This is a genomic window from Streptomyces sp. NPDC003635 (assembly GCF_053587635.1).
The window spans coordinates 1-45,274 of the sequence record NZ_JBSFOK010000059.1 but is presented as its reverse complement, the minus strand read 5'-3'; the positions used below and the strand labels follow the sequence as shown (position 1 = coordinate 45,274).

The 45,274-nt window shown below is 70.7% G+C and carries 45 protein-coding genes and 1 riboswitch; of the genes, 33 read left to right on the top strand and 12 right to left on the bottom strand.

The window, feature by feature from the left end; all coding sequences use genetic code 11:
- From ACWDRW_RS35660 to ACWDRW_RS35650, 3 genes are all read left to right on the top strand, one after another.
- Positions 1 to 461: cbb3-type cytochrome c oxidase subunit I (locus ACWDRW_RS35660; protein ID WP_451731185.1), on the top strand; the 461-nt coding region annotated here is incomplete at its 5' end.
- A complete protein-coding gene (locus tag ACWDRW_RS35655) occupies positions 458 to 856 on the top strand; it encodes a cytochrome c oxidase subunit 4 (protein ID WP_451731184.1) in 399 nt (132 codons plus the stop codon). The genes ACWDRW_RS35660 and ACWDRW_RS35655, both read left to right, overlap by 4 nt.
- 131 nt (positions 857 to 987) lie before the next feature.
- The gene (locus ACWDRW_RS35650; protein WP_451731181.1) at positions 988 to 2,250 is read left to right on the top strand and encodes an Ig-like domain-containing protein; all 1,263 of its coding nucleotides are present in this window, start codon (positions 988 to 990) and stop codon (positions 2,248 to 2,250) included.
- Between the two features lie 10 nt (positions 2,251 to 2,260).
- On the opposite strand, the gene ACWDRW_RS35645 is transcribed toward ACWDRW_RS35650, so the two are convergent.
- The gene (locus ACWDRW_RS35645) at positions 2,261 to 2,662 is read right to left on the bottom strand and encodes a hypothetical protein (RefSeq protein WP_451731178.1); all 402 of its coding nucleotides are present in this window, start codon (positions 2,660 to 2,662) and stop codon (positions 2,261 to 2,263) included.
- Between the two features lie 145 nt (positions 2,663 to 2,807).
- Between ACWDRW_RS35645 and ctaE the strand changes: the two genes are divergently transcribed.
- From ctaE to ACWDRW_RS35610, 7 genes are all read left to right on the top strand, one after another.
- Entirely contained in the window at positions 2,808 to 3,428 is a 621-nt protein-coding gene (ctaE, locus tag ACWDRW_RS35640) for an aa3-type cytochrome oxidase subunit III (RefSeq protein WP_451731175.1), read from the top strand.
- Positions 3,429 to 3,512: 84 nt separating this feature from the next.
- The gene (gene qcrC, locus ACWDRW_RS35635; protein WP_451731172.1) at positions 3,513 to 4,325 is read left to right on the top strand and encodes a cytochrome bc1 complex diheme cytochrome c subunit; all 813 of its coding nucleotides are present in this window, start codon (positions 3,513 to 3,515) and stop codon (positions 4,323 to 4,325) included.
- Entirely contained in the window at positions 4,322 to 5,377 is a 1,056-nt protein-coding gene (gene qcrA, locus ACWDRW_RS35630; protein WP_451731169.1) for a cytochrome bc1 complex Rieske iron-sulfur subunit, read from the top strand. Before qcrC ends, qcrA begins: the two co-directional genes overlap by 4 nt.
- Complete coding sequence (gene qcrB, locus ACWDRW_RS35625) at positions 5,374 to 7,011, top strand: cytochrome bc1 complex cytochrome b subunit (RefSeq protein ID WP_451731166.1); 1,638 nt, start codon at positions 5,374 to 5,376, stop codon at positions 7,009 to 7,011. The genes qcrA and qcrB overlap by 4 nt, the downstream gene beginning before the upstream one ends.
- 122 nt (positions 7,012 to 7,133) lie before the next feature.
- Positions 7,134 to 8,198 carry an anthranilate phosphoribosyltransferase gene (gene trpD, locus ACWDRW_RS35620; protein ID WP_451731163.1) on the top strand — a complete coding sequence of 355 codons (1,065 nt, stop codon included), beginning with the start codon at positions 7,134 to 7,136 and terminating at the stop codon, positions 8,196 to 8,198.
- A gap of 239 nt (positions 8,199 to 8,437) precedes the next feature.
- Positions 8,438 to 8,554, top strand: a riboswitch (SAM riboswitch).
- Between the two features lie 103 nt (positions 8,555 to 8,657).
- Positions 8,658 to 10,019, top strand: coding sequence for an aminotransferase class V-fold PLP-dependent enzyme (locus ACWDRW_RS35615; RefSeq protein ID WP_451731160.1), 1,362 nt, complete (start codon positions 8,658 to 8,660; stop codon positions 10,017 to 10,019).
- A 46-nt stretch (positions 10,020 to 10,065) separates the two neighbouring features.
- Entirely contained in the window at positions 10,066 to 12,165 is a 2,100-nt protein-coding gene (locus ACWDRW_RS35610; RefSeq protein ID WP_451731158.1) for a protein kinase domain-containing protein, read from the top strand.
- Here the strand turns inward: ACWDRW_RS35610 and ACWDRW_RS35605 are convergent.
- Together ACWDRW_RS35605 and ACWDRW_RS35600 are read right to left on the bottom strand one after the other, a co-directional pair.
- Entirely contained in the window at positions 12,162 to 12,443 is a 282-nt protein-coding gene (locus ACWDRW_RS35605) for an Lrp/AsnC family transcriptional regulator (protein WP_250070320.1), read from the bottom strand. The two genes, ACWDRW_RS35610 and ACWDRW_RS35605, sit on opposite strands and share 4 nt — an antisense overlap.
- Positions 12,440 to 13,177 carry a rhomboid family intramembrane serine protease gene (locus tag ACWDRW_RS35600; RefSeq protein WP_451731155.1) on the bottom strand — a complete coding sequence of 246 codons (738 nt, stop codon included), beginning with the start codon at positions 13,175 to 13,177 and terminating at the stop codon, positions 12,440 to 12,442. The genes ACWDRW_RS35605 and ACWDRW_RS35600 overlap by 4 nt, the downstream gene beginning before the upstream one ends.
- 155 nt (positions 13,178 to 13,332) lie before the next feature.
- Here ACWDRW_RS35600 and ACWDRW_RS35595 point away from each other — a divergent pair, with 155 nt between their 5' ends.
- The 5 genes from ACWDRW_RS35595 to ACWDRW_RS35575 all read left to right on the top strand — a co-directional run bounded on the left by ACWDRW_RS35595 (position 13,333) and on the right by ACWDRW_RS35575 (position 18,843).
- Entirely contained in the window at positions 13,333 to 13,572 is a 240-nt protein-coding gene (locus tag ACWDRW_RS35595; protein ID WP_014672226.1) for a hypothetical protein, read from the top strand.
- 69 nt (positions 13,573 to 13,641) lie between these two features.
- A complete protein-coding gene (locus ACWDRW_RS35590; protein WP_451731152.1) occupies positions 13,642 to 14,985 on the top strand; it encodes an NYN domain-containing protein in 1,344 nt (447 codons plus the stop codon).
- A gap of 210 nt (positions 14,986 to 15,195) precedes the next feature.
- Entirely contained in the window at positions 15,196 to 16,230 is a 1,035-nt protein-coding gene (locus ACWDRW_RS35585) for an NlpC/P60 family protein (RefSeq protein WP_451731149.1), read from the top strand.
- Between the two features lie 216 nt (positions 16,231 to 16,446).
- Entirely contained in the window at positions 16,447 to 17,460 is a 1,014-nt protein-coding gene (locus tag ACWDRW_RS35580) for an NlpC/P60 family protein (protein WP_451731146.1), read from the top strand.
- A 189-nt stretch (positions 17,461 to 17,649) separates the two neighbouring features.
- Entirely contained in the window at positions 17,650 to 18,843 is a 1,194-nt protein-coding gene (locus ACWDRW_RS35575) for a hypothetical protein (RefSeq protein WP_451731143.1), read from the top strand.
- Between the two features lie 212 nt (positions 18,844 to 19,055).
- Here ACWDRW_RS35575 and ACWDRW_RS35570 read toward each other — a convergent pair whose 3' ends face one another.
- Positions 19,056 to 19,586 (bottom strand): PadR family transcriptional regulator, encoded by a 531-nt coding sequence (locus ACWDRW_RS35570; protein ID WP_451731139.1) that lies wholly within the window; start codon positions 19,584 to 19,586, stop codon positions 19,056 to 19,058.
- 94 nt (positions 19,587 to 19,680) lie between these two features.
- Between ACWDRW_RS35570 and ACWDRW_RS35565 the strand changes: the two genes are divergently transcribed.
- Entirely contained in the window at positions 19,681 to 20,976 is a 1,296-nt protein-coding gene (locus tag ACWDRW_RS35565) for an MATE family efflux transporter (protein WP_451731136.1), read from the top strand.
- Here ACWDRW_RS35565 and ACWDRW_RS35560 read toward each other — a convergent pair.
- On the bottom strand, positions 20,937 to 22,172 hold the full coding sequence (locus tag ACWDRW_RS35560) for a glycosyltransferase 87 family protein (protein WP_451731133.1): 1,236 nt from the start codon (positions 22,170 to 22,172) through the stop codon (positions 20,937 to 20,939). The two genes, ACWDRW_RS35565 and ACWDRW_RS35560, sit on opposite strands and share 40 nt — an antisense overlap.
- A 129-nt stretch (positions 22,173 to 22,301) precedes the next feature.
- Between ACWDRW_RS35560 and ACWDRW_RS35555 the strand changes: the two genes are divergently transcribed.
- Positions 22,302 to 23,444 carry a glycosyltransferase family 4 protein gene (locus tag ACWDRW_RS35555; RefSeq protein ID WP_451731130.1) on the top strand — a complete coding sequence of 381 codons (1,143 nt, stop codon included), beginning with the start codon at positions 22,302 to 22,304 and terminating at the stop codon, positions 23,442 to 23,444.
- Between the two features lie 65 nt (positions 23,445 to 23,509).
- The gene (locus ACWDRW_RS35550; RefSeq protein ID WP_451731193.1) at positions 23,510 to 25,126 is read left to right on the top strand and encodes a GMC oxidoreductase; all 1,617 of its coding nucleotides are present in this window, start codon (positions 23,510 to 23,512) and stop codon (positions 25,124 to 25,126) included.
- 15 nt (positions 25,127 to 25,141) lie between these two features.
- Here ACWDRW_RS35550 and ACWDRW_RS35545 read toward each other — a convergent pair whose 3' ends face one another.
- Positions 25,142 to 26,938: an AMP-dependent synthetase/ligase gene (locus ACWDRW_RS35545; protein ID WP_451731127.1), complete on the bottom strand. Its 1,797-nt coding sequence runs from the start codon at positions 26,936 to 26,938 to the stop codon at positions 25,142 to 25,144.
- A 312-nt stretch (positions 26,939 to 27,250) separates the two neighbouring features.
- On the opposite strand from ACWDRW_RS35545, the gene ACWDRW_RS35540 reads away from it, so the two are divergent.
- From ACWDRW_RS35540 to ACWDRW_RS35515, 6 genes are all read left to right on the top strand, one after another.
- Positions 27,251 to 28,066 carry a metallophosphoesterase family protein gene (locus tag ACWDRW_RS35540; protein WP_451731124.1) on the top strand — a complete coding sequence of 272 codons (816 nt, stop codon included), beginning with the start codon at positions 27,251 to 27,253 and terminating at the stop codon, positions 28,064 to 28,066.
- 66 nt (positions 28,067 to 28,132) lie between these two features.
- Entirely contained in the window at positions 28,133 to 28,576 is a 444-nt protein-coding gene (locus ACWDRW_RS35535) for an SRPBCC family protein (RefSeq protein WP_451731121.1), read from the top strand.
- Positions 28,577 to 28,613: 37 nt separating this feature from the next.
- Positions 28,614 to 29,747, top strand: coding sequence for an ArsA family ATPase (locus ACWDRW_RS35530; RefSeq protein WP_451731118.1), 1,134 nt, complete (start codon positions 28,614 to 28,616; stop codon positions 29,745 to 29,747).
- A 57-nt stretch (positions 29,748 to 29,804) separates the two neighbouring features.
- Entirely contained in the window at positions 29,805 to 30,275 is a 471-nt protein-coding gene (locus ACWDRW_RS35525) for a DUF5304 domain-containing protein (RefSeq protein ID WP_451731115.1), read from the top strand.
- A 54-nt stretch (positions 30,276 to 30,329) separates the two neighbouring features.
- Entirely contained in the window at positions 30,330 to 31,283 is a 954-nt protein-coding gene (locus tag ACWDRW_RS35520; RefSeq protein WP_451731113.1) for an ROK family glucokinase, read from the top strand.
- Positions 31,284 to 31,395: 112 nt separating this feature from the next.
- Complete coding sequence (locus ACWDRW_RS35515) at positions 31,396 to 32,115, top strand: endonuclease/exonuclease/phosphatase family protein (protein WP_451731111.1); 720 nt, start codon at positions 31,396 to 31,398, stop codon at positions 32,113 to 32,115.
- 16 nt (positions 32,116 to 32,131) lie between these two features.
- On the opposite strand, the gene ACWDRW_RS35510 is transcribed toward ACWDRW_RS35515, so the two are convergent.
- A complete protein-coding gene (locus ACWDRW_RS35510) occupies positions 32,132 to 32,683 on the bottom strand; it encodes a hypothetical protein (RefSeq protein WP_451731108.1) in 552 nt (183 codons plus the stop codon).
- Positions 32,676 to 33,455, bottom strand: coding sequence for an alpha/beta hydrolase (locus ACWDRW_RS35505; RefSeq protein WP_451731105.1), 780 nt, complete (start codon positions 33,453 to 33,455; stop codon positions 32,676 to 32,678). The genes ACWDRW_RS35510 and ACWDRW_RS35505 overlap by 8 nt, the downstream gene beginning before the upstream one ends.
- Before the next feature lie 149 nt (positions 33,456 to 33,604).
- Between ACWDRW_RS35505 and ACWDRW_RS35500 the strand changes: the two genes are divergently transcribed.
- From ACWDRW_RS35500 to ACWDRW_RS35480, 5 genes are all read left to right on the top strand, one after another.
- On the top strand, positions 33,605 to 34,366 hold the full coding sequence (locus ACWDRW_RS35500; protein WP_451731102.1) for a lysophospholipid acyltransferase family protein: 762 nt from the start codon (positions 33,605 to 33,607) through the stop codon (positions 34,364 to 34,366).
- A gap of 31 nt (positions 34,367 to 34,397) precedes the next feature.
- Complete coding sequence (macS, locus tag ACWDRW_RS35495; protein ID WP_451731099.1) at positions 34,398 to 35,612, top strand: MacS family sensor histidine kinase; 1,215 nt, start codon at positions 34,398 to 34,400, stop codon at positions 35,610 to 35,612.
- Complete coding sequence (locus ACWDRW_RS35490; protein WP_451731096.1) at positions 35,609 to 36,289, top strand: response regulator; 681 nt, start codon at positions 35,609 to 35,611, stop codon at positions 36,287 to 36,289. The genes macS and ACWDRW_RS35490 overlap by 4 nt, the downstream gene beginning before the upstream one ends.
- A gap of 108 nt (positions 36,290 to 36,397) precedes the next feature.
- A complete protein-coding gene (locus tag ACWDRW_RS35485) occupies positions 36,398 to 37,426 on the top strand; it encodes a 6-phosphofructokinase (protein WP_451731093.1) in 1,029 nt (342 codons plus the stop codon).
- A gap of 71 nt (positions 37,427 to 37,497) precedes the next feature.
- A complete protein-coding gene (locus ACWDRW_RS35480; protein WP_451731091.1) occupies positions 37,498 to 38,493 on the top strand; it encodes a 2-hydroxyacid dehydrogenase in 996 nt (331 codons plus the stop codon).
- Here ACWDRW_RS35480 and ACWDRW_RS35475 read toward each other — a convergent pair.
- The 3 genes from ACWDRW_RS35475 to ACWDRW_RS35465 all read right to left on the bottom strand — a co-directional run bounded on the left by ACWDRW_RS35475 (position 38,445) and on the right by ACWDRW_RS35465 (position 41,073).
- Positions 38,445 to 40,325, bottom strand: coding sequence for an anthranilate synthase family protein (locus ACWDRW_RS35475; protein ID WP_451731089.1), 1,881 nt, complete (start codon positions 40,323 to 40,325; stop codon positions 38,445 to 38,447). The two genes, ACWDRW_RS35480 and ACWDRW_RS35475, sit on opposite strands and share 49 nt — an antisense overlap.
- Before the next feature lie 96 nt (positions 40,326 to 40,421).
- The gene (locus ACWDRW_RS35470; protein ID WP_451731190.1) at positions 40,422 to 40,478 is read right to left on the bottom strand and encodes a trp operon leader peptide; all 57 of its coding nucleotides are present in this window, start codon (positions 40,476 to 40,478) and stop codon (positions 40,422 to 40,424) included.
- A 10-nt stretch (positions 40,479 to 40,488) separates the two neighbouring features.
- Positions 40,489 to 41,073 (bottom strand): TetR/AcrR family transcriptional regulator, encoded by a 585-nt coding sequence (locus ACWDRW_RS35465; protein ID WP_451731086.1) that lies wholly within the window; start codon positions 41,071 to 41,073, stop codon positions 40,489 to 40,491.
- Positions 41,074 to 41,124: 51 nt separating this feature from the next.
- Here ACWDRW_RS35465 and ACWDRW_RS35460 point away from each other — a divergent pair, with 51 nt between their 5' ends.
- From ACWDRW_RS35460 to ACWDRW_RS35450, 3 genes are all read left to right on the top strand, one after another.
- A complete protein-coding gene (locus ACWDRW_RS35460; RefSeq protein ID WP_451731083.1) occupies positions 41,125 to 42,048 on the top strand; it encodes a DUF2867 domain-containing protein in 924 nt (307 codons plus the stop codon).
- Positions 42,049 to 42,066: 18 nt separating this feature from the next.
- Complete coding sequence (locus tag ACWDRW_RS35455) at positions 42,067 to 43,419, top strand: class II 3-deoxy-7-phosphoheptulonate synthase (RefSeq protein ID WP_451731081.1); 1,353 nt, start codon at positions 42,067 to 42,069, stop codon at positions 43,417 to 43,419.
- Between the two features lie 144 nt (positions 43,420 to 43,563).
- Positions 43,564 to 43,797, top strand: a complete 234-nt coding sequence (locus tag ACWDRW_RS35450; protein WP_451731187.1) for a (2Fe-2S)-binding protein — start codon at positions 43,564 to 43,566, stop codon at positions 43,795 to 43,797.
- A gap of 8 nt (positions 43,798 to 43,805) precedes the next feature.
- On the opposite strand, the gene bfr is transcribed toward ACWDRW_RS35450, so the two are convergent.
- Complete coding sequence (bfr, locus tag ACWDRW_RS35445) at positions 43,806 to 44,282, bottom strand: bacterioferritin (protein WP_451731078.1); 477 nt, start codon at positions 44,280 to 44,282, stop codon at positions 43,806 to 43,808.
- Positions 44,283 to 44,470: 188 nt separating this feature from the next.
- Between bfr and ACWDRW_RS35440 the strand changes: the two genes are divergently transcribed.
- Positions 44,471 to 45,103 (top strand): sulfite oxidase-like oxidoreductase, encoded by a 633-nt coding sequence (locus tag ACWDRW_RS35440; RefSeq protein ID WP_451731075.1) that lies wholly within the window; start codon positions 44,471 to 44,473, stop codon positions 45,101 to 45,103.
- Positions 45,104 to 45,274 lie beyond the last annotated feature (171 nt).

The following is a 45,274-nucleotide window of genomic DNA, read 5'->3' as shown; positions in this document are numbered from 1 at the left end:
CCGGCAAGATGCTCGACGAGCGGCTCGGCAAGATCACGTTCTGGACGCTGTTCGTCGGCTTCCACGGCACCTTCCTGGTCCAGCACTGGCTGGGCGCGGAGGGCATGCCGCGGCGTTACGCGGACTACCTCGCGGCCGACGGCTTCACCGCCCTGAACACGGTCTCGACGATCAGCTCCTTCGTCCTCGGTCTGTCGATCCTGCCGTTCCTCTACAACGTGTGGAAGACCGCCAAGTACGGCAAGAAGATCGAGGTCGACGACCCGTGGGGCTACGGCCGCTCGCTCGAGTGGGCGACGTCCTGCCCGCCGCCGCGGCACAACTTCCTCACCCTGCCGCGGATCCGCAGCGAATCCCCGGCGTTCGACCTGCACCACCCTGAGATCGCCGCTCTCGACCAGCTCGAGAACGCCCCTCACGGTGACAAGGCCCTGGCTGGTGGCAAGGAGGCCGGCAAGTGAAGATCCAAGGCAGGATGTTCATCTGGCTGAGCGTCTTCGTCCTCGTCATGGCGGTCGTCTATGGCGTGTGGTCGAAGGAGCCGGCCGGTACGACGGCCCTCTTCCTGGCGTTCGGCCTGTGCATCATGATCGGCTTCTACCTGGGCTTCACGGCCCGGCGGGTGGACGCGGGCGCACAGGACAACAAGAACGCGGACGTGGCGGACGACGCCGGCGAGGTCGGGTTCTTCAGCCCGCACAGCTGGCAGCCGCTCGCGCTGGCCGTCGGTGGCGCGCTCGCCTTCCTCTCGGTCGCCATCGGCTGGTGGCTGATGTACTTCTCGGCCCCGCTGATCCTGGTCGGCATCTGGGGCTGGGTCTTCGAGTACTACCGCGGTGAGAACCGCACCCAGTAACACGCGCCGAGCGCGGAAGAGCCCGGACACTCCGTCAGGAGGGTCCGGGCTCCTCCTTTTGCCCCGTCTGAGGTCCCTCGTAAGAGTTACTCGGCGCGCCGCCCTTGACGAGGCTCCCTAGCGTCGTCCTCATGAACACAACTCCGCGCACCCGCACCGTCGTCGGATGCACGCTGCTGGTGATCGCGCTCGGCGCGAGCGGCACGGCATGCGGCGGTGGCGGCAACCCGCTGTCGGCCGCGCCGTACGACGCGGCGGACCAGATCGCCTTCAACGGCCCCACCAAGGACGGGAAGAAGGCCGACCCGGACAAGCCCCTGGAGGTCACCGCCGAGGGCTCGGACGGGCGTATCACGGACGTCACGGCCGTGGACGCCACAGGACGCTACGTGAGCGGCGAACTCTCCGCCGACGGCAGCCGGTGGCACAGCACCTCCCCGCTGGCCGCCAACGCCCGCTACACGGTCCGTGTGTCCACCGAGGACGAGGACGGCGCCCCCGGCCGCCGCGTCCTGTCCTTCGACACCGGCAAGCCCCTCACCAAGAAGCGCCTGGACGTCACCTTCGGCCCCAAGGCGGGCAAGTACGGCGTGGGCCAGCCCATCATCGCCGAACTGAGCAAGCCGGTCCGGGACGAGGCCCAGCGGGCCGTCGTGGAGCGTGCCCTGAAGGTCGAGTCCACGCCCGCCGTGGACGGCGCCTGGCACTGGGTGGACGACAAGAAGCTCCACTACCGCCCCAAGGAGTACTGGCCCACCCACGCCACCGTCCGCGCCCGCAGCAACCTGGACGGCATCAAGATCAGCGACCGGCTGTGGGGCGGCCGGGCCAAGCCGCTGAGGATCACCACGGGGGACCGGGTCATCGCCGTGACGGACGCCTCGTCCCACTCGATGACCGTCTACAAGAACGGCAAGGAGATCAAAACCATGCCGGTCACCACCGGTAAGCCCGGCTTCGACACCCGCAACGGCGTCAAGGTCGTACTGGGCAAGGAGTACTTCGTACGGATGCGCGGAACCAGCATCGGGATCGCGGAGGGCTCGGCGGAGTCGTACGACCTGCCCGTCTACTACGCGACCCGGGTCACCTGGAGCGGCGAGTACGTGCACGCCGCCCCCTGGTCCGTGGGCTCCCAGGGCTCCGCCAACGTCAGCCACGGCTGCACCGGCATGAGCACCGCCAACGCCGCCTGGTTCTTCGAGAACGTCCGCGAGGGAGACCTCGTCAAGGTCGTCAACTCGAACGGCCACACGATGGAGTCGTTCGGCAACGGCTTCGGCGACTGGAACATCGACTGGAAGAAGTGGCGCAAGGGCAGCGCCCTGGTGGGCGGCCTGCCGGAGAGCCCCCGCCCGGAGGAGAGGGCCCGGCTGCGTCCGGAGAGTGTCTGACCTACGCCTGTCAGGCGCTCTGCAGCCGCTGGGTGCGCAGCAGAGAGGCCAGCGCGGCGGCGAACTCCACCGGGTCCACCGGCAGCGTCACCGCCGCCTCGGCGCGGCTCCAGGTCGCCAGCCAGGCGTCCTGCGGCCGGCCGATCAGCAGCAGTACGGGCGGGCAGTTGAAGACCTCGTCCTTGATCTGACGGCACATCCCCATGCCCCCCATGGGCACGGCCTCGCCGTCCAGCACGCAGACGTCGATCCCGCCCTTGTCCAGCTCCTTGAGGACGGCGGCGGGGGTCGCGCACTCCACGAACTCCACCAAGGGGACGTCCTGAGCCGGCCGTCGGCCGGTGGCGAGCCGTACCTGTTCGCGGGTGTTGGAATCGTCGCTGTAGACCAGCACCGTGGCGGTCGGCTGCATTGTTCCTCCGTGACGTCAGCGTCGTAAGGACAGGCCCGTTGGGGCGGATGCTACTCCCTTGAACACCACGTCAACACCGGTATGGAGCAGGGAGACACTCCGAACGGCACCCCCCGGAGTGAGGGCGGGATAAGCGACCGACATAATGTCGGTCGTGGCGACAGCAACGACAGTAGAAACCGGGCACGCGCACCCGTCGGTCAACCGACCGAACCTCACCAGCGTCGGAACCATCATCTGGCTGAGTTCCGAGCTGATGTTCTTCGCGGCCCTCTTCGCGATGTACTTCACCCTTCGTTCGGTGACCGGTCCGGACTTCTGGAAGGAGAAGGCAGACTTCCTGAACTTCCCCTTCTCGGCGACCAACACCACGATCCTGGTGCTCTCCTCCCTCACCTGCCAGCTCGGCGTGTTCGCCGCCGAGCGCGGTGACGTGAAGAAGCTCCGGATGTGGTTCCAGATCACGTTCGTGATGGGTGCGATCTTCATCGGCGGTCAGGTGTACGAGTACACCGAGCTGGTCAAGAAGGACGGGCTCTCGCTCTCCTCCGACCCCTACGGCTCGGTCTTCTACCTGACCACCGGCTTCCACGGCCTGCACGTGACGGGAGGCCTCATCGCCTTCCTGCTGGTCCTCGGCCGGACGTACGCGGCCAAGAGATTCACTCACGAGCAGGCGACCGCCGCCATCGTCGTGTCCTACTACTGGCACTTCGTCGATGTCGTCTGGATCGGCCTCTTCGCCACGATCTACATGATCAAGTAGCCGGGTCCGTTCCCGCGCGCTGCAAGCAAGCAAGCGCACATCCCAGAAGCATCGACGCAGAAGATCCTGACACCGGGGTAATCCGTGAAAAAGCTCTCCGCACGACGACGCCATCCGCTGGCGGCGGTCGTCGTCCTACTCCTCGCGCTGGCGGCCACTGGGGGGCTGTACGCCTTTGTCGCGCCCACGGGCAAGGCGCAGGCAGAGGAAACCGCCCAGTCTCTCGCCATCGACGAGGGTAAGAAGCTCTACGCCGTCGGCTGCGCCAGCTGCCACGGAACCGGCGGTCAGGGCACCTCCGACGGTCCGAGCCTCGTGGGCGTCGGCGCCGCGGCCGTGGACTTCCAGGTCGGCACCGGCCGTATGCCGGCCGCGACCTCGCAGATGGCCCAGGCGCCGAAGAAGAAGGTCGTCTACTCGCAGGCCGAGATCGACCAGCTCGCGGCGTACATCGCCTCGCTGGGCGCCGGTCCGAACATCCCGACCGAGGCGGAGTACGGCCCCGAGGGCGCCGACATCGCCAAGGGCGGCGAGCTGTTCCGCACCAACTGCGCGCAGTGCCACAACTTCACCGGCAAGGGCGGTGCGCTGACCCACGGCAAGTACGCGCCGTCTCTCGAGGGCGTGAGCCCGAAGCACATCTACGAGGCCATGCAGACCGGCCCGCAGAACATGCCCTCCTTCCCCGACACCACGCTGTCGTCGCAGAACAAGAAGGACATCATCGCCTACCTTGACGCGGTCAACGGCGATGACACCGAGAGCCCCGGTGGTCTTGAGCTGGGCGGACTCGGTCCGGTCAGCGAGGGCCTGTTCGCCTGGGTCTTCGGACTCGGCGCGCTGATCGCGGTCGCCGTCTGGGTCGCCGCTCGGACCGCAAAGGCCAAGAAGTCATGAGTAGCAAAGACATTCCAGAAGAGAACCTGCCCGCAGCGCAGGACGCACACGGCGCGGTGGGCGTCGCGGACGACAAGGACCCGTTCGCGGACCCCGGCCTGCCGCCCCACGAGCACCGGATCCAGGACATCGACGAGCGGGCCGCCAAGCGGTCCGAGCGCGCGGTCGCGATGCTGTTCGCGGTGTCGATGCTGGCCACGGTCGGCTTCATCGCCTCCTACGTGGCGATCCCCGCCGACAAGTCGGTCTTCATCTTCCCGCTGGGTCACATCAGCGCGCTGAACTTCGCGCTGGGCATGACGCTGGGCGTCTCGCTGTTCTGCATCGGCGCGGGCGCGGTCCACTGGGCCCGCACGCTGATGTCGGACGTCGAGGTCGCCGAGGAGCGGCACGCCGTCGCCTCGCCGCCGGAGGTCAAGGCCAAGGTCCTGGCCGACTTCGCGGACGGCGCCAAGGAGTCCGCGATCGGCCGTCGCAAGCTGGTCCGGAACACGATGTTCGGTGCGCTGGCCCTGTTCCCGCTCTCCGGCGTCGTGCTCCTGCGTGACCTCGGCCCGCTGCCCGGGACCAAGCTGCGCCACACCCTGTGGTCCAAGGGCAAGCTGCTCGTCAACATGAACACCAACGAGCCGCTGCGTCCTTCGGACGTCGTGGTGGGCTCCCTCACCTTCTGCAAGCCGGAGGGCCTCGAGGAGCACGACCACGACTTCCAGAAGGAGATCGCCAAGGCGGCCCTGATGATCGTCCGCATCCAGCCGGACGACATCAAGGACAAGCGCGAGCTCGAGTGGTCGCACGAGGGCATCGTGGCGTACTCGAAGATCTGCACCCACGTCGGTTGCCCGATCTCCCTGTACGAGCAGCAGACGCACCACGCGCTGTGCCCCTGCCACCAGTCCACCTTCGACCTCGCCGACGGCGCCCGAGTGATCTTCGGCCCCGCCGGGCACGCCCTGCCGCAGCTGCGCATCGGCGTGAACGACGAGGGCTACCTCGAAGCGCTCGGCGACTTCGACGAGCCCGTCGGTCCTGCATTCTGGGAGCGCGGATGAGCACTACCGAGACCACCGAGTCCCGCGCACGCGGGAAGGCCCCCGCCGGCGAGCGAGTCGCCGACTGGGCCGACGGCCGACTGGGCATCTACGGCCTGGCCAAGGCCAACATGCGCAAGATCTTCCCCGACCACTGGTCGTTCATGTTGGGTGAGGTCTGCCTCTACAGCTTCATCATCATCATCCTCACGGGTGTGTACCTGACGCTGTTCTTCCACCCGTCGATGAACGAGGTGGAGTACCACGGCAGTTACGTCCCGCTGCAGGGTCAGCTGATGTCGGAGGCGTTCAGCTCCACGCTGCACATTTCCTTCGACGTCCGCGGTGGTCTGCTCATCCGGCAGATCCACCACTGGGCGGCGCTGATCTTCCTCGCCGGCATGTTCGTGCACATGATGCGCGTGTTCTTCACGGGCGCGTTCCGCAAGCCGCGCGAGATCAACTGGGTGTTCGGCTTCCTGCTGTTCGTCCTCGGCATGTTCACCGGCTTCACCGGTTACTCGCTCCCGGACGACCTGCTCTCCGGCACCGGTGTCCGCTTCATGGAGGGCGCCATCCTGTCCGTGCCGATCGTCGGCACGTACCTGGCGTTCTTCCTCTTCGGCGGGGAGTTCCCGGGCGGCGACTTCGTGGCCCGCTTCTACTCGGTCCACATCCTGCTGCTGCCGGGCATCATGCTCGGTCTGGTGGTCGGCCACCTGATCCTGGTCGTCTACCACAAGCACACGCAGTACGCGGGTCCGGGCAAGACCAACAAGAACGTCGTCGGCATGCCGCTGCTGCCGGTCTACATGGCCAAGGCCGGAGGCTTCTTCTTCCTGGTCTTCGGTGTCATCGCGGCCATCTCGGCGATCGCCACGATCAACCCGATCTGGGCCCTGGGCCCCTACCGTCCGGACCAGGTGTCCACCGGCGCCCAGCCCGACTGGTACATGGGCTTCTCCGAGGGTCTGATCCGTGTCATGCCGGGCTGGGAGATCAACTTCTGGGGTCACACGCTCGTCCTGGGTGTGTTCATCCCGCTGGTGATCTTCCCGCTGGTCCTGGTCGCGATCGCGGTCTACCCGTTCATCGAGTCCTGGGTCACCGGCGACAAGCGCGAGCACCACATCCTGGACCGCCCGCGCAACGCGCCGACCCGGACCGCCTTCGGTGTCGCCTGGATCACCTGGTACATGGTCCTGCTGATCGGTGGTGGAAACGACCTGTGGGCCACCCACTTCCACCTGTCGATCAACGCCATCACCTGGTTCGTCCGGATCGCGTTCTTCGTCGGCCCGGTCCTCGCCTTCATCATCACCAAGCGGATCTGTCTCGGCCTGCAGCGCCGGGACAAGGACAAGGTGCTGCACGGCCGCGAGTCGGGCATCATCAAGCGCCTGCCGCACGGTGAGTTCATCGAGGTGCACGAGCCGCTCAGCCAGGACGTGCTGCACACCCTCACCGCGCACGAGCAGTACCAGCCGGCCGAGCTCGGCCCGCTGGTCGACGAGAACGGCGTCGAGCGCAAGGTGAAGGGCTCCGAGAAGCTGCGCGTCAAGCTCAGCAAGGCGTACTACGGCGAGGAGTCCCAGATTCCGAAGCCGACCGTCGAGGAGTACAAGGAGATCACGAGCGGCCACGGCCACCACTGATCGCTGCGCACGCCACGCGCGGTAGAAGGGCCCCCGTCCGGTCTTCGGACGGGGGCCCTTCTCCGTGTCCTGAGCTGGATAGGGTGGGGTCACACTCCCTCACGACACCCAGGAGCGGCCTTATGAGCGCTGTGACCCCCGCTGGAGGCGACATCGCGGCGGGCCGTTCCTGGCCCCTGTTGCTGAACGGCCTGCTGGAGGGGCGTGATCTCAGCGCCGACGACACGGCCTGGGCGATGGACCGGATCATGCGCGGGGAGGCGACCGACGCGCAGATCGCCGGGTTCGTGGTGGCCCTGCGGGCCAAGGGCGAGACGGTCGAGGAGATCACCGGCTTCGTCCGCACGATGTACGAGCACGCGAACGTGATCGAGGTGTCCGGCGACACCGTCGACATCGTCGGCACGGGCGGCGACGGCGCCAAGACCGTCAACATCTCCACGATGTCCGCGATCGTGGTGGCCGGCGCGGGCGCCAAGGTCGTCAAGCACGGCAACCGGGCCGCGTCCTCCGCGTCCGGCTCCTCCGACGTCCTGGAGAAGCTCGGAGTCAACCTGGAGCTGCCGGTGGCGCGGGTGCCGCAGGTGGTCGAGGAGACCGGGATCACCTTCTGCTTCGCGGCCAGGTTCCACCCGGCGATGCGGCACGCGGGCGCGGCGCGCGGGCAGCTCGGGATCAGGACCGTCTTCAACGTCCTCGGCCCGCTCACCAACCCCGCCCGGGTGCGGGCGCAGGCCGTCGGGGTCGCCGATCCGCGGATGGCGCCGATCGTGGCGGGTGTCTTCGCCGAGCGCGGCAACTCCTCGCTGGTGTTCCGCGGCGACGACGGCCTGGACGAGCTGACCACCACCTCGACCTCCCGGGTGTGGATCGTCCGCGACGGCAAGGTCACCGAGGAGGCCTTCGACCCCCGGGACGTCGGCATCGACCTCGTCCCGGTGGAGGCCCTGCGGGGCGCCGACGCCTCGTACAACGCCGACGTGGCCCTGCGCCTGCTGAACGGCGAGACCGGCCCCGTCCGGGACGCCGTACTGCTGAACTCGGCGGCGGCGCTGGTGGCCCTGCACCCCACCGACGCGCCCCTCGCGGAGCAGATCGGCGCCGCCATGGCGAAGGCGGCGGAGTCCGTCGACTCGGGCGCGGCCAAGCGCACGCTGGAGCGCTGGGTGGCCGTCAGCAACGCCTAGTGCCGCGTCAGGCAACGTTCGCCCCGTCGCGACGCCCGGCACGCACTCTCGCCGCACCGGGCACACGCCCAAGTACATCCAGTACGAGGGCTTGCACCCGGCACGCCGAGAGCACGCACCGGACGCCGCTCCTTGACGGGCAAACGTTGCCTGACGCGGCACTAGCCGCCCGCCGGTCGGTCCCGCGATCCGGACACGGGTTGCGGGACCGCGATCACTTCACGTACGTTCTTTGACCAGGTCATGAGTGACAGTCATGAGGCCCCGGCCGACTGTCCGGCAACCCTCCGTCCGTGGCGGGGTGCCCCGGGTGAAGACCAGGCCGTGAACAGCAAGGTTCATGGCAAGCGCGGTCGTCGAGGAGTTCTTCCGTGAGCAAGCGAATGCGATAGGGCCACTGAGCCCCGCTTCTGCGTACCCCTTCTCTCTCACACCTCTTCTTCCACGGGAGTTCCCGTCATGTCTGTCTTCACCGCTGCCGCCGACCAGGCCATTTGTTCCCCGCTGCCCGTTCTGGGACGTGATGTCACCGTCCCGCTGGTCACCGGCGGCGAGGTCACCTACGCCGCGCTCGACTACGCCGCCAGCGCCCCCGCGCTGCAGCGGGTGTGGGACGACGTGGCCGCCTACGCGCCGTACTACGGCAGCGTGCACCGGGGCGCCGGGTACCTCTCGCAGCTCTCCACCGACCTGTTCGAGAACGCCCGCAGGACCGTCGCCGAGTTCCTGGACTGCCGCGCCGACGACCAGCTGATCTTCACCCGGTCCACCACGGACTCCCTGAACCTGCTCGCCGCCGCGCTGCCCGCCGACTGCCAGGTCTTCGTCTTCGAGACCGAGCACCACGCCTCGCTGCTGCCCTGGCGGGACGCGGCGGTCACCTACCTCGACGCCCCGCGCACCCCGCGCCAGGCCGTCGAGACCCTGGAGCGCGCCCTCGCCGACCGCGACCCCTGCGGCCCGGCCCTGGTCTGTGTCACCGGCGCCTCGAACGTCACCGGTGAGCTGTGGCCGGTGCGGGAGCTGGCCGCCGCCGCCCACGCGCACGGCGCCCGGATCGTCCTCGACGCCGCCCAACTCGCCCCGCACCACCCGCTCTCGGTGCGGGACCTCGACGTCGACTGGGTCGCCTTCTCCGGCCACAAGCTCTACGCGCCCTTCGGCTCCGGCGTCCTCGCGGGCCGCGCCGACTGGCTGCGGGCCGCCGAGCCGTACCTCGCGGGCGGCGGCGCGAGCCGCAAGGTCGGCCGCCGCGCGGACGGGGGAGTGGACGTGGAGTGGCACGACAGCGCGGCACGGCACGAGGCCGGGTCGCCGAACGTCATCGGCGCCTACTCCATCGCGTCGGCCTGCAAGGCCCTCACGGAGGCGGGATTCGACACCCTCGTGGCCCGTGAGCGGTGCCTGATCGAGAAGGTCCGCGAGGGACTGGCCGAGGTCCCCGAGGTCCGGATCCTCTCCCTCTTCGGCGACGACGCCCCCCGCGTCGGCGTCATCTCCTTCGTCGTCGACGGCTGGAACAGCTCCCACTTCGCCGCCGCCCTCTCCGCCGAGTACGGCATCGGCGTGCGCGACGGACTGTTCTGCGCCCACCCCCTGCTCCGCACCCTGCTCGGCAGCGACCCGCAGACCCAGGGCGAGTGCGGCGCCCCCGAGGCGGCGCCCGGCGAGAAGTCCCTCAACGCGATCCGGGTGAGCTTCGGCGCGGGCACCCCGGACGAGCACGTGGAGCGCTTCGTGAGCGCGGTGCGCGAACTGGTCCGGGACGGGGCGAAGTGGAACTACCGCACGGAGGAAGGGCGTTGCGTCCCCGCGGTGTGATCGTCTGACGTACGCTCCCCTGGGGATCAGCTGGGGGAGGCACGGGGTGCAGAGGCTGCGGGAGACGGATCCTCGGCGGATCGGGCCGTACGAGGTGCTCGGACGGCTCGGCGCCGGGGGAATGGGCGAGGTGTACCTCGCCGAGGGACGCGGCGGGCTGCGGCTGGCCGTCAAGGTGGTGCGGCCCGAGCACGCCGGGGACCGCACCTTCCGGGCCCGCTTCCGCCAGGAGCTGCGTGCCGCGCGCGAGGTCGGCGGGGACGGTACGTACACCGCGCGGGTGGTCGACGCCGACCCCGACGGCGAACCGCCCTGGATGGCCACCGAGTTCGTCGAGGGCCCCACCCTCGCCCACGCCGTGCTGGACGACGGACCGCTGCCCGGTCCCGCCGTACGGATCCTCGCGGCGGCCCTCGGCCGGGCGCTCGCGGCGATCCACGCCCGGGACCTGGTCCACCGGGACCTCAAGCCCTCCAACATCCTGCTGGCGGCGGACGGTCCGCGAGTCATCGACTTCGGGATCGTCCGGGCACTGGAGGCGACCGCGCTGACCAACCCCGGCTCGATCGTGGGCACGGTCGGCTACGTCTCCCCGGAGCAGATCCGCAACAGCACCGAAGTGGGCCCGCCGAGCGACGTGTTCGCGCTGGGCGCGGTCCTCGCGTACGCCTCCGGGGGCCGCCAGCCCTTCGGCGAGGGGCATGACTCGGTGGTCCTGCTGCGCATCCTGAACGGCGATCACGATCTGTCCCGGGTGCCCGCGGAGTTCCGCCCCCTGGTGGAGTCCTGTCTGCGCCCCGACCCGGCCGAACGGCCGCGGCCGGAGGCCGTCACGGCGGCGGTGGGTCACACCGAGGTCTCACTGCGGACCGCGGTCGGGCCGGGCTGGTTCCAGGGCGGCGCCCGGTGGGTGCCGGTGGAGAACGGGGAGCGGGTCAGCGGCGTCGAGTACGTGGCACCCGCGACGGAGGCGGGCGCGGTCGCGGCGCCCGCCTCCGCCCCGGTGCCGGTACCCGCGCCGCCGTCACGGCGGCGGGTGCTGAGGGCCGTGACCGGCGGGGCGGCCGCGGTGGCCGTCGCCGGGGGTGTGGGCGGCTGGTGGTGGCTGCGGGAGGAGCCGGGGGGCGGGAAGGGGAAGGCGCCCACGGCGTCGGCCACGGGCAAGCCCACCGTGCGCTGGCAGTTCTCGATGACCCAGGTCATGACCCCGCAGCTCGGCGCGCTCTCGCCCAAGGGTGACGTCCTGTACACCGTGTCCTCCGCCAACGACCTCGTCGCGCTGTCCGCCGGGGGAGACGACCGCTGGCAGACCGTGCTCCCGGGAGGGGGTCTCGATCCCCTGGCGACGGCGGACGGCGTCTACTGCACCGTGGTCGAGGGCGACAGCGCGGACGGCTCCCAGCGGCTGCGGCTGTGCCACTACGACACGGCGGGCAAGCGCCGCTGGAGCCGGGACCTCGGACCGGTGGGCACGGCACCCGTGCTCGCGGGGGACGCGGTCGTGGTGGGCGCCGGGGACGAGGAGATCGGGGCCCTGCGGGTCTACGCGGCGGACGGGAGCCTGCGCTGGCAGCGCGGCGTGGCGGGCGCTCTCACCGAGGCACCGCTGGTGCACGGCGGCGTGGTCTACGCGGGCACCCGGACCGGCCGGCTCGTCGCCTTGTCCGCCGACGGCACGCAGCTGTGGGAGGCCGAGGCCGGCACCGAGCTCCGGCGGCCCGTGGTGGTGGGGGGCCGGACCCTGGCCGCCGCCTCGGCGGGCGAGTGGACCTGGCACGGCTACACCCTCGACGGGGAGCGGCTGTGGCGGACCAAGGAACTCGACGGTGAGGGGGACGCGCCGGTCACCGCGGCCGGCTCGCTGGCCCTCGTCACGGAGAACCAGGTCCTGAAGGCGTTCACGGCGGACGGCGGGCCCGCCTGGACGTACCACGCCGAGGGCGACGACCTCACGGAACCCGCGGTCCTGGGCGACCGGATCCTCCTCCAGACCCCCACGGAGATCCACGCCCTGAACCTCAAGGGCGAGCGGCTGTGGCGCTTCCCGCTCAAGGCCGGCTACCCGGTCTCGGCCCCCCTGATCCGCGGCAGCCGCCTCTACGTCACCTCGGAGGAGGGCGTGGCGGCCGTGGACCTCACGGCCTAGCCGTCCAGGCCGATCGCGAACGCGGCCTCCAGGTCGTGCTGGGAGTACGTCCGGAAGGCCACGTGGGTGTCGGTGCCCTCGACGCCGGGGATCTTGCTGATGCGGCCGGGGATGACCTCGGCGAGGTCCTCGTGCTCCTTGACCCGGACCATCGCGATCAGGTCGTAGGTGCCGGTGACGGAGAAGACCTCGCTGACGCTGTCCAGCGAAGCGATCTGCTCCGCGATCTCGGGGATCCGGTCCACGCTGGTCTTGATGAGGACGATCGCGGTGATCACGGCTGGTTCTCTCCCTCGGGGGCCGGCGTCGCTGGGGTGGGCTTCACTCTAGTCGTACGGCCGAACCGCACCCAGGCGAAGCCGCAGCCGAGCCCGAAGCCCACGAGATGGGCCAGATACGCCACCCCGGGCCCGCTGTCCGCCTGCCCCGCCGCCAGCCACTGGAGGGTCGCCCAGAACGGCAGCACCACCCAGGCGGGGAAGCGCAACGGCAGGAAGAGCAGGAACGGCAGCAGGCTGGTCACCCGGGCCCGTGGGAACAGCGCCAGGAAGGCGCCGAGGACCGCCGAGATCGCGCCGGACGCCCCGACCAGGGACTGCTCGGAGTCGGAATTGGCGGCCGCGTAGCCGAGCAGGGCGAGATAGCCGCAGCCCAGGTAGAAGAGCGTGAACTGGAGGCGGCCCATGCGTTCCTCGGTCATGACACCGAAGACGTAGAGGAAGAGCATGTTGCCCAGCAGGTGCACCCAGCTGCCGTGCACGAACAGGGCGGTGGCCGGGGTGAGCGCGGCTCGTGCGGAGCCCTCGAACAGCTCCGCCGGGACCACGCCCCAGCGGCGGAAATACGCCCTTTGCGCGGCGACGAGGTCGTCCCCGGTGCCGTAGCCGGGGTTCAGCCCGGAAGCGGGGCCGATCAGGAAGATCAGCGTGCACAGGCCGATCAGGGCATATGTCACCGGCGCCGAGGGCATCCGGAGGGCTCTGACGACCGTGCTGTTCCAATTGCTGATCACGAACACAAAGCATGACGTAAGGGGGTGTACACGAACAGACCGCCTCGCCGCGATGGACGGCCGAGCGGCGAGTACCCGCCAGGCCGTAGGGTTACGAGCCACACGCACCGGGGATGCCGGTGAGTCACCGACACTGGAAGGAAAGAACGGTCGCGATGACGGTTCCCCTGCCGACCGCCACCACGCGGTGGCGCTGCACGCTCTGCGGCAACCTCACCCGGTTCGACGTGACCCGCTCGTCGAAGGTCGTGGAGTACGTCCACCTCGACCTCGCCGGTGAGCCCACGGTCGAGGAGCGCGAGGTGGTCAGTGAGACGATCGAGTCGGTGCGCTGCCGCTGGTGCAACGCCGTGGATCAGGTGGAACTCGTGGACAGGCCGGGTGCCGGCTCCTGAGCGGAGCGGGACCCGCCGGGGCGATCCCCTCAGCCGGGGGGATCCCGCACAGGCATTGGGGTGAGACGGATGGTGGAGACCACAGGCGGGGGGCCGGGCGACGGCGCCGCCGAGGTGCTCGACCGTCCGCTGCCCGACGGAGTGCGCAGAAGAGTCGTGCAGATCGTCTCGGACGGGTTCGGCGGGCTGACCGTCGGTGAACTGCCCGCCCAGCTCAGGCAGTACGCCCGCTTCGCCCCGAACCGGCGGGCCAAGTTCGCGGGCAACGCGATGGCCGCCGCGCTGGAGACCGATCCGCTGTTCCGCCAGCGGATCGGGGAGAAGCTGAGAGAGGCCCAGCCGGAACTGGCCGGCGCCCTCGACTCCGGCTCACCGCCCCCGGCCGCGGATCCGCTCGATGTGGCGGCCGCGGCCTATGTGCTGCGGCCCACGGGCTGGGTCAAGCTCGTGACCGCGGCCGGCGAGGAGGCCCAGCGGGCCGACGCCGAGCGCGCCGACGAGGAGAGCCGGGCCGAGCTGGAGCGGGTGCGCGGCGAACTCACCCAGGCCAAGGAGCAGATCCGGGCCGAGACCGAGCGGCTGCGCACCGAGCTGGACGCGGCGCGGAAGGAAGCCGAATCGCTTCACCGCAAGCTGCGCGCCGCCCTCAGCGACGTCAAGCGCGGTGAGGCCGCGCTGCGCAAGGCGCACGGCGAGATCGAGGCGGTACGCGCCGAGGCGCACGGGCAGGTCTCCGCCGCCGAGAGCGAGACCCGGCGGCTGAAGTCCCGGCTCGGGGAGGCGGAGGCGGCCCTGGAGGCCACCCGCCGGGCGGCGCGCGAGGGCCGCAGCGTGGAGGACATGCGGGTGCGGCTGCTGCTGGACACCCTGCTCGACGCCACCCAGGGGCTGCGCCGGGAGCTGGCGCTGCCGCCGGTGTCGGTGCGTCCGGCCGAGACCGTGGACGCGGTCGAACCGGGACGTATGACACCGAAGGACATCGCCGCGCGGGCGCTGTCCGAGAACGACCCGGCGATTCTCGACCAGTTGCTGGCGCTGCCGCAGGCGCATCTGGTCGTGGACGGCTACAACGTCACCAAGACCGGCTATCCCCAGATGCCGCTGGAGAAGCAGCGGCTGCGGCTGCTCGGGCAGCTCTCCCAGCTCGCCGCCCAGACCGGCGCCGAGGTGACCTGTGTCTTCGACGGGGCCGAGCTGGCCGCGCCGGTGCTGCTGGCGCCGCCGCGCGGGGTGCGGGTGCTGTTCTCCAAGCCCGGGATCACCGCCGACGAGTTGATCCGCCAGCTGGTGCGCGCCGAGCCGCCGGGGCGTCCGGTCATCGTCGTCTCGACCGATCGCGAGGTGGCCGACGGGGTCGCCAGGGCGGGCGCCCGGCCCGTGGCATCTGCGGTGCTTCTGAAGCGACTGTCCTGAAGGTCAACCTCCGGTTGCAATGCCCGAATTGACGGAAGCGTCACGCAACGTAGCGTCAAGTGAGCATCACCGCACGTGGGTTGAAGGTAAAGAATGCGGACCGTAACCGGGATAAATCGCCCTTGGGTTTGAACTGATCACAGCGAGGTCACTAGGGTCTGCCTTCGAACCTTCGATCGGAAGATCACTGAGAAGAAGGAGTTCGCCTCCGTGGCGTCCCACCGTCGACCCAAGCAGCCGAGCCGCGCACGTGTGACCGTGCTGACCACCGCCGCCGCTGCTGCCGTGGCCATCAGCTCGCAGGCGGCCAACGCCGCTCCCAGTGAGAAGCCGAGCAAGGACGAGGTCAAGGCCAAGGTCGACAAGCTCTACGAGGAGGCCGAGCAGGCCACCGAGAAGTACAACGGCGCCAAGGAGAAGCAGGAGAAGCTCCAGAAGGAGATCTCCACGATCCAGGACAACGTCGCGCGCGGTCAGGAAGACCTCAACGAGATGCGCGACTCCATAGGCCTGGCGGCCGCCGCTCAGTACCGCACCGGCTCCATCGACTCCTCGGTCCAGCTGTTCCTCTCCTCGGACCCGGACGACTACCTCGACAAGGCCTCCACGCTCGACCAGTTGAGCAGCCAGCAGGTCGAGTCGCTCAAGAAGATCCAGGACAAGCAGCGCGAGCTCGCCCAGGACCGGGCCGAGGCCACCGAGAAGCTCAAGGACCTCGCCTCCACCCGGACCGAACTGGGCAAGAAGAAGCAGGAAGTCCAGGACAAGCTCGCCGAGGCGCAGAAGCTCCTGAACTCCCTGACCGCCGCCGAGAAGGCCGCCCTCGCCGCCGAGGAGGACCGCGCCAGCCGCTCCTCCGCCGACCGCGTCGACCTCGGCGACGCCGCGCAGGGCTCCGGCCGGGCCATGGCCGCCTTCCAGGCCGCCCAGAGCAAGATCGGCTCGCCTTACGTCTACGGCGCCTCCGGCCCCTCCTCCTTCGACTGCTCGGGCCTGACCTCCTGGGCCTTCGCCCAGGCCGGTGTCGGCATCCCGCGCACCTCGCAGGCCCAGGCCAGCTACGGCACGCGCATCTACAGCCAGTCCGACCTCAAGGTCGGCGACCTGGTCATCTTCTACAGCGACCTGCACCACGTCGGCTTCTACGCGGGCAACGGCCAGGTGCTGCACGCCCCGCGCACCGGCGCGGTGGTCCGCTACGAGTCGATCAACAACATGCCGTACCAGTTCGGCGTCCGGATCTGAGCACCCTCAAGATCACGACACCGTGCCGCCCGAACGGGCGAATCGCGTCGACCTGAACTGACCCCGCGCCCCGCCCATGACCTGCGTCTGTGGCGGGGCGTCACGTTGCGTGGCCACGGCGGTCGTTGGTCGGCGCCCCGTCGTGTGGTTACTGTCTGCCGCGTTTCCCCCTCGTGGGGAAAGTCCTGTCCGCCAGCGGAAGGGGTGCGGCTTCTCGTGGGGTCTCATCGTCGCCTTGTACCGTCCGGGTTCGACCGGGGCGCGAGCGCAGCGCTCTGTGTCATGTCAGCAGCGGCCGCCGTCCTCGGCGTCGTACCGGCCTCGGCCGCGCCGCACGACGACACCAGGGCCGAGGTGGACCGCCTCTACGAGGAGGCCGAGAAGGCCACGGAGGCCTACAACAAGGCCGACGAGCGCGCCGACGGACTGCGCGAGCAGGTGGGTGACGCACAGGACCGGATCGCCCGGCAGCAGGAGCGCATCAACTCCATGCGGGAGACGCTCGGTTCGCTGGCCGGGGCGCAGTACCGCTCCGGCGGGCTCGACCCGTCCCTGGCACTGCTGTTCTCCGACGACCCGGACGACTACCTCGACAAGGCGGCCACCCTCGGCCGGATCACCGCGCACCAGGCGGGCGAGCTGAAGGACCTCCAGGACGCGATGCGCGAACTCGCCCAGGAGCGCGCCGAGGCCTCTCACAAGCTCGGCGAGCTGGACAAGAGCCGCAAGGCCGTCGCCGCCCACAAGCGGACGGTGGAGGGGAAGCTCGCCAAGGCCCGGGCGCTGCTCAACTCCCTGCCGTCCGCCGAGCGCGCCGCCTACGACCGGGCGTCCCGCTCGGGCCGCTCCGACATGCCCGAGCTCGGGGGCGCCGCCCCGGCCTCGGGCCGCGCCGGCGCCGCGATGGCCGCCGCCCGCTCCGCCCTCGGCAAGCCCTACGTCTGGGGCGCCAACGGTCCCAGCGGTTTCGACTGTTCGGGCCTGATGCAGTGGTCGTACGCGCAGGCCGGGGTCGCCCTCCCGCGCACCTCCCAGGGGCAGCGCTTCGCCGGCCGCCAGGTCCCCCTCTCCCAGGCCCGGCCCGGCGATCTGGTCACCTACCGCGCGGACGCCTCCCATGTCGGGATGTACGTGGGCAACGGCCAGGTGATCCACGCGCCCTACCCCGGTGCGGCGGTGCGCTACGACCCGGTGGGGATGATGCCGGGGGCGACGGTCACGAGGGTCTGACGCGCGCGGCCCGGACGGGTCGGGGCGGCGCCGTGTTCCGGTGGCTGTGGTGCGGCAGGCGGTGGCGGTCGCCCAGGGTCTGACGGCGGGTCCGGGGCCGATGGTCGTCCGGTGCCGTCCGTGCCGTCCGTGCCGTCCGGTGCCGACCGGGGTCTGACCTTCGCGCGCTGATCGCCGTAACATCGCCGCATGGCTGGTCGACGGCGGGCGTCCGGGTCGGGTGCGGTGGTGGCGCTGTGTCTGCTGCTCGTCTCGCTCGTCGCGTGCGGCGGGAGTCCCCCCGTCGACGGGGTCCAGGAGTCGGTGCAGCGGGTGCTCGACCGGCGGGCGGAGGCGATCGTCGAGCGCGACGAGTCGGCCTTCGTACGGACGGGCGCGCAGAGCGGGTTCGACGATCTGCGCGCGGTGCCCTTCGAGGAATGGGCCTACCGCGTCACCGGCGTCCGGAGCACCGGTGACACCGCCACCGCCGAGGCCGAACTGCGGTACCGGGTCAGGGGCCAGGACCGGGCCCCGGTCACCGCCGCCCGCACACTGAAGCTCAGTCTGGACGCGGCGGGGGAGTGGTACGTCGAGTCCGAGCGGCCCGCGAAGAAGGCGGCCGAGCAACTCTGGGACCAGGGCCGGGTGGACGCGGTCCGGGGCGAGCGCAGCCTGGTGCTCGGGGTCGGGCAGTCCGCCGATCGGCTGCGCTCATTCGCCGACCTGGCCGACCGCGCGGTGCCCTCGGTGACGCAGGCGTGGGGCACGGAGTGGCCGCGCCGGATCGTCGTGCTCGTACCGGAGTCGCTGGAGGGGATGGCGGGGCTGCTCGGCTCACCCGCCTCGTCGTACCGGGGGATCGCGGCGGTCACCACCGGCGAGACCGGCGCCCCCGCCGAGGCGCCCGCGGACCGGATCATCCTCAACCCGGTCGCGTACGGCGTCCTCGGCCAGAGCGGCAAGCAGGTCGTGCTCACCCACGAGGCGACCCACGTCGCCACCCGGGCGCACACCAGCGCCGCCACCCCGCTCTGGCTCTCCGAGGGCTACGCAGACTGGGTCGGCTACCTCGGTTCGGGCCGCACGCCCTCCGACGCCGCGCCCGAACTGTGGCGGGCGGTGACCGAGGGCCGGGTCCCGGCGGGCCTGCCGACCGACGAGGACTTCGGGTTCACCGGTGACTCGGCCGGGCTCGCGCAGGCCTACGAGAGCGGCTGGATGGCCTGCCGGATGATCGCGGACCGCTGGGGCGAGGTACGGCTCGGCGAGTTCTACCGGGCCGTCGGCGCGCACGAGAAGCGGCCGGGCGCGGTCGAGGACGCGATGGAGAAGGTCCTCGGCACGACGCTGGAGGACTTCACCTGGCAGTGGCGCGACTACCTGCGCGGCCAGTTCACCTGACCCCACGCCCGGTGCGCCGCCGCGGCCAGTTCGCCTGATGCCGCGTCCGGTCGCTGGTGCGGTGAGTTCGCGTGGCCCCGTGCCAGCGCTCTTGGCGCGGTGAGTTCGCGTGGCCCCGTGCCAGCGCTCTTGGCGCGGTGAGTTCGCCTGACCTCGTGCCCGAGCCCCCGGCGCGATCAGTGCGCCTGATCGCGCGCCCGCCCCCGGCGTGATCACTTCGCCCCCTCCAGTTCCTCGATCGCCTCCGCGAGCCACGTCCGCTCGGCCGTCCCCGTGGCCCGCGCTACCCGCAGCATTCCCTGGCGGAACAGATCGCCGGCCTCCTCCGCGCGTACCGGCTCGCCCTCCCGGTAGAAGAAGCTCGACGGTGTGCGCAGGAACTCCAGTCGGCGGCGGAGCACGGCGGCCTGCTCAGCCGGCTCGGGCAGATGCCGCAGGAACGCCAGCAGGGTGTTGAAGCGGACCTGGTCGGTGATCTCCGCCTGCTTGGGGTGGCGCAGGCGTTCCAGCAACTCGGCGCGGCCCTCCTCGGTCAGCGACAGCGTCCGGCGCGGGGCGGCGCTCACGCCGGGCTCGGTGCGCTGGTCGAGCAGACCGGCCTTGGTGAGCCGGGTGATCGCCGGGTAGAGGGCGCCGTCGCTGACCGGCCGGACATGACCGCTGAGCGCGGTGATGCGCTCCTTCAACTCGTACCCGTGCAGCGGCTCTTCGGCCAGAAAGCCGAGGATCGACAGCTCCAGCACCGGTTCCTCCTTGCGGGTGTCGTACGCGTCATGCTACCTCTAACCGAGATACCTCGAAACGAGGTAGCACCTTGTCGCCGGCTCAGGGGGACCCGTGCACACGCATCGCCAGCAGCTCATCGCGCTCGCCCACCCCGTCTACTTCTCCCTGCTGGCCTCCGTCGCCGCCGGGATCATCAACACCGTCTGGGTCTCCCGGCTGGGCGGCCCGGCCGTCGCCGCCGTGGCCGTGGCGACCAACACCGAGAACGTGCTGCTGGGCATCGCCCTGGTCTTCGGCTCCGGCACGACCGTGCTGGTCGCGCACGCCAGGGGCGCCCGCGACCCGGTGGCGCTGCGGGCCGCCGTACGCGGTGGGTGGACGCTGTACGCCCTGGTCACACCGGTCGTCGTGCTGGCCGGTCTGCCGCTGCGGGAGCCCCTGGCCCGGCTGGTCCTCGGCGGCGACGGGCCGGCGGTGCCGCTCGCCACCGCCTACTTCGCGATCTCCCTGCCCGGCATCGCCGTCTTCTTCGCGCAGACCCTGCTCGACGGCATCCTCAAGGGCGCCGGCGACACCCGTACCCCGATGCGCCTGGCCCTGCTCGCCAACGGCCTGATCCTCGTCGTGGACCCCTTCGCGATCCACTTCCACGGCGTCCAGGGCGCCGCCGCCGCCACGGTCCTGTGCCGCGCGCTGGCGCTGGGCGTGGGACTGGTCGCCCTGCGCCGCAACGAGCTGCTGCGGTCGAGCGCGCGGATCAGGGCCGGGGCCTCCCCGCGCCGGACGCTCGCCACCGGGCTGCCCATGGCCGCCGACTTCACCGTGCGCCAGGGCGGTGCCCTGGTCCTGGTCGCGATCGTGGCCCGGCTCGGGGTGACGGCGGTGGCCGCCTACTCGATCGCCTACAAGGTCCTGTACCTGGCCACCATGGCCTTCTACGCCGTGCGCCAGGCCGCCGCCATCCACACCGCCCACAGCATCGGTGCCGGGCGGGACGAGCGGCGGGCCATCGGGCGGCAGGCGGTGCTGGTGTCCGGGGCGGTGGGGCTCGCGGCGGCCGCCCTGCTCGCGGTCGGCGCGCCCTGGGTCATGGCCGCCTTCGGCGCCGGGCCGGAGGTCGCCCGGGAAGGCGTGCTGTTCCTGCGCTGTATCGGGCCCTATCTCGTGCTCATGGCCTGCTGCATCGCGCTCGGCGGGGTCTTCGAGGGCGGTGGAAACGCGCCGGCGCTGCTGCGCGTGACCGTCGTCGGTACGGCCGTACAGCTGCCGCTGGCCCACGGGCTGTCCGGGCTGGGTCTGCCGGGGGTGTGTCTGGCGCTGGGGCTCGCGATGGCGCTGCAGGGCGCTCTGCTGCTGCGACAGGTCCGTCAGGAGGGCAGCGAGGTCTCCTTGGCGCGGGTGGGCTGAGGCGGGACGGGCGCGGGGGCGGAGGCGGTCACCGTGGAGCGCCACAGGGCCCGGGCGGCCAGCACCGTGGCCAGGACCAGCAGACCGTTGCGAAGGAAGAGCAGGGTGATCCCGAGGGCGTCGCTCGACACCACGTGCGCGAACCAGACGGGGAACTCCAGCACCGTCACCAGCGACGCCGCCAGCACCAGCACGACCGGCACACCCATCCGGCTCCCCCGGAAGCACCAGCACACCGCCGCCAGGCCGACCAGCCACACCATGTACTGCGGGCTGATCACCCGGCTGGTGGTCGTGAACATCAGCACCCCCACGAAGGCCGCGTCCGCGAGGGTGTGCGGGAGGAATCGGTTCGCCCTGAACCGCCACAGCAGCAGCCAGCCGAAGGCGACCCCGGTCAGCACCAGCGCGGCCGTGCTGACCACGTCCACGTACGGGCCGAGGAACTCCACCGACCCGTAGTTCAGCAGCACCTGTCCGTCCCAGCCGAAGTGCCGGGCCACATGGAAGACCAGGGCGCCGAGCGACTCCACCTCCGTGCCGCGGTCCCGCTGGAAGGTCAGGAACGCGAACGCCCCCGGCATCGCCAGCCAGAACAGCGCCGCCACAAAACCCGCGGTCGCCGCGGCCGACGCCCAGGCCGAGCGGCGACGGGCGGCCACCAGCAGCAGCACCGGCCACACCTTCAGCAGCGCGGCGAACGCCGTCAGCGCGCCCATCACCCGGGGGTGCCGGGCGCCCGCGAGCAGCGCGGCCACCGCCACGGCGGTCACCATCACGTCGTAGCGGGCGTACACGGTCGGTCCGAGCAGCGGTACGCCCACGGCCCACACCCAGGCCCCGCGCAGGCGCCGGCCCGGACGCAGGCCCGTGTACACCAGCAGGGCGAGGACGGCGACGTCGGCGGCGAAGGCCAGCACGAAGAACGCGGAGGCGTAGTCCAGGTAGAACAGCAGCGCGGGGGAGAGGATCGCGAGGGCCGCGGCGGGCGGGTACTGCCAGGTGACGTCGTCCTGCGGGAACGTTCCGGTGCGCAGGACCTCGTACCAGCCCTGGTAGATCACCGACACGTCACTGGTGACGTCCGGGCCGGGAAAGACGTACACCTTGAACACGAAGAGCAGCAGAACCACCCTGGTCAGGGCCCAGATGCCGAGCAGCCCCGCCAGGGATCGCCGTGTGCCCGTCGTCTCCACTGGTCCCCTGCCGTTCGTGCGCGTCCCGGTGTCCGCCTCAAGGGGAACATGATGTCCCGGGAAGCTGTGGGTCGGCCACCGGCACGGCCGTGACCTGCTGCGGGCGGTGCTCCGATAAGGTCGGCCGCGATGCACAAGACGCTCATCGTGACCAACGACTTCCCGCCCCGCCCCGGCGGCATCCAGGCCTTCCTGCACAACATGGCGCTACGGCTGGATCCGCAGCGGCTGGTCGTCTACGCCTCCACCTGGAAGCGGAGCCGGGAGGGCCTCGAGGCCACGGCGGCCTTCGACGCCGAGCAGCCCTTCACCGTCGTCCGCGACTCCACGACGATGCTGCTGCCCACGCCGGGGGCGACCCGGCGGGCGGTCGGTCTGTTGCGCGAGCACGGCTGTACGTCGGTGTGGTTCGGGGCGGCGGCCCCGCTCGGACTGATGGCTCCCGCGCTGCGGGCGGCCGGTGCCGAGCGGCTGGTCGCCACGACCCACGGGCACGAGGCCGGCTGGGCCCAGCTGCCCGCCTCCCGGCAGCTGCTGCGCCGGATCGGGGAGTCGACGGACACGATCACCTATCTCGGCGAGTACACGCGCTCGCGGATCTCGACCGCGCTGTCGGCCGAAGCGGCCTCGCGGATGGTCCAGCTGCCGCCGGGTGTCGACGAGAAGACCTTCCACCCCGGCTCCGGTGGCGCCGAGGTGCGGGCCCGGCTCGGCCTGACCGACCGCCCGGTGGTCGTCTGCGTCTCCCGGCTGGTCCCGCGCAAGGGCCAGGACACGCTGATCCTCGCGATGCCCCGGATCCTGCTGAAGGAGCCGGACGCGGTCCTGCTGATCGTCGGCGGCGGACCGTACGAGAAGGAACTGCGGCACCTGGCCCGCGAGACCCGGGTGGCCGACTCGGTCCGCTTCACCGGCGCGGTCCCGTGGTCCGAGCTCCCCGCCCACTACGGCGCCGGTGACGTCTTCGCCATGCCGTGCCGCACCCGGCGGCGCGGTCTGGACGTGGAGGGCCTCGGCATCGTCTACCTGGAGGCCTCGGCGACGGGTCTGCCGGTCGTCGCGGGCGACTCGGGCGGCGCGCCGGACGCGGTCCTGGACGGTGAGACCGGCTGGGTGGTGCGGGGCGGTTCGCCGGAGCAGGCGGCCGACCGGATCACCGCTCTCCTGGGCGACCCCGAGCTGCGCCGCCGGATGGGCGAGCGGGGCCGGGAGTGGGTCGAGGAGAAGTGGCGCTGGGACCTGCTGGCGGAGAAGTTGAAAACGCTGCTGTAAAGCATGCCCGTGGTCTAGGCGGAAGCCAATAATCCGCCCATTCTCCGGACATGACAGCAAAACTGATGCAACGTCAGCTGACGAGACGTCACATCTTGGGCATGGTGGCCCTGCAGACGGCCGCCGCGTCCGGTCTCACCCGCATCGGTCTCCAGTCGGCGTCGGCAGTCGAGCCCGCCGCCGTGGACAACGCCCCCGCGATCGTGGTCGGTTCGGGGTACGGCAGTTCCGTCGCCGCCCTGCGCCTCGGCCAGGCGGGGATCCGTACGATCGTGATCGAGATGGGCCGGCTGTGGAACACGGCCGGACCCGACGGAAAGGTCTTCTGCTCCACCACCGCCCCGGACCAGCGCTCCATGTGGTTCCGCAACCGCACCGAGGCCCCGCTGGCCACCTTCCTGTGGCTGGACGTCGTCAACAAGGACATCAACCCCTATCCCGGCGTCCTGGACCGGGTGCACTTCGCGAACATCTCGGTGTTCGTGGGCCGCGGTGTCGGCGGCGGCTCCCTGGTCAACGGCGGCATGGCGGTCACCCCGCTCAAGTCGTACTTCGAGGAGCAGTTCCCCTCCGTCGACGCGGACGAGATGTACGCCACCTACTACCCCCGGGCCCGCTCCATGCTCGGCGTCAACAGCATCGACCCGGCCTGGTTCGAGTCCACCGAGTGGTACCGCTACACCCGGATCTCCCGCAAGCACGCCGCCAACGCCGGTCTGCGGACCACCTTCGTGCCGAACGTCTACGACTTCGGCCACATGCAGCGCGAGGCGGCCGGCACCGCGCCCAGGTCGGCACTCGCCGGTGAGGTGATGTACGGCAACAACCAGGGCAAACGCAGCCTGGACAAGTCCTACCTGGCCGCCGCGCTCGGCACCGGGAACGTCACGATCCACACCCTGGAGCGGGTGACCTCGATCAGCCGGGCCGGGGACGGGACGTACCTGCTCACCACCCAGCGCATCGACGAGACCGGCGCGGTCGTCGGGACCAAGGAGTACAACTGCACGTACCTCTTCCTTGGCGGCGGCAGCCTCGGCACCACCGAACTGCTGCTGCGGGCGCGGGAGACGGGCGCGCTGCCCGCGCTCGACGCGAGCGTCGGCACCGGCTGGGGCACCAACGGCAACGTGATGCTCGGGCGGGCCAACCACCTGTGGGACACGGTCGGGGTGAACCAGTCGACGATGCCGGTGATGGGCATCGACGACTGGGCGAACACCGCCAACCCGGTCTTCGCGGAGATCGCCCCGCTGCCGACCGGGCTGGAGAACTGGGTGAGCCTCTATCTGGCGATCACCAAGAACCAGGAACGGGCGTCGTTCTCCCTCTCGGGCGGCTCGCTGGCACTGAACTGGACCGCGGCCCAGAGCGCGGTCTCGTCCGCCATGGCCAAGAAGCTGTTCGACCGGATCAACCGGGCCAACGCCACGATCTACCGGTACGACCTGTTCGGCTCGCCCAGCCGGGCCTTCGCCGACAACTTCACCTACCACCCACTGGGCGGCTGCGTGCTCGGCCGGGCGACCGACAACTACGGCCGGGTGAAGGGGTACCCGAAGCTGTACGTCACCGACGGCTCGCTCGTGCCCGGGTCGCTCGGCGTGAACCCCTTCGTCACGATCACCGCGCTCGCCGAACGCACGATGGCGCGGGTCCTCGTGGAGGACACCGCGCCATAGCGTCGTACGACGTGACTACTTCGCGTAGATCGCCTCGATCTCCTGCGCGAAGTCCTTCGCCACCACGTTCCGCTTGAGCTTCAGCGAGGGCGTCAGGTGGCCCGACTCCTCCGTGAACTGGGAGGACAGAATGCGGAACTTCCGCACCGATTCCGCCTTGGACACCGCGGCGTTGCCGTCGTCGATCGCCGACTGGATGGCCGCCATCAGGTCCGCGTCCTCGTGCAGCGACGCCGCGGTGGCACCCGCGGGCTTGCCGTGCTCGGCGGCCCAGCGGCCCAGGAACTCCTCGTCGATGGTGACCAGCGCGCCCACGAACGGCCGACCGTCACCCACCACCATGCACTCCGCGACCAGCGCGTGCGCCCGGATCCGGTCCTCGATCACGGCCGGGGCGACGTTCTTGCCGCCCGCGGTGACGAGGATCTCCTTCTTGCGGCCGGTGATCCTCAGGTAGCCGTCCTCGTCGAGGGTGCCGATGTCACCGGAGTGGAACCAGCCGTCGGCCAACGCCTCCTCGGTGGCGCCCGGGTTGTTCCAGTACTCCTTGAAGATGTGCTCGCCGTGCAGCAGCACCTCGCCGTCGTCGGCGATGCGCACCACCGATCCGGGCAGCGGCTGGCCGACCGTGCCGATCTTCTGCCGGTCCCAGGGGTTGAAGGCGGTGGCCGCGCAGGTCTCGGTCAGGCCGTAGCCCTCCAGGACCGTGAAGCCGATCCCGCGGAAGAAGTGACCGAGGCGCTCGCCGAGCGGGGCGCCGCCGGAGATGGCGAACTCGCCCCGGCCGCCGAGGACCGCGCGCAGCTTGCTGAAGACGAGCTTGTCGAAGACCTTGTGCTTGATCCGCAGGCCGACCGACGGGCCGGACGGGGTGTCCAGGGCCTGGCTGTAGGCGATGGCCGTGTCCGCCGCCTTGTCGAAGATCTTGCCCTTGCCGTCCGCCTGCGCCTTGGCGCGCGCCGAGTTGTAGACCTTCTCGAAGACGCGCGGCACACCGAGGATCAGCGTCGGCCGGAAGTCGGCCAGCTCGTCGGTGAGGTTCTTGATGTCCGGCAGACAGCCCAGCTTGATCGGCGCGATCATCGGGGCGATCTGCACCAGCCGGCCGAAGACGTGCGCGAGCGGCAGGAAGAGCAGCACCGAGCACTCGCCGGTACGGAACAGCGGCCGCAGCCGCTCGACGATGTTGCCGCACTCGGCGAAGAAGTTGCGGTGGGTGAGCACACAGCCCTTGGGGCGGCCGGTCGTGCCGGAGGTGTACACGATCGTCGCCGCGTCGTCGGCCTTCGCCAGCGAGCTGCGCTCCTCGACCGTCTTGTCGCTGACGTCCTGGCCGAGCCGGCCCAGCTCCTCGATGCCGCCGGCCTCGATCTGCCAGACGTGCTTGAGGGCGGGCAGCCGGTCGCGCACCGACTCCACGGCGGCCGTGTGGTTGTCCAGCTCGGTCAGCACGGCGGTCGCGCCCGAGTCGCCGAGGATCCACTGCACCTGCTCGGGGGAGCTGGTCTCGTACACCGGCACGGTGACCGCGCCCGCGGACCAGATCGCGAAGTCCAGCAGCGTCCACTCGTAGCGGGTGCGCGACATCAGGGCGATCCGGTCGCCCGGCTGCACTCCGGCCGCGATGAGCCCCTTCGCGGCCGCGCGCACCTCGGCGAGGAAGGCGGTGGCCGTCACGTCCTGCCACGCCCCGCCGACCTTGCGGGCGATGACGGCGACGTCGGGATGCTGCGCGGCGTTTCTGCGGACGATGTCGGTCAGATTGCCGTCCGCAGGGACCTCGTACATGGCCGGAAGGCTGAACTCGCGCAAGACTGCTGCTCCTCATAGGGCGCCGGCGCCACGACGTTGTGTGATGCGACGGTCCGGTCCAAGGCTCGGGCAGGTACTCAGGGATCTCGGTGGTTGAAATCCTGAGCACGACTGGACTGCCCGGACGTTACCCGCCGGTATGGCTTCTTCGACAGGGGGTCCCGGCGAGATGTTCGCTGCGTCACACAGATCGGTACTGCATGAATGGGTGGTTCTGCGCGCACAGTAGTCGACGCGTTTGACGACTAGCCAGTAACCGCAGGTCCGGCCGCCACTGTTCACGCCTGCCGCACACGCTTACGCTTGATCGCCATGGCATCCACACCAGCCGGCAACAGCAGGACGCGCGTACACGTGGTCAGCGACGTACACGGCAACGTCCGGGACCTGGCCAGCGCCGGTGACGGCGCGGACGCCCTGATCTGCCTGGGTGACCTGGTCCTCTTCCTCGACTACGCCGACCACTCCCGCGGCATCTTCCCCGACCTCTTCGGCGCGGAGAACGCCGACCGCATCGTCGAGCTGCGCACCGCCCGCCGCTACGACGAGGCCCGCGAGTTCGGCGCCCGGCTGTGGGCCGGGATCGGCGCGGACCGCGGCGCGGTGATCGAGAAGGCGGTACGCAAGCAGTACGCCGAGATGTTCGCGGTGTTTCCCACGCCGACGTACGCGACGTACGGCAATGTCGACATGCCGCCCTTGTGGCCCGAGTACGCGGGACCGGGCACCACCGTGCTCGACGGGGAGCGGGTGGAGATCGGCGGCTGGACCTTCGGCTTCGTCGGCGGCGGCCTGCGCACCCCCATGCGCACGCCGTACGAGATCAGCGACGAGGAATACGCGGCCAAGATCGAGGCGGTCGGGGAGGTGGACGTGCTCTGCACCCACATCCCCCCGGAGGTGCCGGAACTGGTCTACGACACGGTGGCTCGCCGCTTCGAGCGGGGCAGCAAGGCGCTGCTCGCCGCGATCCGGCGCACCAGGCCGCGGTACTCGCTCTTCGGTCATGTCCATCAGCCGCTGGTGCGCCGGATGCGGATCGGCTCCACGGAGTGCGTGAACGTGGGGCACTTCGCCGGGAGCGGGAAGCCGTGGGCGCTGGAGTTCGGCGGGTCGGGTGCGCGGTAGCCTTCACGCTGCACACACGTGCGCATGAGGACGACCTACCGGACCGCATCTGGAGGAGCCACGGCGATGGCGGAACACACCAGCTCGAGCATCACGATCGAGGCGGCACCGGCCGACGTCATGGAGGTGATCGCCGACTTCGCCCGCTACCCGGACTGGACCGGCGAGGTGAAGCAGGCGGAGGTCCTCCAGTCGGATCCGCAGGGGCGGGCCGAGCAGGTGCGGCTCGTGATGGACGCGGGTGCGATCAAGGACGACCAGGTACTGGCGTACACCTGGACCGGGGAGCACGAGGTCTCCTGGACGCTGGTGAAGTCCCAGATGCTGCGGTCGCTGGACGGCTCGTACATCCTGAAGCCGGCGGGAGCGGGGTCGACCGAGGTCACGTACGTGCTGACGGTGGACGTCAAGATCCCGATGCTCGGGATGATCAAGCGGAAGGCCGAGAAGGTCATCATCGACCGGGCGCTGGCCGGGCTGAAGAAGCGGGTCGAGGCGGGATCCAAGTAACCGGTGGGCGGCTGGGTGTCCGTTACCGTTCACCCTCATGCGCACCATCCTGATCACCGGCCCTGGCGGTGGCGGTCGTACGACCGTCGCCGCCGCCACCGCGCTCCGTGCCGCTCGTGAGGGCAGCCGGACCCTGCTGCTCAGCGGTGACCGGGCCGACACCGTCGGCGCTGTGCTCGGGGCGGGGGCCGACCCGAACCTCACCGTCTGGCGGCCCGACGCCGCCGCCGGATTCCGGGACGATCTCGCCGCCTTCCAGGAACGCGCCACCGCCGCCCTCGATCTCCTCGGCGCCTCCCGGCTGGACCCCGAGGAGGTCACCCCCCTTCCGGGCGCCGAGGAGCTGACCCTGCTCCGGGCCCTGCGCGACGCCGCCCTCTCCGAGCGGCACGACCTGCTCGTCGTCGATCTTCCGGCCACTCCGCACGCCCTCGCGCTGCTCGCCCTGCCCGAGGAACTGCGCCGGTACCTGCGCCGGCTGCTGCCGCCGGAGCGGCAGGCGGCCCGCGCGCTGCGGCCCGTGCTCGGGCGGCTGGCCGGGGTCCCGATGCCCGCCGAGTGGCTGTACGAGACCGCCGCCCGCTGGGACGTCGAGCTGGCCGCCGTGGAGGCCGTCGTCGCCGACAGGCGCACCGCCGTACGACTCGTCGCCGAGCCCGGCCCGGCCGGCGCCGACGCCGTACGGGCCGCGACCCTCGCCCTCGCCCTGCGCGGACTGCGCCCCGACGTCCTGATCGCCAACCGCTCCGCACCCGAGGACTGGCCCGCCGGCCTCGTCGCCCAGCAGCGCAAGACCCTGGAGGAGTGGCGGGAGTCGTACGACGTCCAGGTCGTCCCGCACCTCGGGCACGACCCGCGCGGCACCGACGACCTGGAGGCCCTGGACGTCCCCGTCAACCCCACCGCCTCCACGGTCGAGTGGCCCGTCACCGACAGCCTCGCCGCCGACGGCGTGCTGGTGTGGCACATCCCGCTGCCCGGCGCCATACGCGATGATCTCGACCTCGTCCGGCGCGGTGACGAACTCGTCCTCACCGCAGGGCCGTTCCGCCGTATCGTCCCCCTGCCGTCCGCCCTGCGCCGCTGCACCGTCGACGGCGCCGCGCTGCGCGAGGGCGAGCTGCGCGTCCGGTTCGCCCCCGACCCCAAGCTGTGGCCCGGGACCCGGTGAAGCCGGTACGCCCGTTCGGGTAACGTCGTAGGGACGAAACGTAGTCAGGAGTCCGTCATGAGCGAAGAGCTCCAGCCGTCCGCCGACGACGGGCAGGAGGCGCTCGACGAGGTACGGGCGAGTGACGCCGACGCGTGGGCGACGGCGTGCGCCGAGGATCTCGCCGCGGAGCAGGCCCGCCGCCGGGCCGAGTACGGCCCGCAGCCCGGCTCGGCCGCCGAGGAACTGCGCAAACTCGTCGAGGCGGTCAGCGACAAGTTGTCCTCGCTCAACGCCCCGCTGCTCGGCGCGGTCGCCGGACCCGCCGCCCAGCAGGTGGTCAAGCAGGTCGTGGAGCAGGCCAAGGCCGCCGTCGAGCCCGTCATCGAGCGCAACCCGGACGTCTTCGACCACCTCGCGGCGGCCGGGAACGAGCTCCTGGCCGCCTACCGCTCCGCCGTGCAGGCCCAGGAGCGCCGCTGGACCGCCCCCCGCGACCCCGACGGGGACGAGGGTGCCGGTCCGGGGGAACGCATCGACTTGGATTAAAGCCCCCTCGGGTACGGTTGGCCGTAGCGGGGCTCGACCGAAACTGAGGGATTCATGGGACTCACCATCGGCGTCGACATCGGCGGCACGAAGATCGCGGCCGGCGTGGTCGACGAGGAAGGCAACATCCTCTCGACCCACAAGGTGCCGACCCCGGGTACGCCCGAGGGCATCGTGGACGCCATCGCCTCCGCCGTGGAAGGGGCACGCGCCGGACACGAGATCGTCGGCGTGGGCATCGGTGCCGCCGGTTACGTCAACCGCCAGCGCTCGACGGTCTACTTCGCGCCGAACATCGACTGGCGCCAGGAGCCGCTGAAGGAGGCGGTCGAGGGCCGCGTGGGTCTCCCGGTCGTCGTGGAGAACGACGCCAACGCCGCGGCCTGGGGCGAGTACAAGTTCGGCGCCGGCAAGGGCCATCGCAACGTCATCTGCATCACGCTCGGCACCGGCCTCGGCGGCGGCATCATCATCGGCAACAAGCTGCGCCGCGGGCACTTCGGCGTGGCCGCCGAGTTCGGCCACATCCGGATGGTCCCGGACGGTCTGCTGTGCGGCTGCGGCTCGCAGGGATGCTGGGAGCAGTACGCGTCGGGGCGGGCGCTCGTGCGGTACGCCAAGCAGCGGGCCAACGCCACCCCCGAGAACGCCGAGGTGCTGCTCGGTCTCGGTGACGGCACCCCCGACGGCATCGAGGGCAAGCACATCTCCATGGCCGCCCGGCAGGGCGACCCGGTCGCCGTCGACTCCTACCGGGAGCTCGCCCGCTGGGCCGGCGCGGGTCTCGCCGACCTCGCCTCGCTCTTCGACCCGTCCGCCTTCATCGTCGGCGGCGGTCTGTCGGACGAGGGCGAGCTGGTCCTCGACCCGATCCGCAAGTCCTACAAGCGCTGGCTGGTGGGCGGCAACTGGCGCCCGGTCGCCGACGTGATCGCCGCCCGGCTGGGCAACAAGGCGGGCCTGGTGGGCGCGGCCGACCTGGCGCGGGAACCCGACCCGATCATGTAATCGACGCAGTGTGCCCAGCCAGGGGCGCGGGGAACCGCGCGACCAGCCACGACGAGACCGGCAGTCGCGCACGACCCTCGCGCCCCTGGCTTTTGGGCGTACATTGATCGCCATGTCCGACGGTTCAGCCCTCGTCCGAGTCCTGAGCTACAACATCCGCTCGATGCGCGACGACACGGCGGCACTCGCCCGCGTCATCCGCGCCTGCGACCCCGACCTCGTCCTCGTCCAGGAAGCGCCCCGCTTCTTCCGCTGGCGCAAGAAACTCGCCCGCCTGGCCCGGGCGTCGGATCTCGTGATCCTCAGCGGCGGAGCCACGGCCGCGGGCCCCGCCGTCCTGTGCGACCTCCGCGCCACCGTCGAGCGCACCGAGGACGTCCTGCTCCCCCTCACTCCCGGCCTCCACCGCCGAGGCTTCGCGACGGCGGTCGTACGCTTCGGGGCCGCCCGCGTGGGGGTCCTGAGCTGCCATCTCAGCCTCGACAAGCAGGAGCGGTACGAGCAGGGCGGCATGCTTCTGGACCGGCTCGCCGGGATGGGCGTGGAGCACGCCGTGGCGGGCGGTGACCTGAACGAGGGCCCGGCCGGGCGCACCTTCGCCCTGCTGGCCGACACGCTCCAGGACTGCTGGGCCACCGCCCCGGAGGGCGGCGAGCACACCTGGACGCGGTCCGAGCCCCACAGCCGTATCGACGCGATCTTCGCCACCAAGGGCATCGAGGTCCTCAGCTGCGGAGTCCCGCTGGACCGGCCCGGCGTCACCGAGGACGACCTGAGGGCGGCCACGGACCATCTCCCGGTCCTGGCCACCCTCAGAATCCCCGCGCCCTAGCGGGTGGTCACGTGGGTCAGACGACCGCGCCGCGTCCCGGGTCGTCGTCCTCGTCGTCCGTGCGCATCCGCATCACCAGCGTGGCGAAGCCGCCGAGGAAGCCGCCGATGCCCAGCGTCGTCAGCCACCAGGTCATGTCCCAGCTCAGCACGACCGCCAGCAACAGCAGTATCGGACCGCCCACGACGGCCAGCCAGGCGAACTTCGCGGTGGTGTCGGCAGCGGGCAGCGGCGGCGGCTCCGGCGGTACGAAGTGACCCTCGTCGTCCTCGTCGAAGTCCTCCTCCGCCGGCTCCGGCGCGGTGTAGTCACGCGGACCGACGCCGGGCGCGAAGGTGACCGAGCCGCCCAGCGGCTTGGCCGGCTGCTTCTCCTCCGGCTCGTCGTCGTTGGTCTCGGCCTCCAGCAGCGCCAGGTCCTCCACGGACTTGAACGGCTTGGCGCCCGGCGGGTCCGGCGGCTCGTCGCCGTACCCGGCGACGATGGCCGCCCAGGCGGCGTCCTCGTCGAAACGGGCGCCCTGGTCGTCCGGCTCGCGATCCTCGCGGTCGGAGTCGTGCTCAGCCACCTACGGCCGTCCCTTCCTTGCCGAGACCGGATGCGAGCCGACTCATGAAAGCGTGGCTCTCCTGGAAGATCCGGTCCGCGTCATGGTCCAACGTCGCCACGTGGTAGCTCTGTTCCAGCACGATCTCCCGCACGTCGACCGACGAGACGCGGCTGAGCACGCGCGCCGAGTCGGCCGGCGGCACGACATGGTCCTGAAGGCTGTGCAGGAGCAGCAGGGGCTGCGTGACCTGCGGAAGCTCGCCGTCGACCTGCCGGAAGAAGTTCCGCAGCGAGTGCGCCGCGTGCAGGGGCACCCGGGTGTAGCCCAGCTCCTCGACGCCCTCCTTCGCGATGTCGCTGGTGATGCCCGCCGTCGTACGGACGAGGTGCCGGGCCACCGGCAGGGCGTGCGCGGCCAGGCCGTGCACCTTGTTGGCGGGGTTCACCACCACTACGCCGTCGATCGCGGCGCCGTGCTTCGCCGCCAGCCGGAGCGCCAGGGCGCCGCCCATGGACAGACCGGCCACGAAGACGTGGGTGGAGCGCTCCCGCAGTGCGCGCAGCTCGCGGTCCACCTCCGCGTACCAGTCCTGCCACCCGGTGAGCTGGAGGTCCTCCCAGCGGGTGCCGTGCCCGGGCAGCAGCGGCAGCGAGACGGTCAGACCGCGCTCGGCGAGATACTCCGCCCAGGGGCGCAGCGACTGCGGGGAACCGGTGAAGCCGTGGCAGAGGAGTACGGAGATCTCCCCGCCCTCATGGCGGTACGGCTCGGCTCCAGGAAGGACCGGCACCTTCGGTCTCCTGTTCATGAGGTCGGTTGCAGGTACTTCACCGTACGCGACCGCACTGACACCGACCAGGGTCGTCGGACTCTTTGGCGGCGCTCCGGGTTAAGGTCTGATCGACAGACACAGGAGGCACTCGGTTGTTGTACGGCGCGATGAAGGTATCCATCGGGGGGCCGCTGAAGCTCGCCTTCAGGCCCTGGGTGGAGGGCCTGGAGAACATTCCCGCCGAGGGCCCCGCGATCCTGGCGAGCAACCACCTCTCCTTCTCGGACTCGTTCTTCCTTCCAGCGGTCCTCGACCGGAAGGTCACGTTCATCGCGAAGGCGGAGTACTTCACGACCCCGGGCCTCAAGGGCAGGCTGACGGCCGCGTTCTTCAAGGGCGTCGGCCAGCTCCCCGTGGACCGCTCCGGCGCGCGCGGCGCGGGAGAGGCCGCGATCAAGAGCGGCATAGACGTCCTGGAGCGCGGTGAGCTGTTCGGGATCTACCCCGAGGGCACCCGCTCGCCCGACGGCCGGCTGTACCGCGGCAAGCCCGGCGGCCTCGCGCGCGTGGCGCTCGCCACCGGGGCGCCGGTCATCCCGGTCGCCATGATCGACACCGAGAAGATCCAGCCGCCGGGGAAGGTCGTGCCCAAGCTGATGCGTCCGGGCATCCGGATCGGCAAGCCGCTGGACTTCAGCCGCTACCAGGGCATGGAGCACGACCGCTTCGTCCTGCGCGCGGTGACCGACGAGGTCATGTACGAGATCATGCAGCTCTCCGGCCAGGAGTACGTCGACATCTACGCCACCGCCGCCAAGCGCCAGATCGCGGAGGCGGCGAAGGCCGAGAAGGAAGCGGAGAAGGCGGCCAAGGCCGCCCTCGCCAAGGCCGACCAGGATCAGGCGGACAAGGAGAAGTCCGAGTCCTAGACGCGGAGTTCCGGTTCGGGGGGTGGGGGAGTTGGCCAAGCGCGAGAGAGTCCTGAGGATGTCGGTCGAGCAGCCGCTGTGGCGTGCGCTGCGCGGATACCGGATCCTCACGCTGCTGTACGCGATCGGCCTGTTCGTCAGCGCGTACGACGAGTTCGCCCGCCCCTGGGCCGCCATCGGCTACTTCGCCGTACTGGCCGTGTGGACGTTCGCGACCCTGCCGAAGGTCGCGAACGCCGCGGCCTGCACCAAGCGTTTCCTCACCGCCGACCTGACCATCGCGCTGGTCGGCATCCTGGTGACCCGGTTCGCCGACTCGGCCGCGCACATCGACGCGGGCAGTCCCACGCTGCCCTCGATATGGACGGCCGGTTCGGTGCTGGCCTTCGCCATCAAGGGCGGCTGGCGCTGGGCGGCCTTCGCCTCCACCCTGGTCGCCGTCGCCAACCTGGTGCACCGCGGCTCCCCGACCCGAGACACCGTCCACGCGGTGATCCTCGTCTGGGTCGCCTCCATCGCCATCGGCTACGTCGTCGAGGTCGCCCGCGCCTCCGAGCGCACCCTCGCCCGCGCCCTGGAGATCGAGGCCGCGACCAGGGAACGCGAGCGGCTCGCCCGCGACATCCACGACAGCGTGCTCCAGGTGCTGGCCATGGTGCAGCGGCGCGGTGCCGTCATCGGCGGCGAGGCGGCCGAGCTGGGCCGGCTCGCGGGCGAGCAGGAAGTGGCGCTGCGCACGCTGGTCTCCGGCGGCCTGACCCCCGTGTCGCGGGTGTCGGAGGACGCGGCCGAGGGCGCACTCGTCCGGACCGTGGAGGAGGAAGAGGCGGACGAGGACGGGCCGCTGGACCTGCGCTCGCTGCTCGCCCCCTACGCCGGTTCCCGGGTCAGTCTCGCCGAGCCGGGCGCGCCCGTGGTGCTGCCGCGGGCCTCCGCGCGGGAGCTGGCCGCGGCCGTCGGGGCCGCCCTGGACAATGTGCGCAGACACGCGGGCGAGCAGGCACGCGCGTGGATTCTGGTGGAGGACGAGCCCGACGCGGTCATCGTCACCGTCCGGGACGACGGACCCGGCATCCCCGAGGGGCGGCTCGCGCAGGCCGAGGGCGAGGGGCGGCTCGGGGTCGCCCTGTCGATCCGGGGCCGGCTGCGCGACCTCGGGGGCAGCGCGGATCTGATCTCCGTGCCCGGACAGGGCACGGAAGTGGAACTGAAGGTACCGAAGCAGATGTCCCGGGGGACGCGATGAGCGAGCAGGACGGCCCGATCAAGGTCATGGTGGTCGACGACCACCCGATGTGGCGCGACGCCGTCGCCCGGGACCTCGCCGAGTCCGGGTTCGAGGTGGTCGCCACCGCGGGCGACGGCGAGCAGGCCGTGCGCCGCGCCAAGGCCGCCGCACCCGACGTCCTCGTCCTCGACCTGAACCTGCCCGCCAAGCCCGGCGTCCAGGTCTGCAAGGAACTCGTCGGCCACAACCCGGCCCTGCGTGTCCTCGTCCTGTCCGCCAGCGGCGAGCACGCCGACGTGCTGGAGGCCGTGAAGTCCGGCGCCACCGGCTACCTGCTGAAGTCCGCCTCCACGGAGGAACTCCTGGACGCGGTCCGCCGTACCGCCGTCGGCGACCCGGTGTTCACCCCGGGCCTCGCCGGGCTCGTCCTCGGCGAGTACCGCCGCCTCGCCTCCGAGCCCGCGCCCGCCGACCGGGACGCCGACCAGCCGGGCGCCCCGCAGCTCACCGAGCGGGAGACCGAGGTGCTGCGGCTGGTCGCCAAGGGCCTGAGCTACAAGCAGATAGCCGAGCGTCTGGTCATCTCCCACCGGACCGTGCAGAACCACGTCCAGAACACCCTCGGCAAGCTCCAACTGCACAATCGGGTGGAACTCGTTCGGTACGCCATCGAGCGCGGACTTGACGACGCGTAAACCAACCGCCCGACGTTTCACCGGAATTGCGGCTCCGACCCATCCCTGAGTGACCTGGATCACTATTAGCGTGGCCTCACCAGGCAACCGCGGCGAAGGGACATTTCCATGCGGGTCGGAGTACTGACCGGAGGCGGCGACTGCCCCGGGCTCAACGCCGTCATCCGGGCCGTCGTCCGCAAGGGCGTACAGGAGTACGGCTACGACTTCACCGGCTTCCGGGACGGCTGGCGCGGTCCGCTCGACGGCGACACCGTGCGGCTCGACATCCCCGCCGTGCGCGGCATCCTGCCCCGCGGCGGCACCATCCTCGGCTCCTCGCGCACCAACCCCCTCAAGCACGAGGACGGCATCCGCCGGATCAAGGAGAACCTCGCCAAGCAGGAGGTCGACGCGCTCATCACGATCGGCGGCGAGGACACCCTCGGGGTGGCCGCGCGGCTGTCGGACGAGTACGGCGTGCCCTGCGTGGGCGTCCCCAAGACCATCGACAACGACCTGTCCGCCACCGACTACACCTTCGGTTTCGACACCGCCGTCGGGATCGCGACCGAGGCCATCGACCGGCTGCACACCACCGCCGAGTCGCACATGCGTGTCCTCGTCGTCGAGGTGATGGGCCGTCACGCCGGCTGGATCGCCATCCACTCCGGGCTCGCGGGCGGCGCCAACGTCATCCTCATCCCCGAGCAGCGCTTCGACGTCGAGAAGGTGTGCGGGTGGGTGACCTCCCGCTTCAAGGCGTCGTACGCGCCCATCGTGGTCGTGGCCGAGGGCGCGATGCCCAAGGACGGCGACATGGTGCTCAAGGACGAGTCGCTGGACTCCTTCGGGCACGTCCGGCTCTCGGGCGTCGGCGAGTGGCTGGCCAAGGAGATCGAGAAGCGCACCGGCAAGGAAGCCCGCACCACCGTCCTCGGGCACGTCCAGCGTGGCGGCACCCCCAGCGCGTTCGACCGCTGGCTCGCCACCCGGTTCGGACTGCACGCCATCGAGGCCGTCCGCGACGGCGACTTCGGCAAGATGGTCGCCCTGCGCGGCACGGACATCGTCCGCGTCCCGATCGGGGAGGCGACGGCGAAGCTTAAGACCGTGGACCCGGAACTGTACGCGGAAGTCGGGGTCTTCTTCGGCTGACACCCGACCGGCACGCCCGGGTTATGGGCCGTATATTCGGCCCATAACCCACCAGAAGGAGGAGCCTCCTCGTGGAGATCCTGGCTTTCGGCGTGCAAGCGGACGAGAAACCCCTGATCGAGCAGGCCTTCCAGGGCCACCACGAGGTCCGCTGCCTCGACGTCTTCCTCAACGAGGACACCGCCCCCATCGCGGCCGGCTACGAGATCGTCTCCACCAGCGTCAACGCCGACCTCGGCGCGCGCGTCCTCACGGCCCTCGCCGCCGGCGGCACCCGGATGGTCGCCCAGCGCTCCACCGGCTTCAACAACATCGACCTCGACGTGGCGGAGCGGCTCGGCATGACGGTCGCCCGGGTCTCGTACTACTCGCCGTACTCCGTCGCCGAGTTCGCCTGGACCCTCGCCATGGCGGTCAACCGCCGTGTCGTGCGCGCCTCCATCCGCACCCGGGACTTCGACTTCCGGCTCCACGGACTGATGGGCCGTGACCTGCACGGCCGTACCGCGGGCGTCCTCGGCACCGGGAAGATCGGTGAGGCCTTCGCGCGGATCGCCCACGGCTTCGGCATGCGGCTGCTCGGCTGGGACATCGCCGAGAACCCCGCCTGCCTGGAACTCGGCATGCAGTACGTCCCCAAGGAACAGCTCCTCGCCGAGTCCGACCTGGTCAGTCTGCACGTCCCACTGGTGCCGGAGACCCACCGGCTGATCGACGCCGCCGCCCTGCGGGCGATGCGGGACGACGCGATCCTGGTGAACTCCAGCCGCGGTGCCCTGATCGACACCGCGGCCCTCGTCACCGAACTGCGCGCCGGCCGCTTCCTGGGCGTGGGGCTCGACGTGTACGAGGCGGAGGCGGGCCTGTTCTTCTTCGACAAGTCCCTGGAGGCGATCGAGGACGACACCCTGGCCCGTCTGGTCACCTTCCCGAACGTCCTGGTCACCTCGCACCAGGCGTACTACACCGTGGACGCCGTCGGCCAGATCGTCGACACCACGGTGAAGAACGTCCTCGACTACACGGCCGGCCGCCGCTCGGAGAACGTGCTGGTGCCGCGGAGCTGACCGACCAGGTCCCGGACGATCGCGGCGCCGTTCAGCGTCAGCACGGACTCGGGGTGGAACTGGACCCCGGCGAAGCCCGGGCCGCGCAGCGCGTGGACCTCGTGCGACGGGCCGCGGCTGACCTCGACGCCGTGCGCGGCCAGCTCCCCGGCCGCTTCGTCGTCGCAGCGGGCCACGAAGCTGTTGTAGAAGCCGACGGTCTCCGTCCGCCCGAACAGGTCCACCGCCGTCTGGGCGCCCTGGAACGGCACCTCCTTGCGCACGATCTCCAGGCCCAGCTCGGCCGCGATCAGCTCATGGCCGAGACAGACGCCGAGCACGCCGTGCCGGTTCTCGCGGATCACCTCGGCGGTGAGGCCGCGCAGGAAGCGCATCTTGGGGTCCTCGGTGTCGGAGGGGTCGCCCGGGCCGGGGCCGAGGACGACCGGACCCTCATGGGCGAGGACAGCCTGGCGCAGGCCGGGCTCGTCGTAGCGCCGGACGGTGACGTCCAGGCCGCTGGAGCGCAGCACGTGCGCGAGCATCGCGGTGAAGGTGTCCTCGCCGTCGACGACGAGCGCGTGCCCGCAGAGGTCCTCGGCCCGTTCCTGCATCCGCAGCCAGAAGGGGGCCAGGGAGGCCCGGCGCCCGTCGAGGGCGGCACGCACGCGTGGATCGTCGGACAGCCGCGGCCGTACGGCCTCGGCGGGTGCCCGCCGCGCGCGGACCCCCAGCGCCGCCAGTACGCCCGCCGCCTTGGCATGGGTCTCCTCGACCTCACTCGCCGGGTCCGAGCCACGGACCAGGGTCGCGCCGACCGGTACGCGCAGACGGCCGTCGGAGGAGATGTCGGCGGTGCGGATGAGGATGGGGGAGTCCAGGGTCTGTGCCCCGCCGGAGTCCCGGCCGAGCAGCGCGAGCGCCCCCGCGTAGTACCCGCGCCCGTCGACCTCGTGCCGCTCGATGACCCGGCAGGCGTTCTGTACCGGCGAGCCGGTCACGGTGGCCGCGAACATGGTCTCCCGCAGCACCTCCCGCGCGTCCAGCGAGGACTTGCCGCGCAACTCGTACTCGGTGTGCGCGAGATGGGCCATCTCCTTGAGCCGGGGCCCCACCACGACCCCGCCCATGTCCCCGACGGTGCACATCATCTTGAGCTCCTCGTCGACGACCATCGACAGCTCCTCGATCTCCTTGCCGTCGGCGAGGAAGTCGAGCAGGTGCTCGGGGGTGGGTCCCTCGGCGGGATAGCGGTACGTCCCGCTGATCGGGTTCATCACGACCGTGCCGCCGGACATCCGCACGTGCACTTCGGGGCTCGCCCCGACGAGGGTCCGCTTCCCGGTGTGCACGACGAAGGTCCAGTAGGCACCTCGTTCACCCTCCAGCAGCCGCCGGAACAGCGCGAGGGCGTCCAAGCGGGAGAAACCCGGGATCTCGCCCTCGTACGTCCGCCGGATCACGAAGTTCGCGCCCTCGCCGCGCCCGATCTCCTCCCGCAGCACGCGGCCGACGATCCCGGCGTACTCCTCGTCCCCGACGTCGAAGCCGCCGCCGCGTACCCGGACCTCGTGCGCGGGGAGCTGCTCCAGCGCCTGGGCGAGCGGGATGTCGTACCGCTCCTCGGGGACCAGCACCGTCAGCGGGGTGCCGTCGTCGCGGACGTCGAAGCCGCGCTCGCGGATCTGGCGGAAGGGGACGAGCGCGAGCCCCTCGTCGGGGAGGTCGGCGAGACGGTCGTGGTCGCGGACCGGGCCGAGGAACACCTCCACGGTGTTCTCGTCGCGCCCCGGGGTGCGGCGGCGCAGCAGGGCGAACGGGCGGGGATCGTCCAGCAAGCCGAGCAGGTTCATGATCCGTGCTCCTTCTCAGGGGGAGAGGAGCGCGCCGCCGGAAAACACCGAAGGCCGCCCCTCGGGCGGCCTTCGCGAAGTCTTGAGTACGCGCAGTCAGCGGGCCGCCGGAGAAGCGGTCCACCACCAGTTCTGGGTCGAGTGCGCGAACATGCCCCGAACCCTAGCGCATGAGAAGGAGATCGAGGGCGCGGTCGAGATAGCGGGTCAGCTCCTCGCCCGCCGGGAGCGTGGCCGGGACGGCGTGGCCGAGCTGGGCGTGACCCAGGTAGACCGTGTAGGCGAGCAGGCCGCGCCGTCGCGCCTCCGGGCCGCGGAAGCCCGCCTCCGCGAAGAGCTCGGCGACGTAGGCGACACGGCGTTCGGTGACGCGTTCGAGCGCCGCTCGCACCCGCGGGTCGTCGGCGGTGGCCAGCAGCGAGACCTCCAGCGGGTCCTCGACGGCCGACCGGATCGCCTCGCCGAACAGCAGCCGCAGCCGCCGCTCCGGGTCGGGCTCGGCCTCCAGCTCGGTGATGATCGCCTCGGTCTCGGTCTCGGCCCAGCGTTCGAGCGCGGCCTCGATCAGGGCGTCGCGGTTGGCGAAGTGCCAGTAGAAGCTGCCCTTGGTGGTGCCGAGGCGGACGGCGAGGGGCTCCACGGCGACGGCGGCGAGTCCGCCCTCGCTCATCGCGGCGAGCGCCGCGTCGGCCCAGTCGCTCGCGCTGAGCCGGGGCTTGCCGGTGGTCTTCCGGGGGCGTTGCACCATGACCGTACGGTACCGTACGGTTGACCATACGCCAGCGTATGGAGGTACGCGATGACTGCGATACGCAACATCCACGAGCGCGTGATCGAGGCCCCGGCGACTGCCGTCGGCGCCCTGCTGGACCGGCTCTCCGCCGCCGACGACCCGCTCTTCCCGGCGCCGGCCTGGAAACCGATGCTCTTCGACCGCCCGCTCGCCGTCGGGGCGACGGGCGGTCACGGCCCGGTCCGCTACGGCGTCTCGGCGTACGAGCCGGGCCGGCGCGTCCGCTTCGACTTCAGCCCGCCGGGCAACGGCTTCCACGAGATCTCCGTGGAACCGCTCGGCGACGACCGCTGCCGGATCCGGCACGTGCTGGAGCAGGACATGCGCGGCGCCGACCTGCTGGCCTGGGTGCTGGCCGTGAAGGTGCTGCACGGCGTGATCGTGGAGGAGCTCTTCGACAACGCCGAGCGGGCGACCGCCGGGTCCGTCGACCGGCCGGTGCGCTGGTCGCCGTTCGTGCGGCTGTACAACCGCCTCACCTGGCCGCGTGCCAGGGCGGCCGCCGCGCCCGAGGGTGCCGGGCTGATCCGCACCGCCGTCGAACAGCCCGCGTACACGGACACGTACGCGATCGAACTGCTCCCCGGCATGCCTCGCGACCCGGGGGCCTGGGCCGGCGTCCTCGGCTTCCCGGAGCTGACCCGCACCGAGGACGAGCTGCTGCAGAAAGTCCTGGCCGGCGGTTTGACCGCCCGCGCCTCGATCCACGTCGGCGCCCGCGAGGTCACCCTCAACACCGCCGTCCGCGCCGACAGCCCGGGCGCACGGCTCTACTGGGGCCTCGCACGCCCCTTCCACCCGTTCATGGCCCGGCGCGCGCTGCGCCGCGAACACCGTCGGCTGGCCCTCGCCGTGCCCCCGGCCGGCGAGCGTGCACGGAACGGACATCCTGTCTCAATGGGTGAGCGGGCGGCAGGGCTCCGGACATGACCCCGTAATGTTGACGTCGTGACCGTGAACGCTAAGACCAGCGCGAGCGCTGGCAACACCTGGCGAAACCTGCCCGCGGCGCAGCAGCCCGAGTACCCCGACACCGAGGCTCTGCGCGCAGTGATCGCGGACCTCGAGTCGTATCCGCCGCTCGTCTTCGCGGGCGAGTGCGACCAGCTGCGCGCCCGGATGGCGGCCGTCGCCAAGGGAGAGGCGTTCCTCCTCCAGGGCGGCGACTGCGCCGAGGCCTTCGACGCGGTGTCCGCCGACCAGATCCGCAACAAGCTCAAGACCCTGCTCCAGATGGGCGCCGTGCTGACGTACGCCGCCTCGGTGCCGGTCGTGAAGGTCGGCCGGATCGCCGGCCAGTACTCCAAGCCGCGCTCCAAGCCGACCGAGACCCGCGACGGCGTCACCCTGCCGACCTACCGCGGTGACTCCGTCAACGGCTTCGACTTCACCGAGGCCGCCCGCGTCCCGGACCCCGAGCGCCTGAAGCGGATGTACAACGCCTCCGCCTCCACGCTCAACCTGGTGCGCGCCTTCACCACCGGCGGCTACGCCGACCTGCGCCAGGTGCACGCCTGGAACCAGGACTTCGTGAAGTCGTCCCCGTCCGGCCAGCGCTACGAGCAGCTCGCCCGCGAGATCGACCAGGCGCTCAACTTCATGCACGCCTGCGGGGCCGACCCGGAGGAGTTCAAGACGGTCGAGTTCTACTCCTCGCACGAGGCGCTGCTGCTGGACTACGAGTCGGCGCTGACCCGCGTCGACTCGCGCACCGGCCAGCTGTACGACGTCTCGGCGCACATGGTGTGGATCGGTGAGCGCACCCGCCAGCTGGACCACGCGCACATCGAGTTCGCCTCGAGGATCCGCAACCCGATCGGCATCAAGCTCGGCCCGACGACGACGGCCGAGGAGGCGCTGCAGTACATCGAGCGCCTGGACCCGGACCGCGAGCCCGGCCGGCTGACCTTCATCGTCCGCATGGGCGCCGACAAGGTCCGGGACAAGCTTCCGGAGCTGATCGAGAAGGTCACCGCCTCCGGCGCCACCGTGGCCTGGGTGACCGACCCGATGCACGGAAACACCTTCGAGGCGGCCTCCGGCCACAAGACCCGCCGCTTCGACGACGTGCTCGACGAGGTCAAGGGCTTCTTCGAGGTCCACAAGTCGCTGGGCACCCACCCGGGCGGCATCCATGTCGAGCTCACCGGTGACGACGTCACCGAGTGCGTGGGCGGCGGCGACGAGATCTTCGTCGACGATCTGCACCAGCGCTACGAGACGGCCTGCGACCCCCGCCTGAACCGTAGCCAGTCGCTCGACCTGGCCTTCCTGGTCGCGGAGATGTACAGGGACCAGTAGCCGGGTCGGTTGTTACAGCACAGTGCTGTGGGGTGCGGATCACATACGATCCGCACCCCACAGCACTTTTCCGGCTCCTGTGAGACGGGTAAGGTTAGGTTAGCCTCACCGATCAAGGGGATGGCACATCGATCCCGCCGGGAGGTGAACCGCGTGTACGTCTGCAGTTGCTTCGGCATCACCGAGCAGCAGGTCAAGAAGCACGCGGAGGACGGTGCCTGCACTCCCCGCCAGATAGCCTCGGCCTGCAAGGCGGGCACGGACTGCGGTTCGTGTGTACGCCGTATCCAGGCGATCCTGGGCCGCGGCGCGTGCCCCCGCCGCGAGCTGGCCGACCAGGGCAAGCCGGTCCTCACCGATCTGGCGGACGCCGCCTAGGGCCTGCCCTAGCTCGGCTGCTCGATCTGCTGGGCCAGGTACAGCGCTTCGCCGAGCTTGTCGATGAGCTCCAGCTGGGTGTCCAGGTAGTCGATGTGGTGCTCCTCGTCCTCGAGGATCGACTCGAAGAGGTTCGCCGACGTGATGTCGCCCTTGTTGCGCATCACCTCGATCCCGCGCTTGAGGCGGTCGATCGCCTCCACCTCCACCTGCCGGTCCGCCTGGAACATCTCGGTGACGGTCTGGCCCACCCGGACATGGAAGAGCCGCTGGTAGTTGGGCAGCCCGTCCAGCATCAGGATGCGCTCGGTGATCTTGTCCGCGTGCTTCATCTCATCGATGGACTCTTCACGCGTGTACTTGGCGAGCTTGGTCCAGCCCTTGTTGTCCTGGATCCGGTAGTGCAGCCAGTACTGGTTGATCGCCGTCAGCTCGCCGGTGAGCTGCTCGTTCAGGAATTCGATGACCTCGGGGTCGCCCTGCATCGCAGAGGCTCCTTCCAAGTGAAGGGGGGAACTGGCAGGTTGCGCCGCATCCTTGCACCGGTCTCGAAGATCGTCCAGTAAGTCTTCACTTAGTAAGTAAGTGCATGCTTAGTTCTGTTTTAGCTGTTTTGACCGCTTCAAGGGACGGCTGGTCAAGGGCACTGCCTCAGGTCTGTCAGGATGGAGACATGGGTCAGCCGGTGGAGAGCGCATCTGGAGGAGCGGCACAGCCGGAGCTCCCGCCGGGGCAGCGCCTGCAGCGCGGCTGGCCGGTCACCCACTACGGGCCGGTTCCCAAGTTCCGCCCCGAGCGCTGGGAGTTCAGGGTCTTCGGCGCCACCGCCGACGGCGAGAAGCGCTGCTGGAACCACGAGGAGTTCGCGGCCCTGCCGTACGCCACCGTCGTGGCCGATCTGCACTGCGTCACCAAGTTCAGCATGCTCGGCGCCGAGTGGGGCGGGGTCCCCGCCCGGACCGTCCTGGAGCTCGCCCCGCCCGCTCCCTCCGTCACCCATGTGATGGTGTGGGCCGAGTACGGCTTCAGCTCGAACATGCGCCTCGCGGACTTCGCCGCCGAGCGCACCATCTTCGCCACCCACAAGGACGGCGAACTGCTCACCGCCGAGCACGGCTTCCCGCTGCGGCTCGTCGTGCCCCACCTCTACGCCTGGAAGGGGCCCAAGTGGGTCCGGGGCGTGGAGTACATGACCGCGGACCGGCGCGGCTTCTGGGAGGAGCGCGGGTACCACAACATCGGTGACCCGTGGCAGGAACAGCGGTACTCCTACCAGGAGGAGCCGGGAGACGGGCCCGAGCTGTAGCTAGTGCCGCGTCAGGCAACGTTGCCCGTCAAGGAGCGGCGTCCGGTGCGTGCTCTCGGCGTGCCGGGCGACGCGACGGGGCGATCGTTGCCCGGGTGAGGTCGAGTTGCTTCAGGACCGGCAGGGGCACGCACAGGACCGTGTGGTCCGCGGTGACCGTGCGGGTGGAGC

Bases quoted from the DNA above. Each gene is read 5' to 3' on its own strand.
- ACWDRW_RS35520 (WP_451731113.1), top strand. From the start codon at position 30,330: ATGGGACTCACCATCGGCGTCGACATCGGCGGCACGAAGATCGCGGCC.
- ACWDRW_RS35530 (WP_451731118.1), top strand. From the start codon at position 28,614: ATGCGCACCATCCTGATCACCGGCCCTGGCGGTGGCGGTCGTACGACC.
- ACWDRW_RS35645 (WP_451731178.1), bottom strand. From the start codon at position 2,662: ATGCAGCCGACCGCCACGGTGCTGGTCTACAGCGACGATTCCAACACC.
- ACWDRW_RS35515 (WP_451731111.1), top strand. From the start codon at position 31,396: ATGTCCGACGGTTCAGCCCTCGTCCGAGTCCTGAGCTACAACATCCGC.
- ACWDRW_RS35615 (WP_451731160.1), top strand. From the start codon at position 8,658: ATGTCTGTCTTCACCGCTGCCGCCGACCAGGCCATTTGTTCCCCGCTG.
- ACWDRW_RS35465 (WP_451731086.1), bottom strand. From the start codon at position 41,073: ATGGTGCAACGCCCCCGGAAGACCACCGGCAAGCCCCGGCTCAGCGCG.
- ACWDRW_RS35525 (WP_451731115.1), top strand. From the start codon at position 29,805: ATGAGCGAAGAGCTCCAGCCGTCCGCCGACGACGGGCAGGAGGCGCTC.
- trpD (WP_451731163.1), top strand. From the start codon at position 7,134: ATGAGCGCTGTGACCCCCGCTGGAGGCGACATCGCGGCGGGCCGTTCC.
- bfr (WP_451731078.1), bottom strand. From the start codon at position 44,282: ATGCAGGGCGACCCCGAGGTCATCGAATTCCTGAACGAGCAGCTCACC.
- ACWDRW_RS35500 (WP_451731102.1), top strand. From the start codon at position 33,605: ATGAAGGTATCCATCGGGGGGCCGCTGAAGCTCGCCTTCAGGCCCTGG.
- ACWDRW_RS35440 (WP_451731075.1), top strand. From the start codon at position 44,471: ATGGGTCAGCCGGTGGAGAGCGCATCTGGAGGAGCGGCACAGCCGGAG.
- ACWDRW_RS35490 (WP_451731096.1), top strand. From the start codon at position 35,609: ATGAGCGAGCAGGACGGCCCGATCAAGGTCATGGTGGTCGACGACCAC.
- ACWDRW_RS35575 (WP_451731143.1), top strand. From the start codon at position 17,650: ATGGCTGGTCGACGGCGGGCGTCCGGGTCGGGTGCGGTGGTGGCGCTG.
- ACWDRW_RS35650 (WP_451731181.1), top strand. From the start codon at position 988: ATGAACACAACTCCGCGCACCCGCACCGTCGTCGGATGCACGCTGCTG.
- ctaE (WP_451731175.1), top strand. From the start codon at position 2,808: ATGTCGGTCGTGGCGACAGCAACGACAGTAGAAACCGGGCACGCGCAC.
- ACWDRW_RS35540 (WP_451731124.1), top strand. From the start codon at position 27,251: ATGGCATCCACACCAGCCGGCAACAGCAGGACGCGCGTACACGTGGTC.
- ACWDRW_RS35485 (WP_451731093.1), top strand. From the start codon at position 36,398: ATGCGGGTCGGAGTACTGACCGGAGGCGGCGACTGCCCCGGGCTCAAC.
- ACWDRW_RS35535 (WP_451731121.1), top strand. From the start codon at position 28,133: ATGGCGGAACACACCAGCTCGAGCATCACGATCGAGGCGGCACCGGCC.
- ACWDRW_RS35595 (WP_014672226.1), top strand. From the start codon at position 13,333: ATGACGGTTCCCCTGCCGACCGCCACCACGCGGTGGCGCTGCACGCTC.
- ACWDRW_RS35555 (WP_451731130.1), top strand. From the start codon at position 22,302: ATGCACAAGACGCTCATCGTGACCAACGACTTCCCGCCCCGCCCCGGC.
- ACWDRW_RS35475 (WP_451731089.1), bottom strand. From the start codon at position 40,325: ATGAACCTGCTCGGCTTGCTGGACGATCCCCGCCCGTTCGCCCTGCTG.
- ACWDRW_RS35460 (WP_451731083.1), top strand. From the start codon at position 41,125: ATGACTGCGATACGCAACATCCACGAGCGCGTGATCGAGGCCCCGGCG.
- qcrA (WP_451731169.1), top strand. From the start codon at position 4,322: ATGAGTAGCAAAGACATTCCAGAAGAGAACCTGCCCGCAGCGCAGGAC.
- ACWDRW_RS35550 (WP_451731193.1), top strand. From the start codon at position 23,510: ATGCAACGTCAGCTGACGAGACGTCACATCTTGGGCATGGTGGCCCTG.
- ACWDRW_RS35590 (WP_451731152.1), top strand. From the start codon at position 13,642: ATGGTGGAGACCACAGGCGGGGGGCCGGGCGACGGCGCCGCCGAGGTG.
- qcrB (WP_451731166.1), top strand. From the start codon at position 5,374: ATGAGCACTACCGAGACCACCGAGTCCCGCGCACGCGGGAAGGCCCCC.